This is a genomic window from Ralstonia chuxiongensis (assembly GCF_024158925.1).
In the GTDB taxonomy this organism is placed as follows: Bacteria; Pseudomonadota; Gammaproteobacteria; order Burkholderiales; family Burkholderiaceae; genus Ralstonia; species Ralstonia chuxiongensis.
Genome location: NZ_JAMYWC010000007.1, coordinates 265,706 through 320,888, shown reverse-complemented (window position 1 = coordinate 320,888; position 55,183 = coordinate 265,706). Strand labels below are relative to the sequence as shown.

Here is a 55,183-nt window from a genome sequence, read left to right as displayed (position 1 = left end):
GGCGCGGGTGTGGACCGTAGGCCAGACCCAGCGTCGGCACGCTTGCGTCGGACTGGGTCACGGCGTTGAGCACATCCAGGGCAGAACACCCTGTGAGGCTCGCCAACGCAGCTGCCATCCATGCTCGGCGAGTCACGCCACGCATCGACTTCCTCCTTGCAGCCAAAAAAATGTCGGGCAAACGCACGGGTAGCGGTTAACGCCGCCCATGCTCGATGAGATATGAATCAAGTGCAGGCACATACAGGTTGAGGTCAAGACAGAGCGCTCGAAAATATACGCACACCCGTGCGCGTTGGATGCAGTGCCCAGGATGGTTCGCGAAAACGTGATCGCACAGCAGGCCAACCTGCGCACGCACCCATCAGTGGCGCTGGCTGAATCCCGCACCACGGTGGCGGTCACGTCGCGCAACCTGCGGCAGGTCTGACGAGATGGCCGGGAGCCTTCGGGCACCGGCCGCTACCCGGCTATGCGCTGCGGGCGCAATGCCCGCCGCTGGAAGTCATTCTGCGGGGCGCCGGGTAGCGGGATGTCTCTCGCGCCCCAACAGGCAACGCAATGCTGCTTCCAGATGCGGAAAGCGAAACGGATAGCCGGCCTCCATGGCCCGCCTGGGCTGCAGGTGTTGGCTGCCCAGCAGCAACACTGACATTTCACCCAGCGCCATCCGCAATGTCCACGCGGGAACAGGCAAGAACATTGGACGGCGCAACGTAGCCGCCAGCGTGCGGGAAAAGTCCGCGTTGCTGACAAGATGCGGCGCACATGCATTGAAGGCGCCCTGGCAATCGGTGCGGTGCAAGAGAAAATCGATCAGGCCCACCACGTCGTCAAGATGGATCCACGGCATCCACTGCTGGCCACTGCCGAGCCGTCCGCCAAGTCCCATGCTGAACGGCAGACGCAGCCTGGGCAACATGCCGCCATCACTTGCAAGCACGGGCGCGGTGCGCAGTAATACGACGCGCATGCCTAACCTTTCTGCACGGCGGGCTTCGTCTTCCCATGCGACGCAGAGTTGACTGCCAAAGTCGTGCTCGCCTGGGCGACTGCCTTCATCCAGGGGCTCCTGCCCTCGATCCCCATACCAACCCGTGGCGGATCCGGAAATAAGCACGCGAGGCCGTTGCTCGCAACGGCTCAGCCAATCCACGAGCTCCCGTGTCAGGTCGACCCGACTGCGCCATAGAACCTTCCGCCGCTGAACCGTCCATGGGCGATCGGCAATCGGTGCGCCGGCCAGATTGATGACCGCATCAAACGGGGCGGCGCCATCCAACTCACGCAGCGTTGCGACACCGTGTGCCCCCCCACACAACCGAGCTACCCGTTCAGGCGAGCGGCTCCAGACAACGAGATCGTGGCCCTGCGCACGCCACTGGCGGCAAAGCGCACGCCCGATCAATCCGGTGCCGCCAGTCAACAAGATGCGCACGATGGTTGGTCTCCTGATTGCAGTTGAGCCGCGCGGGCCGTCGCATCCGTCATAACGTTTCGAGGCTCGCTCGCACTTGGGCTGCACGCATGCGCAGAGCATCGCGCTCCTCAGCGTCCATCTTGGCGAGTTGCCGATACACCATGGCCAGGCGCGGATTGCGGCCGAACACGTCAATATGGCGCGTGAAAAAATCCCAGTACAACGCGTTGTATGGGCATGCGCGCTCTCCGACACGCTGCTTGCTGTCGTAGTGGCAGCCCTTGCAGTAGTCGCTCATGCGCGAAAGGTAAGCGGCACTGCTGACATACGGCTTGGTGGCAATGCGTCCGCCGTCTGCCCACTGGCTCATTCCCACCGTATTCGGCAGCTCCACCCATTCGAAGGCGTCGATGTACACACCGAGATACCAGCGGTGGACCTCGTCGGGTGAGAGCCCTGCCAGCAAAGCGAAATTGCCGATCACCATGAGGCGTTGAATGTGATGGGCGTGGGCGGTCTGCAACGACTGGCCAATCGCCAGTTGCAGGCAGCGCATCTGGGTCTTTCCGCTCCAGAACCATGACGGCAGCGGCGCATCATGATTCAACACGTTGCACGACGCGTATCCGGGCATCTGTGCCCAATAGATGCCGCGCACATATTCCCTCCAGCCCAGAATCTGGCGGATGAACCCCTCCACTGCTGGCAACGGCGCCCTGCCATGCCGATACGCTGCCTCTGCCCGGTCGATCACCTCACGCGGATTCAGCATCTTCACATTGAGGGAGAAAGACAGCAGCGAGTGGAATAGCCGCTGGTGGCTGCTGCTCATGGCATCTTCAAAATCGCCAAAGTGCGGCAGCGTCTGCTCGATAAATGCGTCAAGGCAAGCCAGCGCTTCCGTGCGATTCAAGGGCCACCGGAACTCGCCGGCCTGCGCTTCGCCGAACGATTTCACACCGCTGCGCTCCACCGTGAGCCACAACGCTTGGTGGTCATGCACGGGGCGCGCGTCGGCAGGTTCGGGGGGCGTGCCGCGCCACGGCTTGCGGTTGTCATGATCAAAATTCCATTGCCCGCTTTCCGGCCCACCCGTGTCGTCGAGCAGCACGTTGAAGCGGCGGCGCATCTCGCGATAGAACCGCTCCATGAGCCACTGCTTGCGGCCTGCAAACATGGTGGCCAGATCGTGCCTGCCCGTGAAGAAGTGTTCGGTGTCGACTTCGCACGTGGATAGCGATTGCGCTTCGGCCCATTCGCGCAACTGTGCATCCACGCGCCACTCGTCGGGGGATTGCCACTCCAACCGCTCGGCGCCGTAGTGTGTGGCGAGTGCGGCGAGATTCTCGGTCAGGGACTGGCGGTTGCTTTCATCGTCGATCGCCACATAGCGCACGCGGTGGCCGCCCTCTCGCAGACAGCGAGCAAAGTCGCGCATCGCCGCAAAGATGGCGAGGATCTTTTGCGCGTGGTGCAGAACGTAGTCGGTTTCTTGCCGCACCTCCATCAGCACGTAAACCACGTCATGGTCCACATGCGCAAACCAGGAATGCTGCGAGTTGAGCTGATCGCCCAGCACCAGCCGCAGCGTCTTGGCACGCTGGTTCATGTCATTGCTCTCAGGAACATGGCGCCACGGTCTTGTGCTTCGTGCTCGCTCTTGGGGTGGTGCATGCGCCCTCGCCGCTACTGAGACGGATCCTGCCGCTCGTGTGACACGGAAATCAGCGCGGACGTATCAATGCCAAGCGCACGTGCACGCGCAAAGATCGCGTCCCGCTGTGCGGGGTCGAGATGCTTGTCTCGTGTCAGCACCCAGCAGTAGCTGCGGTCCGGCCCGACAACCAGGGCCCAGCGATAGCCTGGATCCAGCGCCGCCACGTGGTAACCGCCGTAGAACGGACCGAAGAAGGACACCTTCAGCGAACCGGTGTCGTGATCGCCCACGAAGAGCGCCTTGCCAACCGCCTCGCGCCATTCGCCCTTGGCAGGATCAAAGCCACGGTTGACCACGCGAACGCTGCCATCGGGTTGAGGCTGGTACGTGGCCGAGACATCGGTCAAGCCTCGCTCGAAAGAATGATCGAGCCTAGCCTGCTCGTACCAGCGCCCCTGATAGCGTTGAAGATCGAACGGCGTGACGGCCGTGATGCCCGCGGGTGGGCTCGTGGGCGCACAGCCCGCCAGGAATGCCCCCGCGAGCAGCGGTGCGAGCCAATACACGCGCGCACGCATTGCGGACAATGCTGTTGCCCGCACAACAACGCTGATCTGCTTGAACACGCCCTGGCCACGCAGCCCTGCGCGCTTCGCGAATCGAAATGCAGCTGTCAACGCATCTGCCATTCAAGTCCCCTTAGAGTGAATGCCGCTACTTGCACTATGAAACGCTGCGCTGCGCAGCCCGTCAACGAAATGCAGCAGAACACGCGGCTCATTTCCGCCAATGAACATGCTTTGAGTTGGCATACCGGCTCACGCTGCCGCAATCCCGGTGTTGCTCAGCAATGTCAATCGTGAGCAGGTTTTGCATCAAGAAAACTTTGTGCCAGCGTTTCCGTGTCATACGCTGCGTCAGTAGACTTTGGAAGCGGACAGTTCACCGCTTGACCCACTTGTAAGCATGCCCTCGCGATATGCCTGCCCAACGCATTCACGCCGTCCGAGCCCTGATCCTGACTCTTTGCACGCTTATGAGCGTTGGAGCGTGGGCCGACTGCCGCGACACAGTGCCCGCCCCGCAACTCTCCGGCAAGGGCGAGCTGTGCCTTTTCGGCTTCTGCCTCTACGATGCGCAGCTATGGAGCGCTGAACTCCCACCCAGCTATGACGCGCCCTTCGCATTGGAGGTGACGTATCGGCGTGCGATCGAGCGGAGCCGGCTCATCGAGACCGCCATCGATGAAATCCGCAGACTCCAGGCGCCCGTTCCGTCAGACGACACCCTCGCGCAATGGCAACGCGCAATGACCCCCGCTTTCCCCAACGTCAGGCCGGGCGACACCTTGTGCGGCGTGTATTTTCCCGGGCGCGGTGCACGCTTCTACGCCAATGGACAATTGACGACCGAGGTGGACGATCCAGCCTTCGCGCGTGCCTTCTTCGATATCTGGCTGGCACCCGGCACGCGCGCTCCATCCCTGCGCCGTCATCTCCTGGGCAAGTCACGTTGATGCGCGCAAGGCTAGTTGGCATCTCCCGGCGATTGGAAGCCCGGTTTCCCAATCTGGCTCGGCACTTGCGGCACACGCCGGAAACGCGAAATGTCATAACCCATCGCGTCGAATCGGCTCAGTGCAGCGCGATAGTCGGCATCGCTCATGTTGGGGTCGCGCGAGAACACCCAGCCGAGGCTCTTGTCTGGATAGCCGAGCAGCGTCACCCGGTATTCCGGATCGACATACAGCGTCAGTTGCGACACGTAGATCGGCCAGAACAAACGCACGCGCCACTCGCCACCACCGCTGCCTTCCACCACCGAATCAACGAACTGCATGCGTTTGAGGGGGGCATCGAAACTGCCCGGCCGGTAGACATAGGCATCGTCAATACGGCCATCGGGCCGCAGGGACCATTCGGCATAGCTGCCGACATTGCCGCGCTCACCAAAGTACGGAATGTTGGCGATGACATACCAGCGCCCCATGTAGCGCGGCAGATCAACCGGTACCGTCTTCAGCGGCACCGCAGCCCTCGGGTTGGGATTCGGGGGCGGGCTGGAGCAGGCAGCGCTGGCGACGGCCAGCGTGAACACCGCCAAACGACGTGCCCAACCTGACAGGGTGAGCCAACGGTGGCCTTTTTGATGCGTTCTCATCGTGCTCTCCTCTATACGGTAGCCGGACAAGCCGGCTGGTTTGTCTGCGTGCTGAGTGCCGCGCGCGATGCCGCTTGGGTCGGCATCGTTTTTGTCGCCGCACTGCTGGCGCTTCATCTGCGGCAAGCCCACCGGCCATACCAGGAATTGCGGCTCGTGATGTGGGTGGTGGTGCTCGCGGCGCCGTGGGAAACCCTGCTGATACGCACCGGGCTCATCGTCTATCCGCACGGGACCGTGTGGGCCGGGTTCGTACCGCCCTGGCTGCTTGCGCTTTGGGTGCTGTTCGCGATCCAAGTGAATGTCCTCTTTCGTTGGCTGCGCGGCAGGTGGTGGCTGGCCATGGCGCTGGGTGCCATTGCGGGCCCGCTGTCGTTTCGTGCGGGAGCAGCGCTGGGAGCGGCGCACATTCCCGATGTACCCGCCACGCTGGGGGTGTTGGCCATCGGGTGGGCGTTATGGATGCCGCTCCTGGTATGGATGGGCCAGCGCAGCGACGGAACCGGCACCCTGCCCTGACTGCCACGGCGGCCGGCCTTCCGCTAGCGCTTGACGAACCGGTAATGCGCCACGCCCCACTCGTTGCCGCCGGCATAGCCGAACAACGTCGACACCGCCAGATAGAACATGCGCCACCGCTGAAACCACACGGCGGCCTGGCGCTCGCCATAGGTCTGCGCGAACACCGGCATCAACTCTCCACGGGCCGCGTCAAGATTGGCCAGCCAATGGTCCGCCGTGCGCGCGTAGTGCGCGCCGCTGACCCACCACTGCCGCGCCACGCGCAGGTCTTCCTGGAAATGCAGCAGCAGCGCTTCGGATGGCATGGTGCCGCCGGTGAAGAAGTACTTCGACATCCAGTCGGTGCCGTCCTGCACCTGAAAGTGATACGCCAGCGTGCGATGCGCAAAGATGTGCACGAACAGCACCGCATCCGGTCGCATCCAGCGCGCAATCTTGCCCAGCAACAGGCCGTAGTTCTTCATGTGTTCGAACATTTCGATCGACAACACACGGTCAAAGCGGCCGCCCTCGGGCATGTCTGCAAATTCGAAATCGACGATGTTTGCGGTGTGCACGCTGAGGTTCGTCAGCCCGCGCTCGGCTGCCCGGGCCTCGATCCAGCTGCGCTGACCGCGCGAATTGGACAACGCCACAATGCGTGCGTTGGGATACCGCTTGGCCATCCATAGCGACAGCGATCCCCAGCCGCAGCCCAGGTCCAGAATGCACTGGCCGTCGGCCAGGCCGGCGCGTTCGGCATAGCAGGCAAACATGGCCTCTTCTGCCTCGGCCAGCGTTTCATTGCCGCTCGGGTATAGCGCGCAGGAATACTTCAACTGCGGCCCCAGATGGGCCTCGAAGAATGCGGGCGGCAATTCATAGTGCTGCGTATTGGCTGCGTCAGTCTCAATCGCAATGGGGCTGGCGTGCAATTCATCCAGCAACGCATTGAAGCGTCGTGAACGCAGTTCGCCGTCATGAAGGCCTTCGTCTTGCAAACGCTGGCGCATGAGGGCACGCATGCCGGCACGCACCAGCGCATCCGGCAGCCATCCGCGCTCGCAACATTGGATGAGCCAGCCATCACTGGCGTAGGCCGCGGCCTGCGGCGGTAGGGTCGGCGTGGACAGCGCAGTCATGTAAGGCTCCTTGGGTCTGTATGTCTGAACATCAGTGGCGCGGCGGCCATGGAATCAACACGCTCGTTGTGCGGGCGTATTCGGCATAGTCGTCGCGCGTGGCACGCATATGGGCTTCGAGCATGGGAACACCCGAGACCTTCACGAGCAGCCACGCCATGGCCACCGGAGGCAACAGCGTGAGCCATGCCCACGGCGTGCCGATCGCCAACGGTACGTAGGCCAGCCAGTGCACGCATTCAAAGAAATAGTTCGGGTGCCGCGAATAGCGCCACAGCCCCACCCGGCAGGTCTTGCCCCGGTTGACCGGGTCCGCCGCAAAACTGCGCAGTTGCCTGTCGGCCAGGGCCTCGCCCGTCACCGCAATCAGCCACAGGGCCACGGCGGCCGCCATGGCAAGGGCACTCGGTGAATCCGGCCTATAGCTCGGCACGGCAAACGCGATCGACAGAAACATCGACACCGCCGCCTGCAACTGGAAGAAGCCAAACATGTTTCGCGGTGCGGCTGCGCCCCATTCCTCGCGCAATTTCCGGTAGCGGGCATCTTCCGGCTTGCCCGCATTGCGGCGCCACAAGTGCCAGCCAAGGCGCGCGCCCCACACTGCGCCTCCTACCCCGACCAACACACGCGCGAGCAACGACCCCGCACCTAACCACGCGTAAAGCAATGCCACCATGCCCAGCGAGAACGCCCAGACCGGATCGACCATGCCGGCATTCCCACTGCGCAACTGCCACGCCCATACGGCGCTGAACACCGCCACCAGGAACACCAGCGCAACGAGTGCGACGCCGACCGCCGACATGGTCACCCCCGCTCCAGCAGAAACTGCGACACGCCGATCCGGCCCTCGTCAAAGCCGGCCTCGCAGTAAGCGAAGTAGAGCCGCCAGATGCGGATGAAGGGCTCGTCGAATCCGAGTGCGCGCACGGCATCGAGCCGTGCTTCGAAACGCTGGCTCCAGCGGCGCAGTGTCTCTGCGTAGTCGCGGCCGAAGTCGAGGCGGTCAACCACACGCAAGCCGTGCTGTTCCGCCAGCTTGATAAAGCGCTCCCGGCTGGGCAACATGCCGCCCGGGAAGATGAACTGCTGGATGAAATCGGTGCCAGCGCGGTAGCGCTCGAAGTGCGCCTCGTCGATTGTGATGCTCTGCACCAGGGCCCGCCCGCCATGGCGCAAGCAGCGCACCAGCGTCTGAAAGTAGGTCGACCAATAAGATTCGCCCACCGCCTCGAACATCTCGATGGAGGCGATGGCGTCGTAAGCACCGTCCAGGTCCCGGTAGTCACGCAGTTCAACGCGGGCGCGTGGCTCGTCGGCCAGGCGCTCGGCCGTGTAGCGGCGCTGTTCTTCCGAGAGCGTGATGCCGTGAACATGGGCACCGCGCGCGCAGGCCATTTCCATCAGGCCGCCCCATCCGCAGCCGATTTCCAGCACATCCATGCCGGGCCCCACCCTGAGCAGATCGCACACGCGCCGGTACTTGGCAGCTTGAGCGTCTGCGAGCCCCTGCCGCAGGTTGCCGTTGAACCATGCAGACGAATACGCCATGCCCTCGTCCAGCCACAGCCGATAGAAATCGTTACCGAGGTCGTAATGCAAGTGGATGTTGCGGCGACTGCCGCGGCGGCTGTTCCGGCGCAGCAGGTGGCGCAAGCGAAGGACGGAACGCGCCAGCACATTCCCGAAGATCGCCTGATCGAGCGTGGCGGCGTTGACGATGGCCAGGCGCAGCAGGTTTGGCAGGTTGCCCGTGTCGATCCATCCGTCGCGATAGGCCTCGGCAAAACCCACATCGCCGCTGCGCAGGATGCGCCCACACGCACGCCAGTCTGTGATGCGCAGATCTGCCGCCAGCGGCGACGCGGCATCGCCGATCTGCACATCGCCATCGGGCGTGACAAGGTGAAGGAAGCCGTGCCGCAGCCGACCGGCCAGCGCCACGAACAGCCGGCCGGCCGCAGGAACATGAGGCGGCACCCAGGCCAGGGAAGGCGAAGCTGTCATCGGGAATTCTCCGGAGAAGTTCTGTCGTGGGCATCACGGCCAAAGAACGGCACGCCCTTGAGCCACAAGCGCAGAGCCTGCCAGTGGATGCGGCCGATAACCTGCAGCGCAAGCAACGGCTGCTTCAGCAGCGCACGGCGCAGGTGAGCCGCATCGAACGGCTGCAGCCTTCCGCCGATGGCGGTATGCAGCAAGAGGCCGTCTTGGTCGTGATAATCGATGCGCGCCAGCGCGGTTGCTGCCGTCTCTGTAAAGCGGAACCGGTAACCACCCTCGACCCTGCAAAAGGGCGAGACATGCAACTGCTTGCGGCACGTCAGCACGGTCTGTGCGCCGATGGCTCCGCCGTCCTGTGCGCACAGCAGGTAGCTGTGGTGCTGCCCGAAGGTGTTGTTGACCTCAGCCAGCACGGCGCGCAGCGTGCCGGCCGCGTCGTGGCAATACCAGAACGAGACGGGATTGAACATCCAGCCGGCGATGCGCGGAAAGGTCTGCAACCAGACCTCGCCATCGGCAGGCAAACCCGCGCTGCTCAGCACGCCACGTATCCAGGCGAGCAGATCCGTGCCGTCTCGCGGGCCATAGTCACGCACGCGCAACGACAACGGCCGCAAGCAGTCCACGCCAAACCATGTGCCGGTCAGGCGCCCCAGCGCCGAGAGCTTCACGCGCACGGCAAACACCGGGTAGACAAAGCGGTTGGCCACCGGCCGCAGGCGGCGGTGCATGACCTGGCCGACAAGAAGTTCTGCGTCGCCATTCATGACGCAACCTTTGCCCATGCAGGGGCGCAGCCGAAATCCTCGACCACGCGCAGGGCAGACTTCAACCCGTCTTCGTGGAACCCGTATCCCGTCCAGGCACCCGCAAACCAGGTGTGGCCGCGACCTTGCAGTGCCGGCAACCGAGCCTGTGCGTCGATGGCGGGCTGATCGAACACCGGGTGCTCGTATGCGAAGCGCTGATACTCCAGCTCGGGCGCCGGCGGGTCGGACGGATTCAAGGTCACGACCACCGGCGTCGACACCGGCAGCGGTTGCAGCTGGTTCAGCAGATAACTGACGCACGGCGCCGCGCCCGTTGTGCCCGCCCGCGAGGCGTCGAGATAATTCCATGCGGACCACACGCGCCGCCGACGCGGCAGCAGGCGGGTATCGCGGTGCAGGAATGCGGTGTTGGGTTGATAGCGGAATGCGCCCAGCACAGCACGCTCGTCGTCCGTGGGATCGTCGAGCAGACGCAGCGTCTGGGGCGCGTGCGTGGCAAGCACGACGGCGTCATAGCGCTCGCTGCCGGAATCGGTCCGCACGTCGACGTGGTCCGCCGCACGGCGGATGCCGCGTACCGGCGTGCCGACACGCACGTCTGCCAACCCGCGCGCAATCGCGTGGACATAGCTGCGTGCCCCGCCTTTGACGGTGCGCCAACGCGGCCTGTTGAAGACCTGCAGCAAGCCGTGGTTCAGACAAAACCGCAGGAAGGTTTCCGCGGGGAACGCCAGGATGTCCCGGCTGGGCGTGGACCAAATTGCCGCTGCCATCGGCAACAGGTAATGCGCACAGAACGGCTCGCCATACCGGCCGGCGGCCAGCAGCGCACCCAGGCTGTGACGCTCATTGCGTGCCACCGCCAGGTTGGCGTGCGCTTGCCGGTTGAAGCGCAGGATGTCGCCCAGCATCGACAGAAACCGCGCCGACACCAAGTTGCGCGGCTGCGCAAAGACCGTGCTCAGACTGGTGCCGGCCCATTCCAGCGCCCCGCCGTCAACCGACACGCTGAACGACATGTCGCTCTCGCAATGGGCGACGCCAAGCTCGTCAAACAGCGCGATGAGGTTGGGATACGTGCGCGAGTTGAAGACCAGAAAGCCGGTGTCGACGCCAAAGACTTGCCCGCCTTCTTCAATATCGACTGTATTGGTATGCCCGCCAAGCCGAGGGGCGGCCTCGAACAGCGTCACGGCGTGCCGCTTCGCAAGAAAATGCGCAGCCGCGAGCCCCGAGATGCCGGAGCCGACCACGGCAATGCGCTTTGCAGGAAACTGAAGAATGTTCAAGGCGATGCCTCTTAGGGTGGCTTGGCGCTCAATCGCCGTGGCGGCCGGGCAGCAGCGCAAGAAACTCGCGCCGCAGGCTGGGATCTGTCAGAAACACCCCGCGCATCACGCTGCTCACCATGCGCGATCCGTCGTCCTTCGTGCCGCGCCAGTGCATGCAGTAGTGCTCCGCCTCCAGCACGACCGCCAGGCCGTCGGGCGCCATGCGGTCTTCCAGCAAGTCGGCAATCTGCTTGATGGCTTCTTCCTGGATCTGGGGGCGGCTCATGACCCAGTCGATCAGCCGGGCGTACTTGGACAGCCCGATCAATTGGGATTCTTTGTGTGGCATGACACCAACCCACGCACGCCCCATGACCGGGCACAGATGGTGAGAGCAGGCGCTGCGCACGCGCAACGGCCCCACCACCATGAGTTCGTTGAGCCGCTCCGCATTCGGAAACGCGGTCACTTCGGGGGCCTCGACGTAGCGCCCGGCAAATACCTCGCGCACGAACATCTTGGCCACGCGGCGAGCCGTCTCCCGGCTGTTGTGGTCTTGCTCGACATCGATGACCAGCGCGCGCAGAACAGCTTGCAGGCGCTCCTCGACCTCGGCCTGCAGGAGATCCAGTTCGCCATCGCGCAGGTAGGCCGCGATGTTGTCATTGGCGTGAAAGCGGTGGCCGGCGCTCATCAACCGCTCACGAATCCGGACAGAAAGCGGCACGCTGCCAGCCGCCCCGGCAAACCCGGGCGGATCCAAAGTCAGTTTCATTGAAGTTGCTCCGAAAATTCGGCGGTGCTGTCGCTGCCCACGCCGCCTCAGGCAAGCTCCCGAGCGAGGCGGATGGGACGCATACGCTATATACGTAGCTAACCTGCTGGTGGATGCAGCGATTCCGCCCGGATTGCGAATTCCATGGCGTCTTCGAGCATCAACCGGGCGCGATTGGCGACATCCCCGAGATAGCGGTGCAGTTGTTCATCAAGCGAAGACCGCACCGCACAGCCATCGCTGAAACGCTCGAATGCATCGAGCTGGCGAATCAGCCCGACAAGGTGCCGCGGGCATTCGCAGGCAATCGTCTGCGAGGCGTTGGCAAAGATCTCCAGCTGCCGGTCTGTGAACCGGCGCGCATTGCGTCGCAACGGTTCGAGCTTTCCGTAGACCGCGTCCACGCGCACGAGCTGCGCCAGTTCTTGCAGAACCTGGTCAAGCTCACCCTGTGCATTGGGCTCCCGATACAGCCGCACGCCGGCCGCGCGCAGCATGTCGGTGGCGCGAACCGTACCGAAGCTGTAGATCACACCGACGGCACTGGCACCGCACCGCCGTGCCATCGCCAACAAGGCTTCTGCCGTTTCCGGATGCAGGGACGCGGCTTCCGCGATCAGCGCATCTGTGCTCGGCGGCGACTCAAGCTGAGCCTCGGCGTCCAGCGCGGGCAATTCGATGACGGGCTCGATCCCAAGCGACACCAGCGTGCTTTTTCTGCGCCGGACGCGCTCAGCCAGCAACGTGCCACAGACGGAAAGCGAAATTGCGGCAGTGGGCGGCGCCAGCGCCGGTGCTTCAGCAGCGAGCGAGGCGTCCAGCAACTGCTGGAGCTCGGTGCTGTCTGCATGCGCAATGGCGCCGATCGCGTGCCCCTGATTGACGAGCGAGCGCAGCAGCGCAAGGCGCTTGACGTCCTCGCCCGAGTACAACCGCTGGCCGGACTCTGATTTGGTGGGCGAAATCACACCATAGCGCTGCTCCCACACACGGAGCGTGGATACAGGCATCTTGGCCATGCGGGCGGCCGTTCCGCTTCGGTACATCGGGGCCGCGTTGTCTTCGTGTGGCACGTGCGTCTCCATGCAAGACCTGCTTTGCTGACATGAAACGCTGTGCCATCGACATCGTCAATGAAATGAAGCGCAAACCGCGCTTCTTGTGCACCTATGAGTCGGAATTGAATCGCTATTCCGGAGTAAAGGAACAGGATCGCGGGGCCGCCATATCGGCAGGCTCCAGCCGCGCTCCCGCCAAACCGCTTCAGCGGGAGCCGTCTTCACGTTACGAAGCGCGTGCCGTCAGCCACTGGTTTGGTTGCAGCGGGGCGCCGACAATCCGCATCTCCCCAAGGCTGCCGAAGAACCCATTGCCCATGCTGCCGCCATACTGCGCACAGCCGATCGCCATCTGCTGCGTGCTCGCCACGTAGCGGATGCCGTCCATCCCGCTGTTGTTGCGCAGAATGGGCGCGCCTTCCACGTACATCGTTGTGCTGCCCTTTCCATCGTTGACGATGGCAACGTGCAGCCACTGCCCCGCCGAGACACCGCCAGACCAGCACGCCAGGTTTTCGGTGCTGTCGGTCGGGATGACCTCCCACTGGAACTCCATCAGGTTGGAAAACGCGAACATCGCCATCGTGTCGCCCTGGTCGACATCGCCCGGCCATGAAACGCCAGTGGCTGCGCTGCGTGCGCCAAGCCGATAAAGAATGCCCATCCACGCGTTGCTCTGTGCAGTCCAGGCCGAGTCGATCTTCAGGAACGCCTCGATCGTGTAGCCGCCGGCAAACGTTTGCACATTCAAGGGCGAAGTGGAGTCTGTCGTGAAATACGAAGCCCTCGTCTGGTTGGCGTTCTTGAACTGCAGGCTGCCCGGCGCAGAAGACAGCGGGTGATGGTCTTTCGACCAGACCAGGTCGCCGGGTTGTCCGCCCATCCACGTGTTGAGCGAGATGGGGTTCGCGCCCACCGTGGTATCGCCCGGCACGGACACGTCCTTGATCTGGAAGCCCGGCTGATACGGAGACAGCGCCTCGCCTTCGGCAGCGGCTGCGTTGTAGAAGCGCCAGTGCGCCAGCGTGTTGGGCACCACCGGGTAGTCGTTCGGGCCGGACGCCGGCTTGCCCGCATCTTGCGGCGGGTTGTGATAGTTCGCGAGGATCAGCCCCTTGGCGACATCCGTCAGGCTGCCCGACACGGAGCCCGCCGCCGCCTTGAAGGTGGGATTGAAACCGGCAAAGCGCTTGGCAAAATCGATGTCGATCGAGAATTGCTGGTTATCTGCCGTCAGCCATGCCGAATCGAACTGATTCAGGCTCGCTTCCGGCTTGACCGGCACCCACGGCGAGAACGAACTGGCGATGATCTTGTTGTTCGTCAGATCGAATTCGTACAAGCGCATCAGGCCATTGCCGCCCATATACGCCATCTGATAATCGACGACCATGAAGATGACGTCGTTGCCGGCCGCGTTCTTCTTCGTCATCTTGCACGACCCATGGTAGTGACCAGAAACGGCCATGAAAATCTGGTCGTTATTCTTGATCAGCTTGTCCCACAGGTAATTCGAATACGCCGTATCGGCTGCCGTAACAGCGTCCGGGCCAATGCCCGCAAGCTGGTGGCAAATCAGGATGACCGGAATGCCGGGGTTCTTTGCGATGACCCAGTTGGCCCATGCAATCGCATCGTCCGAAGCGCGCCACGACATCGACAGCACCAGGAACTGATTCCCTTCCGCCTGGAAGACGTGGTACTCGTGAAAGCCCGACCCATGGCGGCCGCCGAAGGTTGGCTGCCGTTGTGCCCGCGCGGTTGGGAACACCTTCAGATACGGCTCCACCAGCCCTTGCCGATGGCTGCCGCCGTCCTGGTATCCGTCGGTGTTGTCAAATCCCGAGACGCCGACGCCCCAGTCCGGCCCCCATTGCATCGACGAGCCGATGGCGCCAACGTCGTGGTTGCCGGCGCAAATCGAATAGCTGCAGTTGGCCTTTTCCAGCACCTGCATTGCTTGGCTGGCCAGTTCCCACTCTTTGGTTACCGTGCCGTTGCTGAGTTGGCTGTTGCTGAGCAGATCGGTACTCGTGCTCCACGGCGCCGAACCTTCAGAGGTGTAATACCAAGACTGGTCGACAATATCGCCAAGGTGCGTAGTAAATGCCAGTTTCAGCGCCTTTGCATTTTGGGCAATCCATTGCGTCTGCGCCTTGAATGGATTGTCGAATTGCGGATTGATGGTCGGATAATTCTTTTGATACAACCCGCCCATTTTTGCAGAGGCATAGCGCGGATAAAATTGCGTATCCGGCAAGGCCGCCAGCGTAAATGACGACACCAGCTTTGGTGTCGTCGTTCCGGTGCCCGGATCGCCCGCCCCTGGCGAGATTCCCGTTGAACCCGTTGAGGCGTCCGGCGAATCCCCGCCACCGCACCCGCTCAGCACGCCCGACAGGCCGACCGCCGTCGAAGCCAGCATCATCCGCAGCAATTGCCGGCGCTTCAGCTCAGGAACAGCGGCCAGATCATCCAGCGTCAGCTGCTGTTGATCGGCCCCACTTTTCATTGACATGGTTCTCTCCGTTACGTTTTAGGCTACCCAGAAGACAAAGCGATTGCCGTCGCAATTCGCAGGGTTGGTCCAACGTTCGAAGGGAAATGAAAGTGATGCCTGAAAAACCGCAATTCTCATCGACACAGATCAACCGCACTGAGCCTGCGAGACAAAACATTCTCAAAAAGGCTCAAATAGCGAATGCGTTCGATGCTCTTTTTATTGCCTGCGATTCATGAAATGAATCGGTCACATCGATTGGCACTCGCATGGTAGGAATGATGTGTGACAGGGGCATTTCTTTAAGTCGCGCTCATTCAATTGCGGTTGGATCGAATCGCAATTCGATACCCAGAAACAGAGCCCCTGTTTGATACTGTGCAGGAAGGCCCAATACCGCGCTGCCATGCGCTGCGCCGGCTCACAGCAGCACTCGCAGCGGGCGAGAAATGGACGCTCCGTTGTCGCCCCAGGCATGTCTGCAGGGGGCCATCGAGCCCAATGCGGCGCCGTGCCGAGCGGGGTACATAGCTGCCGCCGCCCTGCGTACCCCGCCGGTGGGGATCGGGAAAACCCGCCCTTGACCACTAATATATCAATCAATAAATTCTGATATATCAAAAGACGTGCCCGGATTCAGCAGCCTCCTGCCGGGTCGACACGTCAGACAAAAACCAGACGAGGAGACCCAATGGCAGCGCCCTTCCGTAACCGGCGGCGGCAGGCATCTGATGCCCGCGCCCCGCACAGTCCGTCGCGACGTGCCTTTCTTAGTTACGGCGGTGCCGTGGTCGGGGGCGCGCTGGTGAGCGCCTGTGGCGGCAGCTCCGACGACACCGCAGCACCGGTTGCCACCACGCCCACGGCGCCCGTTCAGGCAGACCCGATCTGGGGCACGAACGGCTTGGCCACCACCATCATTTCGTCGCTGAAGGGCGTGGCGCAGAGTGCATTCCCGGCAGTTGATTTCCAGGTCGAGGCGTATGGCGCGCAGCCGTGCAGCGTTGTCGCACAAACGAGCCCCTACACCGATCCGACCAAATCGCCGGTCAGCTCAGGCGCTGGCGCAACGCAGGCGCCTGGCGCATTCGATTCGCGCCCGGCGTTCCTGGCAGCCATTGCGGCATGCAACGCAGCAGGTGGCGGGCGCGTGGTGGTGCCGTCAGGCACGTGGTATTGCGCCGGGCCGATCGTGCTCCAGAGCAACGTCAACTTTCACCTCAGCGCCAACTGCACGATCTACTTCAGCGCCAATCCGGCGGACTACGCCAAGGACGGCCCCATCGATTGCGGCACCAACGGCAAGCTCTACTACAGCCGTTGGCAGGCCGACGATTGCCTGAATTACGGCTCGCCCATCTACGCACGCAACGCCAGCAACATCGCGCTGACGGGCGAAGGAGCGACTTCGGTGCTCAACGGCCAGGCCATGACACCGTTTGCCGGCACGGGCAACACCAGCACGTGCTGGTGGACCTTCAAGGGCACCAACGGCGCCTATGGCTGCGCTAGCTCGAGCACGCCGTCGCAGGCTTACAGCAACCCGAACAACGTCGACTTGCAGACCGCAGTGCCGGGCATCCCGAGCGCGCTTTACACGCTGCTCACCAATCCGGCGACGCCCTGGCAGCAAGACCAGAACTATCTGCCCGCGCTGTCAGAAGCCGGCGTGCCGGTGGAGAAGCGCATCTTCGGGCTCGGCCATTACCTGCGTCCATGCATGGTGGAGTTCATCGGCTGCACCAACGTGCTGATGGAGAACTACCGTACGGTCAACACGCCGTTCTGGCAGCACCATCCGGTGCACTGCACGAACGTGGTCATCCGTGGCGTAACGGTCGATAGCATCGGCCCCAACAACGACGGCTTCGACCCCGACGCCTGCAGCAACGTGCTGTGCGAAAACGTCACGTTCAACACGGGTGACGACTGCATCGCCATCAAGTCGGGCAAGAACCTCGACACCGGCTACGGCCCTGCGCAAGACCACGTCATCCAGAACTGCACGATGAACAGCGGCCACGGCGGCATCACGCTGGGCAGCGAAATGGGCGGCGGCGTACAGAACATCTATGCGCGCAACCTGGCGATGCTCAATCAGTTCTGGGCAACGAACTCTCTGAACATCGCCATCCGCATCAAGACGAACATGAACCGTGGCGGGTTCGTGAAGAATTTCTATGTCACCAACGTCAGCCTGCCCAACGGCGTGAACCTCACCGGTGCCGGCTACGGCAGCAAGATGCTGGCAGGCAGCCCGATCAACAGCACGGTGCCACTGGGCGTGGTGACGGCGGCCGCAGCAAACCCGTCCGCTTCGCAAGGCGGCCTGATCACGTTCGACTGCGACTACCAGCCTGCAGCCGATGCCATTCGTACGCGGCCGGCCCTCGTGCAGAACGTGAACATCTCCAACGTCACCGCCGGCAACGTCACCACTGGCGGCCTGACGGGCTCGTGCTTCCAGGCCATCGTTGCCCAGGGCCCCGTGGCTTTCGACTACAACGGCGCGCTGCCTGTGCCCACCGTTCCGCCCATCACGGGCGTGACGATCTCGAACTGCAACTTCGGCACGCCCACGGCGGCAGGCCCCGCAAGCGCCACCACGCCGGGGCCGATCTACGCCTACAACGTGCACGACATCACGCTGCAGAACGTCGTGATCGGTGGACAGACTTTCAACACCACCGTAACCGACGCCCGCTGAGCAACCCGCCTCCTTCGCGCTTGGCTGGTTCTGCTGGCCAGCGCCTTTTTATTCCGACCCTGCTGCCCATACATCCATCATGAAACGCCCTACCGCAATCGCTCGTACCTCCCTGCTGTTCGCCGCACTGCTGGCCGCCTTCGCAAGCGGCGCTGCGCAAGCGCGCACCTTCCGTGTAGCCGACGTGCACGGCGACACTTACCCGACCAACATGGCCGTCAAGTTCATGGGCGAGGAGATCAAAAAGGCCACCGACGGCAAAGACTCCGTCAAGGTGTTCGGCAACAGCGCGCTGGGCTCGGAGAAGGACACCATCGACCAGGTGCGTATCGGCGCGATCGACATGGTGCGTGCCAATGGCGCGGCCTTCAACGAGATCGTTCCCGAATCGGTCATTCCCTCCCTGCCTTTCCTGTTCCGCGACATCGACCATTTCCGCAAGGTGATGTACGGCCCGGTCGGCCAGAAGATTCTGGATTCGTTTGCCGCCAAGGGCTTCGTCGCCCTGACGTTCTATGAGAGCGGCGCGCGGTCGATCTACGCCAAGAAGGCCATCCACACGCCGGCCGACATGAAGGGCGTGAAGATCCGCGTGCAGCCGTCGGACCTGATGGTCGACGAGATCAAGGCCATGGGCGGCACGCCCACGCCGATGCCTTTCAGCGAGGTCTACACCGGCCTGAAGACGGGCCTGGTGGACGCGGCGGAAAACAACATCCCGTCGTATGAAGAAACCAAGCACTTTGAAGTCGCGCAGATCTACTCCGAAACGCAGCATGCGATGACGCCGGAAGTGCTCGTCTTCTCCAAGAAGATCTGGGACACGCTCACGCCGCAGGAGCAAGCCGCAATCCGCAAGGCTGCTGCCGACTCCGTGCCGTACTACGTCAAGCTCTGGACCGCGCGCGAGCAGGCCGCCACGGCAACCGTGACCAAGGGCAACGCCACCATCGTGCCGGCTTCGCAGGTTGACCGTGCCGCCTTCGTCAAGGCCATGCAGCCAATCTGGACGAAGTACGAAACCACGCCGCAGATGAAGGACATCGTCAACGCAATCGTGGCCACCAAGTAAGCCTGCATCACCGCTCAAGCGCGTGGCCTGCGACTTTCCCGCAGGCCACGCGCCGGGCAGGCCCCCGATGTACGCCGTTGGTACACCGGCCCCGCCTGCCCACCTCCGATACCGCGCTCCCCTCCAGGTTCAGCATGCAATCGATGTCTTTACTCAAACGCATCAACGATGCGTTTGCGCTCGTGCTCACGCTTGTGGCGGCGTCATGCCTGGCCACGCTGACCGTGCTTGTCTTCTACGGCGTGATCATGCGCTACGTCTTCAACAACGCGCCGGATTTTGTTGAACCCATCGCCCTGCTCATGGTGGTGGCCATTGCCATGTTCGGGGCCGCGCTCAAGGTACGCGAGGGCGGCCATATCGGCCTCGATTCCTTTGTTGAACGCCTGCCCGCAGGGGGCAAGCGCGCCGCGCACGTGCTGCAGAAGCTGTGCCTGATCGCCTTTGCCGTGGTGATCTTCATCGGCTGCCTGGAGATGGCCGAAACCACGTTCGGTGACCGCATTCCCATCCTCGGACTGCCTGAAGCCGTTCGCTATTGGATTCCTATCGTGGCGAGTGTCGCCATCGCCCTGTTCGCTCTCGAACGCCTGGTCGGGCTGTTCGCGCAAGACGCAAGTTAAGTCACCATGGATCTCGCCATTCTCTCCGTCAGTTTTCTGGCGTTTCTTTTGCTGGGCGTACCGGTTTCGTTCGCGCTCGGCCTGTCATGCGTGCTGACGTATCTGCACGAAGGCCTGCCGGCGGCCACCGCCATGCAGTCGATGATCTCGGGCATGAACGCGTTCTCGTTCCTGGCCGTACCGTTCTTCATCCTGTCGGGCGAGCTGATGCTGCACGGCGGCATTGCAGACCGCATCCTGCGCTTCGCGCAAACACTGGTGGGGCACTTCCGCGGTGGCCTGGGCATGGCCAACGTGGTGGCCTGCACGCTGTTCGGCGGCGTCTCGGGCTCGCCCACCGCCGACACGTCGGCCATGGGTGGCGTGGTAATTCCGCTGATGAAGCGCGAGGGCTACAGCGCCGCCTACGCCGTCAACGTGACCACGCATGCCTCGCTGGCCGGCGCGCTCATGCCGACCTCCACCAACATGATCATCTACGCCTTTGCAGCGCAGGGCATCGTGGGCTCGCTCAACGGCCAGCAGGTGAGCGGCGTGTCGATTGGCGACCTGCTGTTCTCGGGGCTGCTGCCGGTGCTTTGGGTCATGGGCTTCGTGCTGGTCGCCGCCTACTGGCAAGCCAAGCGCTACGGTTTCCCGCGCCGCGCCGACGGATCGACCGAGCTGCCGCCCTTCCCCGGCTGGTTTGCCGTGGCACGTGCCTTTGTGGGCGCAGTTCCGGGCCTGATGGTGATCGCGCTGATCCTGGTGTGCGTTGCCATGGGCATTGCCACCGCCACCGAAGCCGCCGCCATCGCAGTCGCCTATTCGCTGTGCCTGACGGTGCTCGTCTATCGCTCCATGACGTGGACCAAGTTCAGCCGTGCGCTGGCCCACGCCGCCAAGACCACGGGCGTGGTGCTACTGCTGATTGCCGTGTCGAACATGCTGCGTTTCCAGATGGCCTACCTGGAGATTCCGGACGCCATCGAGCAGATGCTCACGCAAACCAGCGCCGCACCGTGGCTGATGCTGCTCTACATCAACATCCTGCAGGTGTTCCTGGGCACGTTCGTCGACATGGCGGCGCACATCCTGATCACCACGCCGTTGTTCCTGCCCATGGCCATGCATTGCGGCGTCGGCCCCGTGCAGTTCGGGATCATGCTGCTGCTCAACTGCTCGCTGGGTCTGGTGCATCCGCCCATCGGCTCGGTGCAGTTTGTCGGCTGCGCCATCGGCGAAGTCTCCATTGGCGAGACCACCAAGATCGCCTGGCCCTACTACCTCGCCATCTTCACCGCCATCAACGTGGTGACGTACATGCCGTTCTTCTCGACCTGGCTGCCGAGCGTAATCAACGGGCACCCGGTGTACTGAGGCAACCCAACGAATAACCAACATGCAGCCACGGCTGCGAACATCAAGGAAGGAGTCATCATGAAGAGCCAAGTAGCAATCGCGGCAGCGATCGCACTCACGGGAGGCATCGCCGGATCAGCGTACGCGCAAAGCAGCGTCACGCTGTACGGCAACATCGACGTGTCGGTCGGGTATCAGAGCAACCAGACCTCGGTCGGCTCCACGTCGAACGGCCATTCGGTCGTCAAGCAGAACAGCGGCATCTGGTCGGGCAGCCGCTTCGGCTTCAAGGGCAACGAAGACCTGGGCGGCGGCAACAGCGCGCAGTTCGTGCTCGAAGAAGGCTTTAACGGCGACACGGGCTCGCAATCGGTCTCGGGGCTGATGTTCAACCGTCAGGCCTTCGTGGGTCTGGCCAACCGCGAGCTGGGCACCGTCACGCTGGGCCGCCAGTACACGGCGTACTTTTCGATCCTGGCCCCGTACAGCCCGATCAACTGGCTGACTGGCTTCTACGGTGCGCACCCGGGCGATATCGACTCGCTCGACACCAACTACCGCGTCAACAACTCCGTGGTCTATACCTCGCCCACACTGGGCGGCGTGACCTTCAGCGGCTCCTACGGCATGGGCGAGACGCCGGGCAGCGTGGGTAACGGTTCCACCTGGAGCTTTGCCGCGCGCTATGCCAATGGCCCGATCGGCGTGGGCGCCGGCTTCATGCGCGTGAACAACTCGACGGTGGGCGGCGGCGCCTGGGGCGCGAACTCAGCGCTGTCCAACAACGGCAGCCAGCCGGCCGTGTCGGCCATCAACGCCGGCTACCAACTGGCGGCGGCGCAACAGCGCTTTGCCGTGCTCGGTTCGTACACCTTCTCACCGGCATGGGACGTGTCGGTGTCGTACTCCAACGTGCAGTACGTCCCGGGCGTGAACTCCAAGTTCGCCAGCGAGGCGATCTTCAATACCGGCGGCGCCGTCCTGCACTACAAGGCCACCCCGACGCTGGACCTGGCCGCCGGCTATTCGTACACGCGCGCCACCAAGGCCAACGGCATTGCCGACGCGGCGACGTATCACCAGTTCAACCTGTCGCAGTACTACAGCTTCTCCAAGCGCACGGGCGTGTACCTGCTGGAGGCGTATCAGAAAGCAAAGGGTAAGACGATCTCGCCCACGGGCGGCATCATCGATGCCACGGCGTCCATCGGCGATGGCCAGAACGGCGCGCCTTCGGCAACCGGGTCGCAACTTACCGTGGCTGTCGGCATGATTCACCGGTTCTGACCGGTTTAAACGCCGGTCACGGCGTCCGCCCGGACGCTGTGACCGGGTTCACCTCAGTTCAAGTGCGCGGAGTTTGCCGCTATCATGGTGCCCGCGCTGCCCTTGGTCTCTGACCGCATCGACACCTCAGGCCGCGCCGTTGCGATCCCTTCCACTTCCCCCCGAACTCGTTGCGAGCTGTATGACTTCGCGCCCTTTCCCCTCGCCCCCTGAGGACGAGGCCACCATGACCGCCGCCCGACGCGTGTATCTGAAGCTGCGCGAGCGGATTGTCGAGATGGAACTGCTACCCGGAACGCGCATCGTCGAGAAGGATCTCGCAGAAGAATTTGGTACCAGCCGTACCCCCGTTCACGAGGCCGTCCAGCGGTTGGCCGAGGAAGGGCTGATCGACGTCCAGGCGCGCGTCGGGACGTTCGTGTCGCGCATTCCGCTCAATACGCTGGAAGAAGCCATGCTCGTGCGCGGCGCGCTGGAAGTCGCCATCATCGAGAAGGCTGCCGAGCGCATGACGCCCGAAGGCATCCACAAGCTGAACGTCGTGCTCGAACGGCAGGCGCAATGCGTGCGCGAGAGCAACCGGCGCGGCTTCTTCCGCACCGACGAAGCCTTTCACGCCACGCTGGCCGAGCTGTCCGGCTACCCCGGCGTCTGGCAGATCATCCTGGAAGTCAAAACACAGATCGACCGCTACCGGCTGCTGACGCTCCCGCTGGAGGGCCGCATGACCGAGGTCCTGGCCGAGCACCGCGCGGTGATCGACGCCCTCGCTTCCAACAATCCGAAACGCGCCGTGCGCGCCATGCGTGAGCACCTGGATCATGTGCTGCCGGTGTTGGAAATTACCCGCCGGCTGCGCCCGGAGTATTTCACCATCTAGGCAGGTTCGGGCAAGTGGCCGCTTCAGGCTGGCGCGGCCGCTTGATCAACCGCGTCGAAGCACGGCCCTCGCCATTCCGCACCGCCGCGATCGGCTCCAACGCAGACGCGTGAGACGCCGGGAATCTACATTCCCGAATTATTCTGCTGGATTCACCTTTCGTTCGACCTTGGCTCGCTGTTAATCCTCGATTCACATGCGCAGTGGATCATGTCGGACCGACTTGCTCTCTCCCATGCAACGCCACTCCATGCCGAATTCCACTTCCGTGAATCCTTTGCCGAGCACCTTGCGTAGTGCCGTGTTGGCACTCAGCCTGGCACTCTCGTTGCCAGTGTTGGCGCAAACGAACGACCTGCGTGTGGCCTCCGATGTAAAGGACATCCGCATCAAGACGCTGAACGTGCTGCCCAAGGCTACTGGCAGCCAGAGCGACCGCGCTGACTGCCCACAGGCCGTCATGAAGCCGGCGTCGGCCGCCGCCAAGCAGGTGGCGGCACAAGGCTGGGCGGTCATGGCCGATGTGCCGCTTGGCTCGGCATCTTCGGGCACGTATCGCGCCATCAGTTTTGCGGGCCGTCTGGAGGCCGGTACCAGCGCGACCTGCAGCATCACGCAAGGCAACGTGGCTGTGTTCGACAACGACAAGCTCGTCGCGCTGGCCTACGGAAAATCCGCCGAAGACACCGCCATCGGCACCCTTACCGCGCTCGAAGGCGGCGCCGTGCGCGTGTGGGACGGCGACATGGTTACTTCTCCGGTCGGTGACTTGCGTGTCGACGCTGATGGCACGGTCCGCCTGAGCAAAGTTGCCGACGAAGATGCCGTCTGCCACGGCCGCGCCAAGGTACCGACCATCTACGGCATGCCGATCGACAAGGCCCGCAAGGCACTCGCCGCCAAGGGCTGGAAGCCTGTACGAGGCGGCCCCAACGGCGAGCCCCGCCAGAGCGCCCTCGTCAAGCAGGGTCTGGTAGAAACCGAGAACTGTGCGGGTACGGGCCTCGCCTACTGCGACTTCAGCTACACCGGCCCCGCTGGCAAGCTGACCGTCACCACCGCGGGTGAGGACGACCTGCCGCACGTTGTCGACTACGAGGTCAAATGCCGTTGATTGGCTGAGGGGCGCCTTCAGGCGTCACTTCGTTACATGTTGTTACACTTTTGGTTGCCGGGTCTGTCGATTGCGCCCACGCTTCATTCGACGTGCAAGTAGAGGCGCGAACATCATGCGTCGCCTCCAACCCAACGCACCTAAGGAGAAACACCATGCGATTCATGATTCTGCGACTGGCCGACAAAGACACCGAAGCCTCCGTCATGCCGAGCGAAGAACTGCTCACTGCCATGGGCAAGTACATGGAAGACTTGGCCAAGGCAGGCGTGCTGCTCGGCGGCGAAGGGCTACACCCCAGCTCGCGCGGCGCACGCGTGGAATTCAAGAATGGCAAGCCAACCGTGATCGATGGCCCGTTTGCCGAGGCGAAGGAGCTGATCGCCGGCTACACCATGTTGCAGGTCAAGTCGGAAGAAGAAGCACTGGAGTGGGTCAAGCGCTGGCCGGCACTCGATGCCGGCGGCAACGTGCGCCTGGAAATCCGCCGCGTGTTTGAAGCGGAAGATTTTGGTGCGGAGTTCACACCCGAGGCCCGCGAGCGCGAAGAACGCCTGCGCGCAGAACTGGCAGCCAAGCAGCAATAAACGGCGCCGTCATGGCCGATTCGTCGCCGGATACGCTCGCCATCCATCGCACGATCGACGCGGTGTGGCGCATCGAATCGGCCAGGATCATTGCCGGGCTTGCCCGCCTGCTGCGCGACGTGGGGCTGGCCGAAGAGCTGGCGCAGGATGCGCTGGTCGCGGCGCTGGAACAATGGCCCGCATCGGGTATCCCCGACAACCCGGCCGCGTGGCTTACGGCCACCGCCAAACACCGGGCCATTGACCGGCTGCGCCATCACACGCTGGCGGAGCAAAAACATGCGCTGCTGGCCATCGAGCTGGAGATCGAACAGGAGCTTGCCCAGGCCGATGCCGAAACAGCGCGCGACGAGCCCATCGGCGACGATCTGCTGCGGCTAGTCTTCATTTCTTGCCATCCGGTACTGCCGCACGAAGGCCGCGTGGCCCTGACGCTGCGATTGCTTGGCGGACTGACCACACACGAGATCGCCCGCGCCTTTCTGGTGCCGGAGCCCACGGTGGCGCAGCGCATTGTGCGCGCCAAGAAGACGCTCTCTGCAGCACACGTGCCGTTCGAGTTGCCCGAGCCGGATGCGTTGCCCGAGCGGCTTTCAGCCGTGCTACAGGTGATCTATCTCGTCTTCAACGAAGGCTACGCCGCCACCGCGGGTGACGACTGGACGCGCCCCACACTATGTGAAGAAGCGCAGCGCCTGGGCCGCATCCTGGCGGGGCTCATGCCGGGCGAGCCGGAAGTGCTTGGCCTGCTCGCGCTGATGGAGCTTCAGGCCTCGCGCCTGCATGCACGCGTAGGCCCCGGCGGCCGGCCCATCCTGCTCATGGAGCAGGACCGCAGCCGTTGGGACTACCTGCTTATCCAGCGTGGCTTTGCGGCGCTGGCACAAGCAGAAGCCTGCGGGCGCGGGCTCGGCCCGTATGGGCTCCAGGCGGCCATTGCGGCATGTCATGCAAGCGCACGCACCGCCGAACAAACCGACTGGACGCGCATTGCCGCGCTGTACGACGCACTGGCGCAACTCACGCCCTCGCCCATCGTCGAACTGAACCGCGCCGTGGCGGTGGCCATGGCTTACGGCCCGCAAGCGGGGCTTGAGATTGTCGATTCGCTGCTGGCCGAACCCGCGCTGCGCGGCTATCACCTGTTGCCCAGCGTGCGCGCCGATTTTCTTGCGCGCCTCAACCGCCCGGAGGAGGCACGCGTGGAGTACGAACGCGCAGCGGCGCTTGCACACAATCGGCAAGAACGCGCGCTTTTGCTGGAGCGCGCAGCCAAGTGCACCGCCCCGTAGTAACGCTGTGGCACGCCGCTTGCTACGGAGATTTGCTTATCGATAACGCGACGGCGGCGGAACCTTGATTGCGCCGTGGTCGTCCATCCTGCGTGAACCGTTCTTCGTCTTCCCTTCTCAGCATTCAGGCACTGCGGGGCTTTGCCGCGCTGTATGTGGTGGTGTACCACTCCGGGCTCGCCCTGGCCCATGCCGACATCCCTGCCCTTGCGTGGCTAACCACGCATGTGATCAAGCGCGGGCATGTGGGTGTGGATGTGTTCTTCGTCATCAGCGGTTTCATCATTGCGTGGGTCGCCATTCTTGGCCCGAAGGGGCCTGAACCGGCCGGCGAATTTCTCGTCAAGCGTGCGTTCCGGCTTGCGCCACCTTACTGGTTGATGTCGGTGCTGCATTCCACGTGGCTCAACCCTGTGTCTGCCGGCGTGCTGCTCACCTCGCTCGCGTTTGCGCCGCAGGCGAACGTGGATGCGCCGTACTTCGGGTATCCGGCGCTGTATGTGGGCTGGTCGCTCAACTACGAGGTGTTCTTCTATGGGCTGTGCGCGGTCGGGCTGGCGCTATTCGGCCGGCGTGCGCTTGGGCTGGTGGCACTGGCGCTGTTCACGAGCACGATCATCGTGCCGTTCTGGCACAGCGGCGTCGTGCAGCGCAACCCGGAAGCGCTGTATGACTGGGCCACACCGCTTCAGGCCATGGCAGCCAATCCGCTTGTGCTGGAGTTTCTCCTAGGCGCGGGGCTGGCGTGGCTGTATGCAGCGCATCGGCATCGTCTCACCCCGGCCTTCGCGCGGGTGCTGCTGGCGGTGGGCGTGGCGACGTTCGTGATATCAGTCGTTGGCCCTGTTCCCAAGTTCGATCTGCTCGCCCGCGGGCTGCCCGCAGGCGCGTTGCTGATCGGCATGGTGGCCATGGAACACTGCGGCGAGCTTCGCGTGCCGCGCGTTGCTGTCTGGCTGGGTGAGCTGTCGTATGCGCTCTACCTCGTGCACCCCAGCGTGATCGAAGCCACGCACCGCCTGGTGGGCAGGCTGGCGCCAGAGTGGATCGGCACGCAACTGATGCTGTTTGCCGTCAACCTTGCGTTGACGCTAGTGTTGGCCATGTTGCTGCATCGCTATGTCGAGCGACCGTCCATCGCCCTGGGCCGCCGCGCCGTCGACTGGACGCGCAACCGTCGACACGGCTCGCGTACGCACCTGGGTCAACAAGAATCTTGAGCAGCGACGCCTCTCCACCGCCTGCGCCGCGTAACGCGATACCGATGCCGCTACCTGCTCTCCTCAAACTGTCACGCTGAACATCAACGCCTGGATCTTGCCGTCGACCGGGCCGGCGCCAAACTGCGCCGTCAATGCATCGGTACATACGTCGGTGGCGTCGGCCAGTGCCTCGGGGCCGAATGCCTCCAGCTCGCCGCGCACCGGCGTGCCCTGGCAGTACGCAATAGCGACCGCGCGCGCCGAGTCTGCCCGGCTGCGCGCTGGGACAACGTCGTATATGACCTCTGCGGTAAAGCCGCCCGCGCGCGCATCGGCTTGAATCGGCGTCGGGTCGTAATGGCCATGCGGCGTACGCGCCAGAAACATCGGCGGATTCTCGGGAAAGCGTTTCGCCAGCGCCTTCGTCACCACATTTGCAAAGTCGTTGTCTTCAATCCGGCCCCACACGCTCAAGAGCAGCTTGCCGCCCGGTGTCAGCACACGACGCGCCTCCGCAAAGGCCCTGGGCCGGTCGGGGAAGAACATCGCGCCAAACTGGCAGATCACCACATCGAAAGAGCCATCGGCAAACGGCAGTTGCTGGGCGTCGGCCTGCTGCCATGTCACGGGCCGGTCTGTGCCCACGGCGGCCGCGCGATCGAGCATCGGCGGGTTCAGGTCGGTCGCGACAATCTCGGTGGTTGCAGGCAGCGCACGCGCCAGCGCGCGCGTCACGGCTCCGGTCCCCGCCGCAACTTCCAGTACGCGCTGCGGCTCACATGCCGCCGCCCGTGCAGCCATGTCCACCGCATAAGGCTCGAAGATCAACGGAACCAGCAGCGTGTCGTACAACTCGGGAATGGAGCCGGAGAAGACCTGATCGGTGCCATGCGCAGCCATCGTTCACCACCTTTGCCCGAGGGAGGGTCGAGCATGAATCGTTATAGCCCGGAACTGCGCGGCGGGCACTCCGCCAAGTCGACTAGATGACATGCCTGCCAAGGCATGAAGGATCGGCAAGGCGCGGGACTATCCACGTTTTCTGGCGGCCGCCCCCGCCTGACGCGGCATGCGGCCCAACGCCGGCTTGAGCACCGGTGCGTGGTCGCCGAGGAAGTCCCACAGCCGATTGGCGACCGGCCCGTGCGGCTGATCCCGCCGCCGCGCAACCGCCAGCTCCTGCACCATGCCAGGAAAATGCCGCCCTGCAATCGACAGCAACGTCCCCTCGCGCAATTCCGCATCGATCAGGAAACGCGGCAAATGCCCCCACGCCATGCCGTGGAGGATCAGCTCTTTCTTCATCAATTGATCTGGCACGGCACACTGCGGCGCCCCTTCGATGACGTAGTAGGATTGCTCCGGCGGGTTCCGTGCCGAGTCGTTGATGACGCACTGCATGAAGCGCTGCATCTGCTGCGGCGTAATGGATGACGTGATCGGGAACGGCAGAAAACCCGGCGCCACCACCGGCACCATGGCGATCTTGCCCAGGTCGATCCATTCCATGCGCACGTCGCCCTTTGGCACGCGGTGGACGATCAGGTCGGTGTCGTCTTCCAGTAAGCGCTCCCACGGTCCGGTGACGGCTTCAAACTGCAATTGCAGGCGCGTCTGCGGGCACTGGCCGAAGAACTGGCTGAGCAATGCCAGCACGGGCTGCAGCGGGCACAGGTCACCCAGCACCACGCGCAATTCGGCTTCTTCGCCCATCGCTAGCTGCTTTGCGTGGGTTCGCAGTTCATCACTCTCGCGCAGCACGGACTGCACCTTGCGATGAAACGACCGCCCCGCTTCCGTCAAGCGCACGCGATAGCCGCTGCGGTCCAGCAGGCTCAAACCCACCTGCCCCTCCAGCTTGGCGACAGCCGCAAACACCGAGGGGTGCGAGCGATGCAGCCGGTCAGCGGCCGCCTGAAAACTACCGCCGGTCACCACCGCATCGAAGCACTGCAGCTCGTGGAGCGTGAAGTTCTGCATTGTCGGCAAAACCTACAAAGTTCGTCATAACTTCATAGTATCCACGAATCTCATCGGCTCCTAGGATGACGGCATCCCAACCGTTTCAACTGTCTTTCTCAGGAGCCCATCATGACCACCCGCAACGACCTTTCCTTCATCACCACCGGTGACGGCACGCGCATCGCCTATCGCTTTGACGGCGCGGCGGACAAGCCCGTCCTGCTGCTGTCCAACTCCATCGGCACCGACCTGCACATGTGGGACGTGAGCGTGCCGCGCCTGGCCGAGCACTTTCACGTGCTGCGCTACGACGCGCGCGGCCATGGCGCCTCGGATGCCCCCGCTGGGGCTTACTCGATGGATCGGCTTGGGCGTGACGTTGTGGAGCTGCTTGATGCGCTGGGCATCCAGCGCGTGCATATGCTGGGGCTGTCGCTGGGCGGCATCGTGGCGCAATGGCTGGCGATTCATGTGCCGGAGCGCATCGACCGGCTGATCCTTTCCAACACCGCTGCGCACATCGGCCCGACGCAGTATTTCGACCAGGCCATTGCAGAGCTTCAGCAGGCGCCCGACATGCAGACAACGACCGAAACATTCCTGCGCAACTGGTTTCCAGCACCCATGCTGGAGGCACGCGACCCAGCCGTTGAGCCCTTCCGCCGCACGCTGCTGACGACACCGCGCGAGGGCATCATCGGCGGGTGGACGGCCGTGCGCGATGCCGACCTGCGCCGCACGATCACGCTGATCACGCCTCCGACGCTCGTCATTGCCGGCCAGCACGACACCGTGACGTCTGCCCGCCACGGCGAGGACATTGCCGCCGCCATTCCGGGCGCCCAACTGCGCTTGCTCGACACCGTGCACCTCGCCAACGTGGAGCTGCCGGACGCGTTCCTTGAAGTCGTGCTGGATTTCCTGGGCGTGCACGAGACCGTCTGACGCGTCAATGCAGCATCGACACGCGGCAACCCAGCCGGTTAACATGGCGGCCATCCAACCGATGTGCCGCCAGCCATGTCCCGCGTCAAGAACGAAGACGAATTCGAGCTACGCCGCGAAAGCGTGCTCGACACCGCCGCCGAAGCCTTTGCGGCCGACAGCTACCCGAGCGTGTCGATGAACCAGCTTGCCGCTGCGTGCGGCGGCTCCAAATCGCGCCTGTATCACTACTACGAAGGCAAGGAAGCCATCCTGTTCGACCTGCTCGACCGCTACACGCGCCGGCTGGCCGATCTGGTTGAACGCGCCGAGAGCGACGCGCGGCATGCCAAGCTTTCGGCGCGCGCCACGCTGCATCTGCTGGTCCGTACGTTCCTGGCCGAATACGCCACTTCGCGCACCCGGCATGTAGCTTTGCTCAATGACGTGAAATACCTGGCGCCGGAGCAGCGCGACATCGTGCTCGCACGCGAGCGGAACGTGGTGGCGGCCGTGGGCCGGCAACTTGGCGCGGCCTACCCGGACAAGGTGGATGAAGCCAACCGCACGCCCATCACGATGATGCTGTTCGGCATGATGAACTGGACGTTCACTTGGCTCAAACCTGACGGGCCGCTCTCGTACGAAGGCTATGCGGAAATGGTGATCGACATGCTGGAGAACGGGCTGAGCGGCTCAGGCGCCAGAAAAGGTTGACGTTTACCGCTCGTCATAGCTGACCACCACGCGCTGCGAGAGCGGCCGCGCCTGGCAGGTCAGCACAAACCCCTGCTGGATTTCCCAGTCTTCCAGGGTGAAGTTCTTGTCCATCTCCACACGGCCTTCCAGCACCTTGGCACGGCACGTACAGCACACACCGCCCTTGCACGCATAGGGTAGATCGAGCCCCGCGTTCAACGCACTGTCGAGCACCTTGGCGTCCCCCGCCATGGGCACTTCGTGCGATTTGCCGTCGAGCACCACCGTGAGCGCCACGTCGCCGGCCACTGCGGCATGCCTGCGCGGCTTGGCCGCTGCCGTCGCATCGCCCACCGGCACGCCAAAGCGCTCTGCGTGCACGCGATCGCGCGGCACACCGCGCTCGAGCAGCGCCGCCTCCACCGCGTCGATCATCGTCGACGGGCCACAGATGAAGGCTGCATCAATATCGTCAGGCGGGATCAGCGTGTCTAGAAAATCCCGCACCTTCGCACCGTCCAGCCGCCCGTTGAACAGCGCAATCTCCTGCGCCTGGCGCGACAACACGTGATACAGCGCGAAGCGATCGAGGTAGCGGTCCTTCAGGTCTTCGAGCGCTTCGCCAAAGATGATGCTGTCGACGCTGCGGTTGCCGTAGACCAGCGTGAAGCGGCTCTGCGGCTCGGCCGCCAGCGTCGTCTTGATGAGCGAAAGGATGGGCGTGATGCCGCTGCCGGCTGCAAAGGCCACATAGTGGCGTGCGCTTTCCGCGGCCAGCGGCACGTAAAACCGGCCGTCTGGCGGCAGCACATCGAGCGTCTGGCCTACGCGGATGCGGTCGTGCAGGTGATTGGAGAAGACCCCGGCATCGACACGCTTGACCGCCACACGCAGTTCGCCGTGCGCGTCGTAGTCCTGTACGGCGCAGCAGATGGAATACGAGCGCCGCAGTTCTTCCTGTCCGGGCAGTTGACCAGACGGCACGCGCAACGTCAGAAACTGGCCTTGCGTAAAGCGGTATGCGTCACGCAGGTCGTTCGGCACGTCAAAGCGCACGGAAATCGTATCGGCCGTTTCGCCGCGCACTTCGGCAACGCGCAAGGGATGGAATTGCGGAGTCATGGCGGTTGCGCTCAGGGGGCTTAGTAGGGCTTGAAATAGTCGAACGGCTCGCGACAGGCGCGGCAGCGATACAGCGCCTTGCAAGCTGTCGAACCGAAGGCGGAAATGAGTACCGTATCGTGCGATCCGCATTGCGGGCAGGCGATGTGCTCGGCCTGCGTTGGGCGCGTGAGACGAATCGGGCGTGCACCATCCGCTTCGGCCACATGTGCCGGCGGCGCAATACCAAAGTCGCGCAGCTTGCGGCGCCCTTCGGCAGTGATCCAATCCGTCGTCCATGCCGGCGACAGCACCGAACGCACGCGATACGCACCCACGTCTGCCGCCTGCAACGCACGGCTCACATCATCGGCGATTTGCTCCATGGCCGGGCAGCCGGAATACGTGGGCGTGATCGTTGCCACCAGTGTGCCGGCCTCGTCGAGCTGCACATCGCGCAGGATGCCAAGCTCGGCGAGCGTGACCACGGGAATCTCCGGATCGGTCACGGCCTCCAGCGCGATACGCGCGCGGTCCACCCGCTCGCTTACCACGATGCCCCCGGGAACTGGCGCGCCAGCCCCTGCATCTCGGCCAGCAGATAGCCCATATGCTCAGAATGCACGCCGTGCTTGCCGGTGCAGACGTACGGGCCAGGCTCCGGCCAATGCAGCGTCGCCTCTTCCAGTGCGTCACGCACGGTGGCTTCCCACGCGTCGCGCAGGTCTGCCGGACGCACGCCAATGCCGGCCTCAGCCACGGCAGTTTCAACGTCGTCCGCGGCGAAGTATTCGTTGGTGTACGGCATCAGCCAATCGAGCGCGGCCTGGGCACGCGCATGCGATTCCTCAGTGCCGTCACCGAAGCGCACAAGCCAGTCGCGCGTATGGGCGAGGTGGTAACGCATCTCCTTCACCGATTTGGCGGCAATGGCGGCCAGTTCGGTATCGGTCGAACGCGCTAGCGCCTCCCACAGCGGCACCATCAATGCGGCGTAGAGGAAGTGGCGGACGATGGTGACGGCGTAGTCGCGCGCGGCTGCGGAAGTCGCCACCATTGGTCCCGCATGCGGCAGCTCAAGCAGCGTGTAATTACGGAAAGCAGCCTCCGCACGCCAGTAGGCGTAATCATCTTCCTTGCGCGGCGTACCGGTGAGCGTGCCTTCAATCTGCCCCGCGTGCGTGTAGAGCAACCGCGCCTGGCCGATCAGGTCAAGACTCAGGTTGGACAGCGCGATGTCTTCTTCCAGCACCGGGCCATGGCCAGTCCATTCCGCGTTGCGCTGGCCGAGGATGAGCGCGTTGTCGGCCAGACGAAGGATGTATTGCAGATGCACGTCAGAAGTCATGACCGCGGCTCACATGTGGTTGACTTCATCGGGCAGCCGATAGAACGTCGGGTGCCGATAGATCTTGTCGGCCATCGGGTCGAAGAGCATCGGCTTGTCGTCGGGTTCGCTGGCGGTGATGGCGACCGATGGCACAACCCAGATAGAGACGCCTTCCTGCCGGCGCGTGTAAACATCACGCGCCATCTGCAGCGCCTGCTTGGCGTCCACCGCGTGCAGGCTGCCGCAGTGCTTGTGCTCCAGACCCTGCTTGCTGCGGATGAACACTTCCCACAGCGGCCATTCGTGTTGATGCATGGTGGGCTCCTTCCGGTTCAGGCAGCTTGTTGGTTGGCGGCGGCGCGTTCGGCCTGCTTGCGCGCGTAGGCGAGCGCGGCCTCGCGCACCCATTCGCCTTCTTCGTGTGCACGCTTGCGGGTGGCAAGGCGCTCGCGGTTGCACGGGCCGTGGCCGTCGAGCACGCGCTTGAACTCAGACCAATCGAGCGGTGAGAAATCGTAATGGCCGCGTGCTTCGTTCCATGTGAGGCCGGGGTCGGGCAGCGTCACGCCCAGCACGCGCGCCTGCTCAACGGTGGCATCGACAAAGCGTTGCCGCAGATCGTCGTTCGAGATGCGCTTGATGCCCCAGGCCATGGTCTGCGCGCTGTTGGGCGATGCAGTATCGGGCGGTCCAAACATCATCAGCACCGGAAACCACCAGCGGTTGACGGATTCCTGCACCATGTCGCGCTGCGCCTGCGTGCCGCCCATCATCGTCAGCAACGATTCATAGCCCTGACGCTGGTGAAACGACTCTTCCTTGCAGATGCGGATCATGGCGCGCGCATATGGGCCATACGAACAGCGGCACAGCGGCACCTGATTCATGATCGCAGCGCCATCGACCAGCCAGCCGATCACGCCCACGTCTGCCCAGGAGAGCGTCGGGTAATTGAAGATCGATGAATACTTGGCGCGACCTTCGTGCAGCGCGTCGATCATCTCGTCGCGCGAGCTGCCGAGCGTCTCTGCGGCGGAATAGAGATAGAGGCCGTGGCCCGCTTCATCCTGCACCTTGGCCAGGAGAATGGCCTTGCGCTTGAGCGACGGCGCACGGCTGATCCAATTGCCCTCGGGCAGCATGCCCACCACCTCGGAATGCGCGTGCTGCGAAATCTGTCGCAGCAGCGTCTTACGGTACGGCGCCGGCATCCAATCTTGCGGCTCGACCTTGTGGTCGGCGCCAATGCGGGCGTCAAAGCGCGCCTGCAAATCGGCTTCGCCTTGGGAGGCGGCGGCCAGTTCCTGCTCTGTGGGCAGACCGCCGGGCTGGTCGAGGCTTTGGGTGTACATGCGATCCTCCGGCCGCTTTTTGGGCATGTGCACGGCACGTCATGCGCGCCGTGTTTTGGGTGGATCGATTATAAACCGTCCGACCGGTCGGTCAATAACGGATTTTACCGCATGCCTCGTTTGAGACATGCGGTGAAACCGGTGTCCTCTTTGCCCTTCTCGGACCTAGATTGGCGCCGCAGACGACGCTTCCCCCTGCGAAGCCCCATGCGTGCGGGTGCGCACAAACACCCCGGCCAACACAGAACCAAGCAGGGCTGCAACCGCGCCTAACAGGAACGCGAGGTGGTAGCCGCCATTAAGCGCGGTCGTGGCATCGGCGCCTGCCGCGGTCAAACCTTCGGTGCGTGCAGCGGCCAAGCTTGCCAGGATGGCCAGGCCCAACGCACCGCCCATCATGAACGACGTGTTGACCACGCCAGACGCCAGGCCCGACTCATCCGGCGCCACATCACTCATGGCCGCCAGAAGCACCGGGTTGAATGCCACACCGGCGCCCAGACCCAGCAACAACATGCCGGGCAGCACGTCCATCACAAAGCTGCCGCCGGCAGGCGCCCGCGCAAACAACGCCAGCCCCACAGCGGCCACCAGCAAACCCAACGACAGCGGCGCACGAATGCCAAAGCGCATCACCAGCTTGGCCGACAAGCCCAGCGAGAAAACCGCCATGATGATGTTGGCCGGCAGGAAGGCCAGCCCCACCTGCATGGCGCTGTAGCCGAGCACGCGCTGCATGTACAGCGCCGAGATGAAGAACCACGCGAACATCGCCGCCGCCCACAACACGCCCACCACGTTGGCCGTGGCGACGTTGCGCAGCGCGAACATGTGCAGCGGCATCAACGGATGCGACACGCGCGATTCAATGATCAGGAACGCGATCATCAGCGCAATGGCAATGCCCAGTTGCGTCAGCGTTTGCGTGGATGCCCAACCGGCTTCGTTGCCATGCACGACGGCGTACACCGCCAGCATCAATGATGCGGTCACGGCAATCGCGCCCGCCACATCCAGCTTCGTGCGATCGGCCAACGGCTTGCCCGCAGGCAACAACGCCACGCACGCGGCATACACCGCCACGCCAATCGGTAGATTGACCAGAAAGATCCAGTGCCAGCTCAGCGTGCTCGTCAGCAAACCACCTAGCAACACGCCGATGCTGCCGCCGCCCGCACACACAAAGCCGTAGATGCCCATCGCCTTGGCGCGATCCGCCGGCGAGGTGAACAGGTTCATGATGAGCGACAGCGACACCGCCGACACCACCGCACCGCCCAACCCCTGCACGGCGCGCGCCGTGATCAGCAGCCCTTGCGAGTTCGCCAGTCCGCACGCAGCCGAAGCCAGCGTGAACAACGTCAGCCCCAGCAAGAACAGCTTGCGATGTCCAAACAGGTCTCCCAGCCTGCCACCCAGCAACAGGCAGCCGCCAAAGGTCAGCATGTAGGCGTTGACGACCCACACGAGCGAGGTTTCGGTAAAGCCCAGGTCTGCCTGGATGGACGGCAGCGCAACGTTCACGATGGTCGTATCCAGCACGATCATCAGCACGCCCAGACAGAGCACGATGAGGGCAAGCCAGCGCTTGCGTTCGTCGATGCCATGCGTCATGGAGTCACTCCTATGATTGGCCGCTGCGCCCGAATGTCGCTCAGGATTGCGCAGCCGATTTAAGGTTGGCGAGACCGGCTTCAAAGTCCTTGCCAATCATCGCGTCCATACTGAAGAACAGGCCCATCACCTTGGAGATGAATGGGCTCGGGCCATACATGGCCCAGGTGACGTGCGTCACATCGCCGGCAGGCTTGAGCGTGAACTCCGCCGTGTTGTGCGCTTCGAACGGTTTCAGAAAATCAAGCTGAATCCGGATGCGGCTGGGCGACGTTGAATCGACAATCTCCATGCGCCCTGCCCCAACTTCCCGCGAGCCATCCCACGCATAGTTCGCGCCTTTGCCACTGGCGGGGCTGCCATAGGTGCGCTTCATCGCGGGATCGCGCTTTTCCCACGGAGACCAAGCAGTCCAGCGGTGGAAATCGTTGATCAGGGCGAACACCTTTTCAGGCGACGCCTTGATGTCGATCTCGCGCTGCACGTGGAAGGTATCGGGGCGCGTGGTGGCAAAACCGAGCACAGCAGCAATCGCGACGACGATGACGATCGCAATGATCTTCAGCATGAAGAGCGCTCCAACAGATGGGGACAGCAGGTGAAGGGACGCCTTTGCGCAAGCCGTGCAAAAGGTCGCGGCCAGAACAGCCGGACGTCACCAAGGGGGTGGTTTCGTTGATATTGGTAAGGCCCCGATGATCGCGCAGTCTAGCACCGGACCATTGCCTTGCGCCAACGCAGGCTTCCTACGATTTTGCGTAGAACGGCCACCGCTCGGCGGCCGTTTGCACGCGCATTGCGGTTACATCGGCTTGGGCGCGATCACCATCCACGTGATGCCAAAGCGGTCGGTCACCATGCCAAACGCGTTGGCAAAAAACGTTTCGGACATCGGCATCGTGACTTGCCCGGCCTCGCCAAGTGCCTTGAATGTCCGTTCGGCAGTGGCGTTGTCGGGTACGCTCACGGACAACCCAAAACCCTTGAAATCCGTCTTGCCGCCGGCCATGCCGTCGGACGCCAGAATTTGGGTTTCGCCCACGCGGAAGGCGGCGTGCATCACCTTGTCGAGCGGGGGCGCCATGCCGCCGCATTGCTCGCTAGTGGGCTGAGCATCCTTGGGCGCATCCTTGTAGTGCATCACCACATCGACCTTGGCGCCAAGCGTCTTCTTGTAGAACTCCAGCGCTTCTTCACAACGACCTTCGAAGAACAGATACGGTTGAACTTGCATCACAACTCCTTGGGGTGGACTTGGGGGACTGCAAAGCCGCGCATTGCGCCACGCGGTCGGGAGGAAACCTCGCTCAGCCGCACGCCGGTTCAGGCACCGGCAGCGGCACCGATGCATGCTCGTGTACGACTTGCCAACGGCCATCGCGCTTGCGAAAACACACGGTGGCGCGCGTCTGCGCATCGTGCTTCGCACCGTCGCGATAGCGCGCACGCAGGCGATTCACGCTGAAGCAATAGGCCAGATCGCCACTCACCTCAAGGTGCAACTCGGTGAATTGGAAATCGGCCTGCCCCTCAAGCGCATCGAACCAGCCTTGCCAGTTGCGACGGTACGCATCGACGCCCTTTACAAACAGCGGCGGCATCACATCGAAGACCACCACATCGTGTGCGTAATGACGCATGACGGCGTCGACATCCTTGGCGCGGACGGCGGCAGCCCACTCGCTAATCAACGTACGTAGTTGGGCCTCGTCGTCCGCTGCGGTGGTGGCAATCGTCATGCTGGTCTCCGAAGAAGCTGTTGCACTAAAGGCTTGGAAATTTGCGTCACAGCGCCTAGGGTTGAATTGTGAACACTGTCCACAAACAGTAGCAGACATAATGGACGGTGTCCACATAGAACTTGCGGAGTTGCATTGCATGACCCAGGAACCGCCTCGACCACCCGTGCGCACCACGTATCGCCATGGCGACTTGCGACGTGCGCTGCTCGACGCCGGGATTGAACTGGCGCGCGCCGGCGGGCCCGACGCCATCGTGCTGCGCGAAGCCACGCGCCGCGCGGGCGTGGTGCCGAATGCCGCCTACCGGCATTTCGCAGGGCGACAGGACTTGCTGCAGGCCGTCCGGGCAGAGGCTTTGGCCGCATTGGCGCGCGCAATGGAAGCCGAGCTGGATGCCATCGACCCAGCGTGGCCCGAGGATGCGCGCGCACGCGCGTCGCTACGCGCCATCGGTGTGGGCTATCTGCGGTTTGCGCAGACGGAAACCGGTCTCTTCCGCACAGCCTTTGCAGTGCCCGATGAAGTGGAAAACGACGCGGACCCCGCCAAGGCTGGCAATAGCGGCCTGAACCCGTTCCAGTTACTGAGCCTGGCGCTGGACCGGATGACAACTGCCGGCGTACTGCCGCCCGAACGCCGTCCGGGCGCCGAATACCTCGCCTGGTCGGCGGTGCATGGGCTGGCCCTGCTTATCATTGATGGGCCGTTGCGCGGGCGCCCGCCCGAGCAGACCGGCGCCATTGCATTGCGTGTGGTGGAAATGGTGGAAAACGGCCTGTAGAGACTGCCGGACCAGCTGGCCGATGGAATATTGCTTGCACCCAAAGTGTTTACCATCAGCACAAGCCACACACCGGAGAACCACCATGCAGATGCGACCAGGCAGATGGATCAGCGCCGTCGCGCTCGTGCTGAGCGCATGCGCGGCGCTTTCGCCAATCCAGACGGCGCAAAAGATGATCGGCCAGCCCGAAAGTACCGTACGCGAGACGTTTGGCGCGCCCACCGAGACGTACCAGCTGGCAAACGGCACGCACCGCTGGATCTATTCCAAGCAGCCGATGGGACATGAAGTCTATGCCGCGGACTTTGACGCGAGCGGCAAGCTCACCAACTTCCGGCAGATGCTGACTGAAAAGGAAATCTACGAAGCCCGGCCCGGCGTCTGGACCAAGCATGATGTGGCGGAGCGCTTTGGCATGCCGCGCGAGCCAACGCAGTACTACCCGCTGATGAAGCGGGAGGCGTGGTCATACCGGATGTACGTCACCGGGTATCAGCAGGCGCACTTCAACGCCCTCTTCGACGACAACGGCGTGCTCGATCGCACCATGATTGTCGTCGACCCGCTTGGCGGTGATCACCACAGCCGCAAGTGACAAAAAGCCCGGGCGGCGCATTGCACGCCGCCCGGGCCTCAGTGCTTAGCTCAGCGATTAACCCAGCGCAGAAGCAATGGCCTGCGCGAGTTCGTTCGCTTCAAACTTCGCAACGTAGCCGTTGGCGCCAACGCGGCGCACGTGGTCTTCGTTGGCCGAACCCGACAGCGACGAGTGAATCACCACCGGAATCGACTGGAACGCCGGCTCGGTTTTGATCTTGCGCGTGAGCGTAAAGCCATCCATCTCTGGCATTTCCAGATCGGTCAGCACCAGGGCGATCTTGTCGCGCACAGTTTTGCCTTCGCGTGCGGCATCGCGTGCGATGTTCTGCAGCGTATCCCACGCTTCCTGGCCGCTCTTGGTCATCACATACGGTGTGCCCATCGCTTCCAGACCATTGGCGATGAGCGAGCGTGCGAGGCCCGAATCGTCCGCCACCAGCAGCTTGGCACCCGGCGGCAGCTTGATCGGACGCTCGCCATTGTCGGGCGCCAGATCGGTACGGCGGGTCGGGAACACATCCACCAGAATCTGTTCGACGTCGATCACCTGCGCCAGACGGGAGTTGTCGGCGTTGCCATCCAGGCGCGCCAGGCTGGTGATGTTGCTGCTGCCAACGCTCGCCTCGGCCGGGAAGATCTGGCTCCATTCCAGGCGCACGATCTCGTCCACTTCTTCCACCGCAAAGCCTTGGGTGGAGCGCGCATATTCGGTAATCAGCAGGATGTTGGCGTTGCCGTTCTTGGTGCCGATCACGCTGGCGAGGTCAATTACGGGAATGATCTGGCCGCGCACATTGACTGCGCCCAGGATATGGGCGCCGGCATCGGCCACATGCGTCACGGGCGGCATGACCATGATCTCGCGCACCTTGAACACGTTAATGCCGAACATCTCGCGCTGATTGGAGCGCGCAGATTCGCCCAGGCGGAACAGCAACAGTTCAAAACGGTTGTTGTTTGTCAGATTGGTCCGTTCATCAACTTCGTGCTGCGACATTGTCTTCCCCCGTTCAAGCACACGTTATGTGGCGGTAAACGGCACGGCGTTTGGCAACTTGAAGGGGTTTTGCGAATGTGAAGGCCGAGCCCTTCCAGCGTGGGGAAACACAAGCCTAGGCAACCTTCACGTGCGCGACCAGAAAATCGAGAAATGCCCGCACGCGCGCCGGCAGATGCGCTCCCTGACCGACATAGACGGCGTGGATGTCTTCGGTCTCGCCCGGGTTGTAATCCTCCAGGACGGGGACGAGACGGCCCGCATCCAGATCGGCGCGCACCTGAAACTCGGCCAAGCGCGCCAGCCCCAGACCGGCGACCGCCACGGCGCGCAGCGCCTCGCCATCGCTGATCTGCGTATTGCCGTGCGGAGTGAATTCGGTGCGGCGCCCGCGCTTGATAAAAGGCCAAGCGTTCATGGCGCGCACGTAGCTGAACGCCAGGCAGTTGTGGTTTGCCAAATCAGCCGGCGTGCGCGGCGTGCCCGCGCGCGCCAGATAAGCCGGCGACGCCACCACCATCAAGCGCGTCTGCCCCAACTTGCGCGCCACCAGCCGCGAACTCTTTAGCGGACCACTGCGCAGTGCAACATCGGTGCGGTCTTCCATCAGATCGACCACGCGATCCGTGAGCGCAATGTCGAGCGACACCTCCGGATGGCACGCCAGAAACGCCGGCACAATCGGCAGCAGCAAATGCGTGCCGACCGGCACATTGGAATTGATGCGCAATCGCCCTGAAGGCTGCGCCCCGGCGGACGCCTCGCGCTCGGCCTCTTCCAGATCGGCCAGCACCGTCACGCTGCGTTCATAGAACGCCATACCCTCGGGCGTGAGCTGAAAGCGCCGCGTGGAACGGTTCACCAGCCTCGCGCCCAGTCGGGCTTCCAGCCGTGCCACCAGTTTGCTCACCGCCGACGGCGTCATCCGGCAGGCGCGCGCCGCGGCAGAGAAGCCGCTCTCTTCCACGACCCGCACGAAAACTTCCATCTCGCCAAAGCGATTGACATCAAGCCGCGACATTGTGATTTCAATTCATAAATGTTGTGCTTGTTGGCAGTCTATCGCACAGATTCGATCGTTCTCATACTGGCTGCCATTGCCATTGCTGCGTTGGGCTCAACCCAACATCAACATGACTGCACAGAACAAAGTCGCGCTCGTCGTGGGCGCTCAGGGCGTGATCGGCCGCAACTTGATCGAGCACCTCGCAACATTGGACGACTGGCGCATCGTGGGCCTGTCGCGCCGCGGCGGAGAATCGACCGAGCGCATCCAGCATGTGGCCGTCGACCTGCTCGACGCGGCCGACACGCGCGCCAAGCTCCGCGCGCTTGGCGACGTCACCCACATCTTCTACGCCGCCTATCAGGACCGCCCGACCTGGGCCGAACTGGTGCCGCCCAACCTCGCCATGCTGACCAACGTGGTGGAAGCCATGGAAGCCGCGTCGCCACACCTCATGCATATCAGCCTGATGCAGGGCTACAAGGTCTACGGCGGCCACCTCGGGCCGTTCAAAACCCCGGCGCGCGAAACGGATACGCATTTCATGCCGCCCGAATTCATGTTCGACCAGCAGACCTTTCTGGAAGCACGCCAGGTGGGCAAGGCGTGGACATGGTCAGCAATACGCCCGTCGGTTGTCGGCGGCTTTGCGCTAGGTAATCCGATGAACCTGGCCGTGGCCATCGCCATGTACGCGTCGATATCGAAAGAACTGGGCCTGCCGCTGCGCTTTCCCGGCAAACCCGGCGCATATGACCGCCTGCTGGAAATGACCGATGCCGGCCTGCTCGCCCGCGCCACCGTGTGGGCCGCCACCGAGCCGCGCTGCGCCAACCAGGCCTTCAACATCAACAACGGAGACCTCTTCCGCTGGAGCGAAATGTGGCCCAAGATCGCCAGTTACTTTGCGTTGGAAGTCGCCCCGCCTCTGCCCTTGTCGCTCGACACCGTCATGGCCGACAAGGTGCCGCTCTGGCAAAGCATGATCGCCAAGCATGGTTTGGCGAACACGCCTTACCGCGATGTGTCTTCGTGGCGCTTTGCCGACTTCGTCTTCTCATGGGACTACGACATGTTCGGTGACGGCTCCAAGGCACGTCGCTTTGGCTTTCACGAATATGTGGAGACGGAAGCGATGTTCATGCGCATCTTCGACGACTTGCGCCAGCGCAGAATCATTCCGGGGTAGAGCATCCGGATGCCTCCACCGAAGCGCCGCACTGGCCGATCCGGCTAGGGGGATGTCCCGACTCGGGTTTCCGCAGGAAGGGTCGATATAGTGAAGGCGGGACGGTAGCTCATGGGTCGAGCGGCGACGGTTTACCGACGCAGGCAGGCAGGTTCAAATCCTGTACGTCCCACCATCTGATGATTTATTGAGAAACGACAAAACTGTGCCGTTAAGCATAAAGTGGCCATTTGGACAGGTTATGGTTGTTTACCCGTTGGGCCACATTATGTTTTATCGAAAAACGGTGCTAGCCTGAACGGTTTTCCCCTCACGTAGCGGGAACGATAGACGCAAAAAAGCCGGCCACTTGGCCGGCTTCTTCTTTAGCTCGCTAGCGTCAACCTGTTGTGATGCGTCCTTTGGCGTCCTGGAGCAGGCTGATGACACCTCTGACGCTACCGAGAACTTCTTGAGGAACTCGCTCCCTCACCTCTCGGAGGTTAATTGCTTTGTCCTGACTCGCGATGTCCTGGCAGGCAACATCGATAGCCTCCCGGGCATTCGCAATACTCTGCTCGCCGCGGCGCCGCATATGTTGGCGCCAACGCTCGGCCAGGATACAGGCCTCCTTGTTGGCATTCTGATAGAGCTGGCGCACATCGATTTCAAGACGTCGCGCTGCCTCGGCGACGCTCACCGGAGACAACGACCTCTCCATCGCCGTCAACTCCGCGCGTATCTGGTACCAATCCAATGTCCGTCGGACAACCCGTCGGCTCTGACGCGGAAAAAGGAAAGCCAACTGGTGAATTTCAGCGGTCGCAGGTGACCAGCCGGCCAAGTCACCCGCCAGTAGCTTGGCAAGCGACAGTCCGGTTTGCGAAGCAATGCGCAAATGAGCGGGCAAGGCGGGGATGCCGCCATCCCTCAACCAATGGTGCACTGTGCCCTTGCTCAGGCCGATTCGCCGCGCAAACGCTGCGCTCTTACCGTGGCCCCCGGGTGTCGCTATGGCAAGCGCATGTTGGCACTCTCCTGCACTGTCGCGCTTGCTGGCATTGTCGCGCTCATGCGATGGGCACCGTGGTGGCAAGACAATTTTTCCGCCGCGCTGGGCATCGCCTTTGGGGTTACCGCAACCTCGATCTACTTGTCAGTGCTGGTCAACAGGCTCGAGAAGCGAGCCGCTACCGACCCTTTGACGGGCCTGAGCAATCGCAAGAGCCTTGAGAAGGCCGTCGCACGCGTCCTTTCTGCTCAAGACGGGGAAGCACAACGAACGGCTCTGTTACTCATTGATTTGGACGGGTTCAAACAAGTCAACGACGCATATGGGCACGGAGTAGGAGACTTGCTGCTGCAACGCTTTGCCCAAGCCTTGCAAGCTCGCATGCGCCGGGGCGATACGCTCTCCCGCCTGGGAGGCGACGAGTTTGTTATTTTGGCGCGCGAACTTTGTAGCAAGACAGACGCGCAAGCCATTGCAGATGATGTCCAATCGGTACTGAATGCGATTCAAACCGTTGATGGTCATCCTGTTTCTGTGTCGGCCAGCATCGGCATCTATCTGTTTTCAACCGACACGCGAAGCGAACCACTCGACATCCCCGCCATCCTGCGCCGCGCAGATAGTGCGATGTATCGCGCGAAGACCTCCGGCAAGAACCGGACCGTGTTCATCGACTAGCGTTTCCTCTGTGATTGCGGGTGACCCAGATCGTCGGGGCGATCTCGTCGGCATCCGCTGAACAGAGCACCGGCATCGAGCAGGTCAACATAGCCGTTGGCCAAATTGAAGAAGTCACACAGGAGAACGCTGCGCTGGTGGAAGAAGCCTCCGCAGCAGCGCATGCAATGGCCGACCAGGCTGATGCGCTGCGCCGTGCAGTGGCGGTCTTCAAGGTGGGCGGCCACACAGTTGCTGCCTGAATACGAGGACGCATCCCACGCTAGCTCTCCTGAATGTCCCTGAGTAGTGCCGCCAAGAATCGGAACGCAACAAACAAGCCGCTGTTAGTCTCCTCACTCACACCAAGGCCAACCGGATTGCCGTCAAGTTAAGGGAACAAAAAAAAGCCGTTCCGATTTGCCGGAACGGCCTCTCTGCTTGTTTCTGATCCTGCGCTTTGCGGAACCGCATTCGGCCCGAGAGCCGGTTTTATGCGGCCTGTGGCAGCGTACAACGATCAGCCTGCAGCCAGGCTGCCGTTTTCCACGTGCACGCGGTCACCCACTTGGAAGCCCGGTGCGGCCTTATACGTGAAGGTCCGGGTCGCGCCGTTGTCCATGCGTACGCTGACGTTGTAGGACGTGTCGCGGTGGTAGTAGTTTTCAGCTTCATGGCCTGCGTAGCCGCCACCCACCGCGCCGGCGACGGTCGCCAGCGTGCGGCCATTGCCCTTGCCGACTTGATTGCCCAGAAGGCCACCCACCACAGCACCACCGATCATGCCCAGACCGGTTTCGTTGCCTTGCTGCGTAGCGATCGGTGTGACGGCGGTCACCTGACCGGCATATGGACTCGCGGCCGGGCGCGGCTGCGCATAGTCGGCGTTAGACGACGGGTTATGTTCCGCATACGACGGGGCGGGACGATGCACCGCATGGTGTACCGCGCTCGGCTGTGCCGGATAGGCCGGGACCGCTTGGTTCGGCATTGCCGTCTGGCCGGGAGCCGCAAGTGGCAGCGGTGTGGAGGTCGATTGTTCTGCGACGTTCGGGTTGGTACTGCCTTGCATAGCCTTCGAGGTGGGCAGCACGCCAGTCATGGCAGCCACGCCCGTCACGCTCGCGATGATCACCGCGACGGCAGCGCCGGCCATAAGCGGATGCATGCGGCGCGACTGTGGCATCTGGTCCATCGACGTGCCGGCGTAGTGTTGACCTTGGACGTTCGGTTGCTCGTTGTTCATCTCTTTCTCCCGTGACCAGTGCATGTGGTCTGTTGATGGAGAAAGTTTGGTCGATCGACCGATTGGATACCGTTTTAATTTGTAAGGATCTGTAGGGCTCTATTCCATTTACAAATCAATGGGTTGAGCGCCTTCGGTGCAAGGCGTGGAAACCTGCCGATGTTACAAATGGTGGGGGAGGTTCGCGGTGCGCGTCCGCGCTGCCCACAAAAGACGGTTCGTCGCTGGTTTCCAGGGAAGCCCCCAAGGCCTGAGAGACGAGCCGAATTTGGCCGAAAGATGTCCCGACTAATAATTAGAGCACTGGCGCCGGGCGCCAACCGACGTAGCTCGGAAATGGTGCGTTGGCACAGAACGTAAGAAAAATCTCGACAACCTCATTCGCCATGAACCACTCGTCGGACCGCATCGGAAGGTTGTCGGCTCCGAATACCAGAATGGTTCCATCTGGGCCGGCGGCGCTAGACTTGGGTCGCATCTCCGGGCCCGCCTGACAGCCGCCATCACCATCGTCCGTTCCTGGCCGAACACAGCCGTTGGAACATGTCGCATATCCTGCTGCCTTTCTGCGATATCTGCCCTGCCTGAACATACGAAATGCTCGCGCGACACAAAGCAATTCTGGGCCTGTCCCTGCTGTTCCTTTTGTTGTTGTCTATCTACCCGGCGTTCTTGTTTGCGCGCGATTGCTACGCTCCATCCCTGTTTCCAAGGTTCTATATCGCCTTGGCCGGAGGGGTGATTGTCGCAACGCTGTTCGCCGTACTCGATTTCCCAAAGTCGGACACCTCGTCAAAACGCAGGATCGACCCAGTGGGGCAATTTATTTGCTTTGCGCTGTTCGGCGCCTTCACGACGTGGACCTGGGCGACCGCAATGCCGCGCTTCACGGCAGATCACGTGGTCACCGCCCAAGCCGCATTTGAGAAAGTCCGAGGCGCAAAAAGCTGCCATACCGCCGTCCAGTTTGTCGACCCAGGCGGCGCCGGCACGATCAAGACGTGCGCTTCCCTGTGGAACCTACCTTCTCTGCCGGAGCACGGCACGATCAGCGTTACCGAAAAGGTGAGCACGCTCGGGGTCTACCTGGTCAAAATCGACCTCGTCACTCCGCAAGTTCCAACAGAACGCCAATAAGCATGCCTCTGGAAACCGTCCGCTTCGATCGCGTCTTCGGCATTACCAAGACCTCGCAGAACCGCATGCCAGTGACGCCGTTCGGCTTCCAAAGCGGCGGCCACATTGAGTATTCCGCCGCCGCGCCCGGCGAGCCTCGCATCGAGGCGGGCATGACAGTGACCGCCTATTTGAGGGAGCCTGGAAACTGGCAGACGCTGGTAGCGTGGCGCGACCACGGCAGCGGCGACATCATCTGCGAGTCAGAAGTGGGATGGCTGCTGTGCCTGATCGGCCTTGCCGCGCTCTGCTTTTTCGTGCCGCGATTGTGGCACCAGCCAGTCACGCTGATGCTCACCGCATCGGTGCCCATTGCCCTATTCGGATCGGGCGTCCATAACATCCGATTCCTACGATCTGTGCGGCGCCATTTGGTGGCCAATGCCGACACTAGGCCGCTTCGCTAAAACGTCGACTACTTCAAGGCCCAATACCAGTTGCCCCCATAGCCTCGCTCCACGGTCTCAAGTGACTGGAAAGTGAACATGAGACGTCGGACGATGTCATCGGGACACCCGCGTGCCTGAAACACTGCCTGGAACTCGCTTAAGAGTGTTTCGGTCATTCTCAGCAGGTCACGCTCCGCGTCTGTCTTTGTTTTTACCAAGAACCATGGCGCGCTCGGCTCAAGGCGAAGCGCCTCCACAACGCAGGCAGGAACGTAACGCCGAGCGACGGATTGCATTTCGGCCTCGGCATACATTGCTGTTAGACGAAAACTGGCGGATGGCATAGATGAGTGTCACCTCATGGCCGGTACAGAATGGCTGCTCTTTGCCGGAAGCTGACATCGGGGGCATATGATTTACTTCTGTCGGCACAAGTCCCAAGCGAACCGCACTTGCCTGCAGTGCCTACACACGAATTTGTACAGAGCGGAGTCACCACCTGGTCGGTAACCCTCCGTAACCCGTCCCCACGCCGCCTCGTCCTGTTTGTACTCAAGCAGCCAAGCTTGTTTGGTGCTCTCGGATGCTGACTCGACGTCCTGAATACTGGCATCGCCATGGAACTCACAAGCGTCGCCGCAGTGAGAAAGCCACCACTCCTGTTGCTAAGAGATATAGCCCGGGGTCCGAAGATTCACCCCTTCCATAGCTTCGACTGGCACCCCTGCACGCGCCAGTGGGTACGAGTCAGCGAAAGATGCATCCAGCTTGCTGGCTGCAGAACCATCGGCGATGCACCACGGGCACAGCGCGTCGTGCAAATCGTTGACTGAATAGACCGGTCCTACATAGATGTAGCCTCGCGCTTGCTTGCAGCACGCGCATATCGTTTCGCTGGCAGCGACGGCGCCGGTTACAAGGGGCGCCGGATGGTAGCGAAAATATGGGAGCGGTTCTGTTACGGTCATGGCCCTGTACTTTAATGTTCGGTAACGGCCAACACGCCTGCAAGGACGATCAGTCGGCCTCGCTAGCCTTGCTCTATGGTACGCCGAGCCGCTCTTCAAGCAGATTGTGTACCTCGGTCATAAATCGAGCATAGTCGACCGGACTGGCGATCCGCGCTCACCTAGGTAGCGCGTGACGACCTCGCGGGTGGACAAGCGCTCTGCGGTGTGCGGAGTAAAGCGGGGACGAATCGGTGAGGTTGTAAGGTCGAAATAAATGATGTATTGTTAATGCATGTTATATCACTGCGGGCAAAGTTGAGAACCGCGCACCCGCAGACCGACAGCAAGACAGGCTGAACAGAAAGATGAGAGATACGAAGTGAAGCTAGATGGCCTACTAACCAAACCGGCACCCTCTTTCGACGAGCCGCTCGAAATACTCAAGGCCTGTCACGAGCGTATTGCCGCGCAATGCGCCACGCTCGCGAAGCTGTCGGCACATCTGCCATCGCACGGTGCGGACGAACAGGCGCAGCAGGCGGCCCGAAACATCATGCGTTACTTCGACGTCGCCGGGCCTCATCATCATGCCGACGAAGAAGAAGACCTCTTTCCGTTGCTGATCGCAGAGGGCCAGCGTCGGGGTTCGCCGGTGGTCGAGGTGATCGCGTCGCTGCTCACTGAGCATCGATCTCTGGAAGCGAACTGGGCGCAGTTGCGAGCAGTCCTTGCCGATATCGCCCAGGGCCAGGTCAGGCCGATCGAGCGTGCCTGGGCAGAGAGCTTCGCTGACGCATACCGTCGTCACATCGCCGTCGAAGAAGGTCAGGTTCTGGTGTTCGCCCAAGCGTGCCTAGATCGACAGCAGCTCGCCAGGCTGAGCACAACGATGGTTGCCCGACGCGCCGTGGCATCGCACTGAAACCCAATGAAGCCCATCACGAGGGCACCCTTTCCAGGAGAGATTTCCATGTCAACTTTGAATGCCATCGGCACCATCTTCGCCCAGCATCATGTCTTCGATGCGCGGGGCATTGCCAAGCGTTTCCGGCACGCGGCCATCTTCGGCGCACTCGACGCCCTAGAGCCAGGCGAAGTGATGCGCTTTGTCAACGATCATGATCCGCTCCCGCTCCTTGCGCAGATTGAGCGGCACTACGGGCCACGCGTGGATGCCGGATATGTCGCCCGCGATCCGGGCAACATCGTGATCGACTTTACGGTGAGAGCGGCCGGCTGAATGTCTGCCGCACCCGCAATCAATGCCGGCGAACGTGTCTTGTGGCAGGCCGCGATCATCGATCTGGCCGGCACAACGGATGCCTGATGCGCAGATGATTCGGTCATTTGCGAACGATGCGGACACGTGCCGGTGACCTTAGTACTGGTGGACAGAGGACAACATGCTGACCACAATCGAACCCGACGGCGTCCACGCGCCTGACGCCTGTTGCGAGACGCTTCTGCCGCAGGCGCGCCAAGAGATTGAGGCGACGAACGTCACCTGCAACAGTTGTGCATTGGCGCGCCTGTGCACCGCTGAGCCGGTCGACACATCGGCCGCAGAGCGGCTCAACGAGTCTATGCGCTGCATCCGTATGATCAAGCGCGGACAAGCGCTGTACCGCAGAGGCGGAAGCCTCCAAAGCATCTATGCCATCCGTGCCGGCTCCTTCAAAACGGTAATCCATCGGACGGGAGGCGCACAGGTCGTCGGCATCGCTTTGTCGGGTGATCCACTTGGCATTGACGGTATCGCCAGCGGCAAGCATGCCTACGATGCAATCGCACTGGAAGACAGCTCGGTATGCGTGATGCCGTTTGAGCGACTCGAACGCCTGTGCCATGACCTGAAGATCGTTCAGCGGCACGTATTGAGCATGCTCAGCGCCGAGATCGTGCGCGGGTCCAAATGGATGGGGCTGCTCGGCACGATGGGAGCGGAGGATCGCGTCGCTACCTTTCTGTTCGATTTATCGGAACGCTGGAGCGCGCGCGGCTTTTCGTCGACACAGTTCACGCTGAAAATGACGCGCGCGGAAATTGGCAGCTACCTTGGGTTGAAACTCGAAACTGTTAGTAGAATGCTGACGAAACTGCAGCAACGTCGGCTGCTTGAAGTGCGCGGCAAAGACATCCGGATTCTCGATATGGACCGATTCCAGGCCGTGGCGATGGATGGCTGCACGCCATTTTCAGGCTCCTGTTCAGTCTCGATATACGACTAGGCTGAGCGCTAGCGTGACGCCTACCTCGCATGCCCACGTGTCCAATCACACCTGCTCGTCGCTGATATAGAGATAGAACTAGCGCGGCGATGGCCCATCAAATCGAAGGCTCATTTCACCTGAGTGCCTAACCGCCATCGCACCCGCTACGAGACCGCGGTGCCTCACAGTGGAAAACAAGCGCCGAAGGAGAGACGTCATGAGCGACACACGCGTTTTCGAGGTCTACCGCTACGATCCCGATTCAGATGTCCAGCCCTACATGCAGGCCTTTGACGTCGAGTTGAAGCCAGACGAACGGATGCTGCTGGATGTTCTGATTCGCCTCAAGGCGCAGGATCAGACACTGAGCTTCCGAAGATCATGCCGGGAGGGTGTGTGCGGTTCAGACGCGATGAACATCAACGGCAAGAACGGTCTTGCCTGTACGACCAACCTCAACGAGCTGCCGCGCCATATCGTTCTACGCCCGCTTCCGGGCCTGCCCGTCGTACGCGACCTGATCGTGGATATGACGGATTTCTTCAAGCAATACCACTCGATCAAGCCGTACCTGATCAACGACACCGCACCGCCGGAGCGTGAGCGCCTTCAATCACCTCAGGAACGCGACCAATTGGACGGCCTCTATGAGTGCATCCTGTGCGCATGCTGCTCAAGCGCATGTCCGTCGTACTGGTGGAATCCCGACAAGTATGTCGGCCCGGCTGGCCTGCTGCAGGCGTATCGCTTTCTCGTGGATTCGCGCGACGAGGGTACTGCCGCGCGCCTGGACAACCTCGACGATCCCTACCGCTTGTTCCGCTGCCGAACGATCATGAACTGTACGAACGTGTGCCCCAAGGGCCTGAACCCAGCCAAGGCGATCAGCGAGATCCGAAACATGCTCGCCCGCAGGGCAATTTGACCGACGCAGCTTTAACGACCAGGAGAGAACATGGCAACACCACACGCCGCGCCCGGAGAGCTGATCGACGTCCGCCCACTGGGCGCTGCACTCCAGCAAGCAAAATCCGTCGCCTTGATCCGCTCGACGCACCTTGAAGTCATGCGACTCGTGCTGCCTACAGGCGGCCGTATTCCTGTCCATCAGGCGCCGGGAGACATTACGGTGCAGTGCCTCGAGGGCGTGCTGAAGCTCGGCATGAACTCGGGCACACACACCATGCGCGCAGGAGATCTTCTGCTGCTTCCACCGGAAGAACCGCATTGGCTAGAGGCAATAGAAAGTGCGTCTGTGCTTGTTACCCTCTATCTTCCGCAGCGTCCATAGGCAAGTTGGGGAAGCGGAAGACGGCTTTCGCTGCCCTCAACGCCGCACCTTATTGGACAGCCCCCCCCGCTCAACGTGCCCGGTCAACGGAGCCTGTCGCACTTCCAATAGGTAGAGAAGGGGCGGCAGAGACTGCGTTGCTCAATCATCTCGCTCATATGCGCCTCTCCGACATAGCCGAGTGCGTGCGGGTACAAGATGTTTGAGACTCCCCCGCCCATCATCGAGCAGGCACCCACGCCGCATAAACGGCTACTTTTCTTTTCAGCCCGCTTCACGTCGGCTTTGGAAGAGCGAACCGCTCAACCAGGAAGTCGATGAATACACGCACCCTGTGCGATAAATGGCGCCCAGGCGGATAAATCGCATACAGGCTGCCTGCCGCCAGGCGGTAATCGGAAAGAACCGGTATCAGCGCGCCCTGCGCTACCAACTCGGTTGAAATGAATGCTGGTACGGCGGCAATCCCTAACCCCGCCACTGCGGCCGTAATGACGGCTTCTCCGTTGTTCGCCTTCAATGGAGTAAAAGCGCACTATCAGGACACGCGCGCCGGCGTGCGTGGCGAGGTGGTCATCGACGCTTCCAACGCCGTGGCGACGAAAGAGAAGCGTGCTCCCAAGGGGAAAAGAAGAAGCAGGAGACCGTCCAGGCCAACCGAACCCGGACAACGTGAAGGTGCTACGGCACACATACGTCTCACGGTCCAACGCCGAGCGCGCGGCGCGGGCGGAGTGGCAGAAGATTCAGCGCGGCGTGGCCACGTTCAACATAACGCTGGCGCGTGGGCGGGCCGAGCTGTTTCCCTCGCTGCATGCGAAGGTGAGCGGGTGGAAGCCGCAGATTGACGGGACGGGCTGGTCGGTCGGCCGTGTCGTTCACAGTCTGAATGACAGTGGCTCTACCACCGCGCTGGAACTGGAGATTGCGCCAGCGCGGCTGAAAGAAGTTGGTACGGCGGGCACTACGCCATGAGAGCCTTAAACCCGGCAGCAATCGCTTCCTGCGCAGTTGTGCGCAAAACCTGCGTGGCCCCGGCCTTCACGGCGCCGACCATACGCTCGCCAATGGAAGCCTTGCCGGTCAGACTATCCGGCACGGCGTTGAGCGCCTCCAGGGCCTTCGGTGTGAGGGTGGCATTGCCTATATAGCTAAAGGCTGCGTCGTTGGTCAGGATATAGCCGGCGTCAACCAGCCACCGGGCAGTCGCCATGAAGAACTCCGCCTCGTCGGAGGGCCGTTCTCCAAGGAAGTCGTCAGAAACCATCGCAGCGTCAGCGCCACCCTCAATGAAGTCTTGGGCCACAAGCGCTTTACGCATGGGGAAATTCTCGTACAGCGACGCCAAGATGGCGCCGGTGTACTCGTTGAATCGTTGAATATTTGGGAGTGCCATATGAAAGAAAATCCACAGGTAGCGCGCAAAGACGTAGAGCGCACGGTACGACGCGCGTGTCGATCGGCGTCTACTCAGACGTCGGCCTGCGTGATACGCGCGAGAAGAGCTAGGCCGCCCCGCCTCCAACAATCACCGGCTTGGCAGGCAATTCGCGTGAAGCCTGCTGCTGTGTGGGGAAATGCTGGCTGAGTAATCCGCCAATGGCCTCAATGCCCGCAAGCGCGCCGTGCTTGAAATCGCCGGCACGGAACGCGGCTTCCATATTGTGGCAAACAGCCTCCCACTCGATTGCGGGTACATGTGAAGCGATGCCCCTGTCGGCAACTATCTCGACGCATCTATCGGCCAGCAGGACATATATCAGGACACCGTTGTTGTGTTCCGTGTCCCAAATACGCAAATGGGAAAAGACCTCCAGCGCGCGGGCGCGAGGCATCTTTCCTTCAAGCAGCGCAGCCCAGCTCAACGAGCCTTCAATGGCAAAGCACAGTTGCCCGGCGTGCGTTGCCTCACACTGCGTAATAGTTTCTTCGATGGCATGCAGTGTCTTGCTGGAAAAAGGCCGCCTGACGTGCCGACCTGGCATGACAAGATGTTTGAGGTGCTTGAAGATGCGAGCGGCCTTGTTCATCACCATTTGCCGGAAGCGCCTCCACCACCGAAGCCCCCGCCTCCTCCGCTAAAGCCGCCACGCCCAGCGCCTCCCCCGAGGCCTCCCCACCCGCTGCCGCTGCGCCAGCCCATCGGTGTGCCGCCCACCAGCGTGAAGAAGAGCGCGACGGCACCAGCCATCAGGCCGACAAAGATGGCGCCAGACAAAAGCCAGCCAATGACACCCACAACTCCCCCGGTGACGACGGCGCCAGCCCCTCGCCCGAGAAATGCTCGCAGCGCTCCGCCCAAGACCACAGTGAGCACAAGAATCGCCGGCAATAGCTGACGAATCGCTTCTGTGCCTTCATTGCGTGCATGTTTTGGTGGCGGCAACGCCTCGCCCCGAATGACGCTCATGATGCGGTCTATGCCCGCATCCACACCTTCGAAGAAGTTGCCTTCCTTGAACCGGGGAATGATGTCCTCTCTGATGATGCGGCTGCTGATAGCGTCGGTCAGCACACCTTCGATTCCGTAACCGACTTCAATGCGGACTGTGTGGTCGTCCTTCGCAATGATGAGCAACGCTCCATCATCCGTGCCTTTGCGCCCGAGTTTCCATTGCTCCACCACACGTATCGAATACTGCTCAATAGTCTCCGGCTCGCTTGTGGGAACCATTAGCACTGCGACCTGACTTCCCTTTTCCGCTTCGAACTGTTGGAGCTTTTGCTCAAGCGAAGCCAGTTGCGCGCGGGTCAGCGTGCCGGTGAGATCGGTCACGCGTGCTGTTAAGGATGGAACCGGAACGTCGGCAAACGCACCGAGTGCGAGCAACGCGGTCGTCAACATCAAGAGCCCGCGCAAGAATCTGAGACAGGTCATTATTTGCTGCCGCTGGGGCTACTCGCGGCTGTCCCGAAATCGACTTGCGGTGGCGTTGCGATGGTTGTTTCGTTCGCCACTGAGAAATTTGGTTTCTCTCGGTAGCCGAACGCCATGGCGGTGAGATTCGACGGAAATACCCGAATCGTGATGTTGTACGCCTGGACTGCCTGGATATAACGGTTTCGGGCAACGGCTATCCGGTTCTCGGTACCTTCCAACTGAGACTGCAATTCCCTGAACCCTGCATCTGCCTTCAACTGCGGATAGTTCTCCGAGACAGCCAGCAGCCGCGCGAGTGTTCCTGACAACTGCTGCTGGGCCGCTTGATATTGCGCGAAAGCCTGCGGGCTACTGAGCGTCGCCGGGGTGACTTGAATTGCACCGACCCGGGCACGCGCCTCCGTCACCTGCGTGAGCACCTCTCGCTCGTGGCTGGCATAGCCTTTCACGGTGTTAACGAGGTTCGGCACCAAGTCTGCGCGGCGTTGGTACTGGTTCACAACTTCTGACCAACTCGCTTTGACTTGCTCATCCTGGAGCTGAATCGTGTTGTATCCGCAACCAGACAAACCGAGCGTAATCAGGGCGACCAGGAACACCCAGAGACGAGTCATGCGCACCTCCTTGGACTCTGCCCAGACAACGGAAACGGACTGTTCAGCAATCGCAACGGTCTATGCGTCATCGTAGGCGCGTGGCTCTCGCCCAGGTTGACACTCATCAAGG

60 protein-coding genes and 2 pseudogenes (1 of these 62 only partly in view) are annotated in these 55,183 nt (G+C 62.3%); 28 read left to right on the top strand and 34 right to left on the bottom strand.

What is annotated here, in order from left to right; all coding sequences use genetic code 11:
- Nucleotides 1–145, bottom strand: the beginning of a protein-coding gene (locus NKG59_RS22755; protein WP_045203337.1) for an alpha/beta hydrolase. Its footprint begins 716 nt before the window's first position; 145 of the gene's 861 nt are visible here — the first part of the coding sequence; its start codon is at nt 143–145; its stop codon lies beyond the left edge, outside the window.
- Between the two features lie 168 nt (nt 146–313).
- Between NKG59_RS22755 and NKG59_RS22750 the strand changes: the two genes are divergently transcribed.
- Nucleotides 314–430, top strand: a complete 117-nt coding sequence (locus NKG59_RS22750; protein ID WP_253541747.1) for a carbonic anhydrase — start codon at nt 314–316, stop codon at nt 428–430.
- Between the two features lie 75 nt (nt 431–505).
- Here the strand turns inward: NKG59_RS22750 and NKG59_RS22745 are convergent, their stop codons facing one another.
- The 3 genes from NKG59_RS22745 to NKG59_RS22735 form a co-directional block, all read right to left on the bottom strand.
- Nucleotides 506–1,438 carry a TIGR01777 family oxidoreductase gene (locus NKG59_RS22745; RefSeq protein WP_253541744.1) on the bottom strand — a complete coding sequence of 311 codons (933 nt, stop codon included), beginning with the start codon at nt 1,436–1,438 and terminating at the stop codon, nt 506–508.
- 49 nt (nt 1,439–1,487) lie between these two features.
- Complete coding sequence (locus NKG59_RS22740) at nt 1,488–3,029, bottom strand: cryptochrome/photolyase family protein (RefSeq protein WP_253541741.1); 1,542 nt, start codon at nt 3,027–3,029, stop codon at nt 1,488–1,490.
- Nucleotides 3,030–3,106: 77 nt separating this feature from the next.
- Entirely contained in the window at nt 3,107–3,655 is a 549-nt protein-coding gene (locus NKG59_RS22735; protein ID WP_394373649.1) for a lipocalin family protein, read from the bottom strand.
- 458 nt (nt 3,656–4,113) lie between these two features.
- On the opposite strand from NKG59_RS22735, the gene NKG59_RS22730 reads away from it, so the two are divergent.
- Nucleotides 4,114–4,593 (top strand): chalcone isomerase family protein, encoded by a 480-nt coding sequence (locus NKG59_RS22730; protein ID WP_420804046.1) that lies wholly within the window; start codon nt 4,114–4,116, stop codon nt 4,591–4,593.
- A gap of 11 nt (nt 4,594–4,604) precedes the next feature.
- On the opposite strand, the gene NKG59_RS22725 is transcribed toward NKG59_RS22730, so the two are convergent.
- Nucleotides 4,605–5,237, bottom strand: a complete 633-nt coding sequence (locus NKG59_RS22725; protein WP_253541732.1) for a lipocalin family protein — start codon at nt 5,235–5,237, stop codon at nt 4,605–4,607.
- Here NKG59_RS22725 and NKG59_RS22720 point away from each other — a divergent pair.
- Nucleotides 5,226–5,756, top strand: a complete 531-nt coding sequence (locus NKG59_RS22720) for a DUF2878 domain-containing protein (RefSeq protein ID WP_045203341.1) — start codon at nt 5,226–5,228, stop codon at nt 5,754–5,756. The two genes, NKG59_RS22725 and NKG59_RS22720, sit on opposite strands and share 12 nt — an antisense overlap.
- Before the next feature lie 23 nt (nt 5,757–5,779).
- On the opposite strand, the gene NKG59_RS22715 is transcribed toward NKG59_RS22720, so the two are convergent.
- The 8 genes from NKG59_RS22715 to NKG59_RS22680 form a co-directional block, all read right to left on the bottom strand.
- Nucleotides 5,780–6,880 (bottom strand): SAM-dependent methyltransferase, encoded by a 1,101-nt coding sequence (locus NKG59_RS22715; RefSeq protein WP_253541730.1) that lies wholly within the window; start codon nt 6,878–6,880, stop codon nt 5,780–5,782.
- A 31-nt stretch (nt 6,881–6,911) separates the two neighbouring features.
- On the bottom strand, nt 6,912–7,688 hold the full coding sequence (locus NKG59_RS22710; protein ID WP_253541727.1) for a DUF1295 domain-containing protein: 777 nt from the start codon (nt 7,686–7,688) through the stop codon (nt 6,912–6,914).
- A gap of 2 nt (nt 7,689–7,690) precedes the next feature.
- The gene (locus NKG59_RS22705) at nt 7,691–8,890 is read right to left on the bottom strand and encodes an SAM-dependent methyltransferase (RefSeq protein WP_253541724.1); all 1,200 of its coding nucleotides are present in this window, start codon (nt 8,888–8,890) and stop codon (nt 7,691–7,693) included.
- Nucleotides 8,887–9,654: a DUF1365 domain-containing protein gene (locus tag NKG59_RS22700; protein ID WP_253541721.1), complete on the bottom strand. Its 768-nt coding sequence runs from the start codon at nt 9,652–9,654 to the stop codon at nt 8,887–8,889. Before NKG59_RS22700 ends, NKG59_RS22705 begins: the two co-directional genes overlap by 4 nt.
- Nucleotides 9,651–10,946, bottom strand: coding sequence for an NAD(P)/FAD-dependent oxidoreductase (locus NKG59_RS22695; RefSeq protein WP_253541718.1), 1,296 nt, complete (start codon nt 10,944–10,946; stop codon nt 9,651–9,653). Before NKG59_RS22695 ends, NKG59_RS22700 begins: the two co-directional genes overlap by 4 nt.
- Nucleotides 10,947–10,974: 28 nt before the next feature.
- Nucleotides 10,975–11,703, bottom strand: a complete 729-nt coding sequence (folE, locus tag NKG59_RS22690) for a GTP cyclohydrolase I (protein ID WP_253541714.1) — start codon at nt 11,701–11,703, stop codon at nt 10,975–10,977.
- 98 nt (nt 11,704–11,801) lie between these two features.
- Nucleotides 11,802–12,776 carry a MerR family transcriptional regulator gene (locus tag NKG59_RS22685; protein WP_253541711.1) on the bottom strand — a complete coding sequence of 325 codons (975 nt, stop codon included), beginning with the start codon at nt 12,774–12,776 and terminating at the stop codon, nt 11,802–11,804.
- Nucleotides 12,777–12,987: 211 nt separating this feature from the next.
- Complete coding sequence (locus tag NKG59_RS22680; RefSeq protein ID WP_253541708.1) at nt 12,988–15,279, bottom strand: LamG-like jellyroll fold domain-containing protein; 2,292 nt, start codon at nt 15,277–15,279, stop codon at nt 12,988–12,990.
- 673 nt (nt 15,280–15,952) lie between these two features.
- Here NKG59_RS22680 and NKG59_RS22675 point away from each other — a divergent pair.
- The 10 genes from NKG59_RS22675 to NKG59_RS22630 all read left to right on the top strand — a co-directional run bounded on the left by NKG59_RS22675 (nt 15,953) and on the right by NKG59_RS22630 (nt 27,384).
- Nucleotides 15,953–17,968, top strand: coding sequence for a glycoside hydrolase family 28 protein (locus tag NKG59_RS22675; RefSeq protein WP_253541705.1), 2,016 nt, complete (start codon nt 15,953–15,955; stop codon nt 17,966–17,968).
- Nucleotides 17,969–18,047: 79 nt separating this feature from the next.
- A complete protein-coding gene (locus tag NKG59_RS22670; RefSeq protein WP_253541702.1) occupies nt 18,048–19,040 on the top strand; it encodes a TRAP transporter substrate-binding protein in 993 nt (330 codons plus the stop codon).
- Nucleotides 19,041–19,174: 134 nt separating this feature from the next.
- A complete protein-coding gene (locus NKG59_RS22665; RefSeq protein WP_045203351.1) occupies nt 19,175–19,663 on the top strand; it encodes a TRAP transporter small permease in 489 nt (162 codons plus the stop codon).
- Between the two features lie 6 nt (nt 19,664–19,669).
- Nucleotides 19,670–21,022, top strand: a complete 1,353-nt coding sequence (locus NKG59_RS22660) for a TRAP transporter large permease (protein ID WP_253541699.1) — start codon at nt 19,670–19,672, stop codon at nt 21,020–21,022.
- 60 nt (nt 21,023–21,082) lie between these two features.
- On the top strand, nt 21,083–22,291 hold the full coding sequence (locus NKG59_RS22655) for a porin (protein WP_253541696.1): 1,209 nt from the start codon (nt 21,083–21,085) through the stop codon (nt 22,289–22,291).
- Between the two features lie 226 nt (nt 22,292–22,517).
- Nucleotides 22,518–23,171 (top strand): GntR family transcriptional regulator, encoded by a 654-nt coding sequence (locus tag NKG59_RS22650; protein ID WP_024979306.1) that lies wholly within the window; start codon nt 22,518–22,520, stop codon nt 23,169–23,171.
- Between the two features lie 250 nt (nt 23,172–23,421).
- Complete coding sequence (locus NKG59_RS22645; protein WP_253541693.1) at nt 23,422–24,285, top strand: hypothetical protein; 864 nt, start codon at nt 23,422–23,424, stop codon at nt 24,283–24,285.
- A 155-nt stretch (nt 24,286–24,440) separates the two neighbouring features.
- Nucleotides 24,441–24,872: a YciI family protein gene (locus NKG59_RS22640; protein ID WP_045203354.1), complete on the top strand. Its 432-nt coding sequence runs from the start codon at nt 24,441–24,443 to the stop codon at nt 24,870–24,872.
- An 11-nt stretch (nt 24,873–24,883) separates the two neighbouring features.
- Nucleotides 24,884–26,164, top strand: a complete 1,281-nt coding sequence (locus NKG59_RS22635; protein ID WP_253541691.1) for an RNA polymerase sigma factor — start codon at nt 24,884–24,886, stop codon at nt 26,162–26,164.
- Nucleotides 26,165–26,256: 92 nt separating this feature from the next.
- Nucleotides 26,257–27,384, top strand: coding sequence for an acyltransferase family protein (locus NKG59_RS22630; RefSeq protein WP_253541688.1), 1,128 nt, complete (start codon nt 26,257–26,259; stop codon nt 27,382–27,384).
- 63 nt (nt 27,385–27,447) lie between these two features.
- Here the strand turns inward: NKG59_RS22630 and NKG59_RS22625 are convergent, their stop codons facing one another.
- Nucleotides 27,448–28,266, bottom strand: coding sequence for a class I SAM-dependent methyltransferase (locus tag NKG59_RS22625; protein ID WP_253541685.1), 819 nt, complete (start codon nt 28,264–28,266; stop codon nt 27,448–27,450).
- A 129-nt stretch (nt 28,267–28,395) separates the two neighbouring features.
- Complete coding sequence (locus NKG59_RS22620) at nt 28,396–29,346, bottom strand: LysR family transcriptional regulator (protein WP_253541682.1); 951 nt, start codon at nt 29,344–29,346, stop codon at nt 28,396–28,398.
- 111 nt (nt 29,347–29,457) lie between these two features.
- Between NKG59_RS22620 and pcaD the strand changes: the two genes are divergently transcribed.
- Nucleotides 29,458–30,273: a 3-oxoadipate enol-lactonase gene (gene pcaD, locus NKG59_RS22615; RefSeq protein WP_253541679.1), complete on the top strand. Its 816-nt coding sequence runs from the start codon at nt 29,458–29,460 to the stop codon at nt 30,271–30,273.
- A 75-nt stretch (nt 30,274–30,348) separates the two neighbouring features.
- Entirely contained in the window at nt 30,349–30,969 is a 621-nt protein-coding gene (locus NKG59_RS22610) for a TetR/AcrR family transcriptional regulator (RefSeq protein ID WP_253541676.1), read from the top strand.
- A 3-nt stretch (nt 30,970–30,972) separates the two neighbouring features.
- Here NKG59_RS22610 and paaE read toward each other — a convergent pair whose 3' ends face one another.
- The 9 genes from paaE to NKG59_RS22565 form a co-directional block, all read right to left on the bottom strand.
- Nucleotides 30,973–32,073: a 1,2-phenylacetyl-CoA epoxidase subunit PaaE gene (paaE, locus tag NKG59_RS22605; protein ID WP_253541673.1), complete on the bottom strand. Its 1,101-nt coding sequence runs from the start codon at nt 32,071–32,073 to the stop codon at nt 30,973–30,975.
- Between the two features lie 20 nt (nt 32,074–32,093).
- Nucleotides 32,094–32,606: a 1,2-phenylacetyl-CoA epoxidase subunit PaaD gene (gene paaD / locus NKG59_RS22600; RefSeq protein ID WP_253541670.1), complete on the bottom strand. Its 513-nt coding sequence runs from the start codon at nt 32,604–32,606 to the stop codon at nt 32,094–32,096.
- Nucleotides 32,600–33,400 (bottom strand): 1,2-phenylacetyl-CoA epoxidase subunit PaaC, encoded by an 801-nt coding sequence (gene paaC, locus NKG59_RS22595; RefSeq protein WP_253541667.1) that lies wholly within the window; start codon nt 33,398–33,400, stop codon nt 32,600–32,602. The genes paaD and paaC overlap by 7 nt, the downstream gene beginning before the upstream one ends.
- Nucleotides 33,401–33,409: 9 nt before the next feature.
- A complete protein-coding gene (gene paaB / locus NKG59_RS22590) occupies nt 33,410–33,697 on the bottom strand; it encodes a 1,2-phenylacetyl-CoA epoxidase subunit PaaB (protein ID WP_253541664.1) in 288 nt (95 codons plus the stop codon).
- A gap of 17 nt (nt 33,698–33,714) precedes the next feature.
- Complete coding sequence (gene paaA / locus NKG59_RS22585) at nt 33,715–34,734, bottom strand: 1,2-phenylacetyl-CoA epoxidase subunit PaaA (RefSeq protein ID WP_253541661.1); 1,020 nt, start codon at nt 34,732–34,734, stop codon at nt 33,715–33,717.
- A 165-nt stretch (nt 34,735–34,899) separates the two neighbouring features.
- On the bottom strand, nt 34,900–36,348 hold the full coding sequence (locus NKG59_RS22580; protein WP_253541658.1) for a DHA2 family efflux MFS transporter permease subunit: 1,449 nt from the start codon (nt 36,346–36,348) through the stop codon (nt 34,900–34,902).
- 40 nt (nt 36,349–36,388) lie between these two features.
- Nucleotides 36,389–36,916 carry an SRPBCC family protein gene (locus NKG59_RS22575; protein ID WP_253541655.1) on the bottom strand — a complete coding sequence of 176 codons (528 nt, stop codon included), beginning with the start codon at nt 36,914–36,916 and terminating at the stop codon, nt 36,389–36,391.
- A 234-nt stretch (nt 36,917–37,150) separates the two neighbouring features.
- Nucleotides 37,151–37,582, bottom strand: a complete 432-nt coding sequence (locus tag NKG59_RS22570) for a VOC family protein (protein ID WP_253541650.1) — start codon at nt 37,580–37,582, stop codon at nt 37,151–37,153.
- Nucleotides 37,583–37,655: 73 nt separating this feature from the next.
- Nucleotides 37,656–38,087 (bottom strand): YybH family protein, encoded by a 432-nt coding sequence (locus tag NKG59_RS22565; RefSeq protein WP_253541647.1) that lies wholly within the window; start codon nt 38,085–38,087, stop codon nt 37,656–37,658.
- Between the two features lie 139 nt (nt 38,088–38,226).
- On the opposite strand from NKG59_RS22565, the gene NKG59_RS22560 reads away from it, so the two are divergent.
- Nucleotides 38,227–38,871 carry a TetR/AcrR family transcriptional regulator gene (locus NKG59_RS22560; RefSeq protein ID WP_253541644.1) on the top strand — a complete coding sequence of 215 codons (645 nt, stop codon included), beginning with the start codon at nt 38,227–38,229 and terminating at the stop codon, nt 38,869–38,871.
- An 85-nt stretch (nt 38,872–38,956) separates the two neighbouring features.
- Nucleotides 38,957–39,469: a membrane protein gene (locus tag NKG59_RS22555; protein ID WP_045203369.1), complete on the top strand. Its 513-nt coding sequence runs from the start codon at nt 38,957–38,959 to the stop codon at nt 39,467–39,469.
- Nucleotides 39,470–39,526: 57 nt separating this feature from the next.
- On the opposite strand, the gene NKG59_RS22550 is transcribed toward NKG59_RS22555, so the two are convergent.
- Nucleotides 39,527–40,471 (bottom strand): chemotaxis protein, encoded by a 945-nt coding sequence (locus NKG59_RS22550; protein WP_024979325.1) that lies wholly within the window; start codon nt 40,469–40,471, stop codon nt 39,527–39,529.
- A gap of 115 nt (nt 40,472–40,586) precedes the next feature.
- Nucleotides 40,587–41,492, bottom strand: coding sequence for a LysR family transcriptional regulator (locus NKG59_RS22545; RefSeq protein ID WP_253541642.1), 906 nt, complete (start codon nt 41,490–41,492; stop codon nt 40,587–40,589).
- Between the two features lie 112 nt (nt 41,493–41,604).
- Between NKG59_RS22545 and NKG59_RS22540 the strand changes: the two genes are divergently transcribed.
- Nucleotides 41,605–42,666, top strand: coding sequence for an SDR family oxidoreductase (locus tag NKG59_RS22540; RefSeq protein ID WP_253541639.1), 1,062 nt, complete (start codon nt 41,605–41,607; stop codon nt 42,664–42,666).
- A 379-nt stretch (nt 42,667–43,045) separates the two neighbouring features.
- Here NKG59_RS22540 and NKG59_RS22535 read toward each other — a convergent pair whose 3' ends face one another.
- Complete coding sequence (locus NKG59_RS22535) at nt 43,046–43,591, bottom strand: hypothetical protein (protein WP_253541636.1); 546 nt, start codon at nt 43,589–43,591, stop codon at nt 43,046–43,048.
- Nucleotides 43,592–43,669: 78 nt separating this feature from the next.
- Here NKG59_RS22535 and NKG59_RS22530 point away from each other — a divergent pair, with 78 nt between their 5' ends.
- Entirely contained in the window at nt 43,670–44,335 is a 666-nt protein-coding gene (locus NKG59_RS22530; RefSeq protein ID WP_253541634.1) for a GGDEF domain-containing protein, read from the top strand.
- A 17-nt stretch (nt 44,336–44,352) separates the two neighbouring features.
- A pseudogene (locus NKG59_RS22525) lies at nt 44,353–44,577 on the top strand (methyl-accepting chemotaxis protein); the annotation flags it as partial.
- A 257-nt stretch (nt 44,578–44,834) separates the two neighbouring features.
- Here the strand turns inward: NKG59_RS22525 and NKG59_RS22520 are convergent.
- A complete protein-coding gene (locus NKG59_RS22520; protein WP_253541631.1) occupies nt 44,835–45,560 on the bottom strand; it encodes a glycine zipper 2TM domain-containing protein in 726 nt (241 codons plus the stop codon).
- Between the two features lie 597 nt (nt 45,561–46,157).
- On the opposite strand from NKG59_RS22520, the gene NKG59_RS22515 reads away from it, so the two are divergent.
- Both NKG59_RS22515 and NKG59_RS22510 read left to right on the top strand, forming a co-directional pair.
- Nucleotides 46,158–46,697, top strand: coding sequence for a hypothetical protein (locus NKG59_RS22515; protein WP_253541628.1), 540 nt, complete (start codon nt 46,158–46,160; stop codon nt 46,695–46,697).
- Between the two features lie 2 nt (nt 46,698–46,699).
- Entirely contained in the window at nt 46,700–47,143 is a 444-nt protein-coding gene (locus NKG59_RS22510) for a hypothetical protein (protein WP_253541625.1), read from the top strand.
- A gap of 398 nt (nt 47,144–47,541) precedes the next feature.
- Here the strand turns inward: NKG59_RS22510 and NKG59_RS26545 are convergent.
- Nucleotides 47,542–48,093: pseudogene (locus NKG59_RS26545) on the bottom strand (CbrC family protein).
- Nucleotides 48,094–48,454: 361 nt separating this feature from the next.
- Here NKG59_RS26545 and NKG59_RS22505 point away from each other — a divergent pair.
- From NKG59_RS22505 to NKG59_RS22485, 5 genes are all read left to right on the top strand, one after another.
- Nucleotides 48,455–48,997, top strand: a complete 543-nt coding sequence (locus tag NKG59_RS22505; protein ID WP_253541622.1) for a hemerythrin domain-containing protein — start codon at nt 48,455–48,457, stop codon at nt 48,995–48,997.
- 48 nt (nt 48,998–49,045) lie between these two features.
- The gene (locus tag NKG59_RS22500) at nt 49,046–49,315 is read left to right on the top strand and encodes a DUF2249 domain-containing protein (protein ID WP_253541804.1); all 270 of its coding nucleotides are present in this window, start codon (nt 49,046–49,048) and stop codon (nt 49,313–49,315) included.
- A gap of 163 nt (nt 49,316–49,478) precedes the next feature.
- Nucleotides 49,479–50,303, top strand: a complete 825-nt coding sequence (locus tag NKG59_RS22495) for a helix-turn-helix domain-containing protein (RefSeq protein WP_253541619.1) — start codon at nt 49,479–49,481, stop codon at nt 50,301–50,303.
- Between the two features lie 199 nt (nt 50,304–50,502).
- The gene (locus NKG59_RS22490; RefSeq protein WP_253541616.1) at nt 50,503–51,210 is read left to right on the top strand and encodes a succinate dehydrogenase/fumarate reductase iron-sulfur subunit; all 708 of its coding nucleotides are present in this window, start codon (nt 50,503–50,505) and stop codon (nt 51,208–51,210) included.
- 30 nt (nt 51,211–51,240) lie between these two features.
- Nucleotides 51,241–51,576 carry a cupin domain-containing protein gene (locus tag NKG59_RS22485; RefSeq protein ID WP_024977745.1) on the top strand — a complete coding sequence of 112 codons (336 nt, stop codon included), beginning with the start codon at nt 51,241–51,243 and terminating at the stop codon, nt 51,574–51,576.
- A gap of 274 nt (nt 51,577–51,850) precedes the next feature.
- Here NKG59_RS22485 and NKG59_RS22480 read toward each other — a convergent pair whose 3' ends face one another.
- A complete protein-coding gene (locus tag NKG59_RS22480) occupies nt 51,851–52,057 on the bottom strand; it encodes a LysR substrate-binding domain-containing protein (protein ID WP_253541801.1) in 207 nt (68 codons plus the stop codon).
- A gap of 197 nt (nt 52,058–52,254) precedes the next feature.
- On the opposite strand from NKG59_RS22480, the gene NKG59_RS22475 reads away from it, so the two are divergent.
- On the top strand, nt 52,255–52,551 hold the full coding sequence (locus NKG59_RS22475) for a hypothetical protein (protein ID WP_253541613.1): 297 nt from the start codon (nt 52,255–52,257) through the stop codon (nt 52,549–52,551).
- Here NKG59_RS22475 and NKG59_RS22470 read toward each other — a convergent pair.
- The 4 genes from NKG59_RS22470 to NKG59_RS22455 form a co-directional block, all read right to left on the bottom strand.
- On the bottom strand, nt 52,541–52,972 hold the full coding sequence (locus NKG59_RS22470) for a hypothetical protein (RefSeq protein WP_253541610.1): 432 nt from the start codon (nt 52,970–52,972) through the stop codon (nt 52,541–52,543). The genes NKG59_RS22475 and NKG59_RS22470 overlap by 11 nt on opposite strands.
- Before the next feature lie 109 nt (nt 52,973–53,081).
- Nucleotides 53,082–53,612 carry a TPM domain-containing protein gene (locus tag NKG59_RS22465; RefSeq protein ID WP_253541607.1) on the bottom strand — a complete coding sequence of 177 codons (531 nt, stop codon included), beginning with the start codon at nt 53,610–53,612 and terminating at the stop codon, nt 53,082–53,084.
- Nucleotides 53,606–54,454, bottom strand: a complete 849-nt coding sequence (locus NKG59_RS22460) for a TPM domain-containing protein (protein ID WP_253541604.1) — start codon at nt 54,452–54,454, stop codon at nt 53,606–53,608. The genes NKG59_RS22465 and NKG59_RS22460 overlap by 7 nt, the downstream gene beginning before the upstream one ends.
- Nucleotides 54,454–55,071 carry a LemA family protein gene (locus NKG59_RS22455; RefSeq protein WP_253541602.1) on the bottom strand — a complete coding sequence of 206 codons (618 nt, stop codon included), beginning with the start codon at nt 55,069–55,071 and terminating at the stop codon, nt 54,454–54,456. The genes NKG59_RS22460 and NKG59_RS22455 overlap by 1 nt, the downstream gene beginning before the upstream one ends.
- Between the last annotated feature and the right edge of the window lie 112 nt (nt 55,072–55,183).

What these genes read in the sequence shown, in the direction of transcription:
- NKG59_RS22750 (WP_253541747.1), top strand. Translation starts at nt 314, where the DNA reads ATGGTTCGCGAAAACGTGATCGCACAGCAGGCCAACCTGCGCACGCAC.
- NKG59_RS22740 (WP_253541741.1), bottom strand. Translation starts at nt 3,029, where the DNA reads ATGAACCAGCGTGCCAAGACGCTGCGGCTGGTGCTGGGCGATCAGCTC.
- NKG59_RS22735 (WP_394373649.1), bottom strand. Translation starts at nt 3,655, where the DNA reads ATGCGTGCGCGCGTGTATTGGCTCGCACCGCTGCTCGCGGGGGCATTC.
- NKG59_RS22730 (WP_420804046.1), top strand. Translation starts at nt 4,114, where the DNA reads ATGAGCGTTGGAGCGTGGGCCGACTGCCGCGACACAGTGCCCGCCCCG.
- NKG59_RS22720 (WP_045203341.1), top strand. Translation starts at nt 5,226, where the DNA reads ATGCGTTCTCATCGTGCTCTCCTCTATACGGTAGCCGGACAAGCCGGC.
- NKG59_RS22725 (WP_253541732.1), bottom strand. Translation starts at nt 5,237, where the DNA reads ATGAGAACGCATCAAAAAGGCCACCGTTGGCTCACCCTGTCAGGTTGG.
- NKG59_RS22715 (WP_253541730.1), bottom strand. Translation starts at nt 6,880, where the DNA reads ATGACTGCGCTGTCCACGCCGACCCTACCGCCGCAGGCCGCGGCCTAC.
- NKG59_RS22710 (WP_253541727.1), bottom strand. Translation starts at nt 7,688, where the DNA reads ATGTCGGCGGTCGGCGTCGCACTCGTTGCGCTGGTGTTCCTGGTGGCG.
- NKG59_RS22705 (WP_253541724.1), bottom strand. Translation starts at nt 8,890, where the DNA reads ATGACAGCTTCGCCTTCCCTGGCCTGGGTGCCGCCTCATGTTCCTGCG.
- NKG59_RS22700 (WP_253541721.1), bottom strand. Translation starts at nt 9,654, where the DNA reads ATGAATGGCGACGCAGAACTTCTTGTCGGCCAGGTCATGCACCGCCGC.
- folE (WP_253541714.1), bottom strand. Translation starts at nt 11,703, where the DNA reads ATGAAACTGACTTTGGATCCGCCCGGGTTTGCCGGGGCGGCTGGCAGC.
- NKG59_RS22680 (WP_253541708.1), bottom strand. Translation starts at nt 15,279, where the DNA reads ATGTCAATGAAAAGTGGGGCCGATCAACAGCAGCTGACGCTGGATGAT.
- NKG59_RS22675 (WP_253541705.1), top strand. Translation starts at nt 15,953, where the DNA reads ATGGCAGCGCCCTTCCGTAACCGGCGGCGGCAGGCATCTGATGCCCGC.
- NKG59_RS22670 (WP_253541702.1), top strand. Translation starts at nt 18,048, where the DNA reads ATGAAACGCCCTACCGCAATCGCTCGTACCTCCCTGCTGTTCGCCGCA.
- NKG59_RS22665 (WP_045203351.1), top strand. Translation starts at nt 19,175, where the DNA reads ATGCAATCGATGTCTTTACTCAAACGCATCAACGATGCGTTTGCGCTC.
- NKG59_RS22660 (WP_253541699.1), top strand. Translation starts at nt 19,670, where the DNA reads ATGGATCTCGCCATTCTCTCCGTCAGTTTTCTGGCGTTTCTTTTGCTG.
- NKG59_RS22655 (WP_253541696.1), top strand. Translation starts at nt 21,083, where the DNA reads ATGAAGAGCCAAGTAGCAATCGCGGCAGCGATCGCACTCACGGGAGGC.
- NKG59_RS22650 (WP_024979306.1), top strand. Translation starts at nt 22,518, where the DNA reads ATGACCGCCGCCCGACGCGTGTATCTGAAGCTGCGCGAGCGGATTGTC.
- NKG59_RS22645 (WP_253541693.1), top strand. Translation starts at nt 23,422, where the DNA reads ATGCCGAATTCCACTTCCGTGAATCCTTTGCCGAGCACCTTGCGTAGT.
- NKG59_RS22640 (WP_045203354.1), top strand. Translation starts at nt 24,441, where the DNA reads ATGCGATTCATGATTCTGCGACTGGCCGACAAAGACACCGAAGCCTCC.
- NKG59_RS22635 (WP_253541691.1), top strand. Translation starts at nt 24,884, where the DNA reads ATGGCCGATTCGTCGCCGGATACGCTCGCCATCCATCGCACGATCGAC.
- NKG59_RS22625 (WP_253541685.1), bottom strand. Translation starts at nt 28,266, where the DNA reads ATGGCTGCGCATGGCACCGATCAGGTCTTCTCCGGCTCCATTCCCGAG.
- NKG59_RS22620 (WP_253541682.1), bottom strand. Translation starts at nt 29,346, where the DNA reads ATGCAGAACTTCACGCTCCACGAGCTGCAGTGCTTCGATGCGGTGGTG.
- pcaD (WP_253541679.1), top strand. Translation starts at nt 29,458, where the DNA reads ATGACCACCCGCAACGACCTTTCCTTCATCACCACCGGTGACGGCACG.
- NKG59_RS22610 (WP_253541676.1), top strand. Translation starts at nt 30,349, where the DNA reads ATGTCCCGCGTCAAGAACGAAGACGAATTCGAGCTACGCCGCGAAAGC.
- paaE (WP_253541673.1), bottom strand. Translation starts at nt 32,073, where the DNA reads ATGACTCCGCAATTCCATCCCTTGCGCGTTGCCGAAGTGCGCGGCGAA.
- paaC (WP_253541667.1), bottom strand. Translation starts at nt 33,400, where the DNA reads ATGACTTCTGACGTGCATCTGCAATACATCCTTCGTCTGGCCGACAAC.
- paaB (WP_253541664.1), bottom strand. Translation starts at nt 33,697, where the DNA reads ATGCATCAACACGAATGGCCGCTGTGGGAAGTGTTCATCCGCAGCAAG.
- paaA (WP_253541661.1), bottom strand. Translation starts at nt 34,734, where the DNA reads ATGTACACCCAAAGCCTCGACCAGCCCGGCGGTCTGCCCACAGAGCAG.
- NKG59_RS22580 (WP_253541658.1), bottom strand. Translation starts at nt 36,348, where the DNA reads ATGACGCATGGCATCGACGAACGCAAGCGCTGGCTTGCCCTCATCGTG.
- NKG59_RS22575 (WP_253541655.1), bottom strand. Translation starts at nt 36,916, where the DNA reads ATGCTGAAGATCATTGCGATCGTCATCGTCGTCGCGATTGCTGCTGTG.
- NKG59_RS22570 (WP_253541650.1), bottom strand. Translation starts at nt 37,582, where the DNA reads ATGCAAGTTCAACCGTATCTGTTCTTCGAAGGTCGTTGTGAAGAAGCG.
- NKG59_RS22565 (WP_253541647.1), bottom strand. Translation starts at nt 38,087, where the DNA reads ATGACGATTGCCACCACCGCAGCGGACGACGAGGCCCAACTACGTACG.
- NKG59_RS22560 (WP_253541644.1), top strand. Translation starts at nt 38,227, where the DNA reads ATGACCCAGGAACCGCCTCGACCACCCGTGCGCACCACGTATCGCCAT.
- NKG59_RS22555 (WP_045203369.1), top strand. Translation starts at nt 38,957, where the DNA reads ATGCAGATGCGACCAGGCAGATGGATCAGCGCCGTCGCGCTCGTGCTG.
- NKG59_RS22550 (WP_024979325.1), bottom strand. Translation starts at nt 40,471, where the DNA reads ATGTCGCAGCACGAAGTTGATGAACGGACCAATCTGACAAACAACAAC.
- NKG59_RS22545 (WP_253541642.1), bottom strand. Translation starts at nt 41,492, where the DNA reads ATGTCGCGGCTTGATGTCAATCGCTTTGGCGAGATGGAAGTTTTCGTG.
- NKG59_RS22540 (WP_253541639.1), top strand. Translation starts at nt 41,605, where the DNA reads ATGACTGCACAGAACAAAGTCGCGCTCGTCGTGGGCGCTCAGGGCGTG.
- NKG59_RS22530 (WP_253541634.1), top strand. Translation starts at nt 43,670, where the DNA reads ATGTTGGCACTCTCCTGCACTGTCGCGCTTGCTGGCATTGTCGCGCTC.
- NKG59_RS22520 (WP_253541631.1), bottom strand. Translation starts at nt 45,560, where the DNA reads ATGAACAACGAGCAACCGAACGTCCAAGGTCAACACTACGCCGGCACG.
- NKG59_RS22515 (WP_253541628.1), top strand. Translation starts at nt 46,158, where the DNA reads ATGCTCGCGCGACACAAAGCAATTCTGGGCCTGTCCCTGCTGTTCCTT.
- NKG59_RS22510 (WP_253541625.1), top strand. Translation starts at nt 46,700, where the DNA reads ATGCCTCTGGAAACCGTCCGCTTCGATCGCGTCTTCGGCATTACCAAG.
- NKG59_RS22500 (WP_253541804.1), top strand. Translation starts at nt 49,046, where the DNA reads ATGTCAACTTTGAATGCCATCGGCACCATCTTCGCCCAGCATCATGTC.
- NKG59_RS22495 (WP_253541619.1), top strand. Translation starts at nt 49,479, where the DNA reads ATGCTGACCACAATCGAACCCGACGGCGTCCACGCGCCTGACGCCTGT.
- NKG59_RS22490 (WP_253541616.1), top strand. Translation starts at nt 50,503, where the DNA reads ATGAGCGACACACGCGTTTTCGAGGTCTACCGCTACGATCCCGATTCA.
- NKG59_RS22485 (WP_024977745.1), top strand. Translation starts at nt 51,241, where the DNA reads ATGGCAACACCACACGCCGCGCCCGGAGAGCTGATCGACGTCCGCCCA.
- NKG59_RS22470 (WP_253541610.1), bottom strand. Translation starts at nt 52,972, where the DNA reads ATGGCACTCCCAAATATTCAACGATTCAACGAGTACACCGGCGCCATC.
- NKG59_RS22465 (WP_253541607.1), bottom strand. Translation starts at nt 53,612, where the DNA reads ATGGTGATGAACAAGGCCGCTCGCATCTTCAAGCACCTCAAACATCTT.
- NKG59_RS22460 (WP_253541604.1), bottom strand. Translation starts at nt 54,454, where the DNA reads ATGACCTGTCTCAGATTCTTGCGCGGGCTCTTGATGTTGACGACCGCG.
- NKG59_RS22455 (WP_253541602.1), bottom strand. Translation starts at nt 55,071, where the DNA reads ATGACTCGTCTCTGGGTGTTCCTGGTCGCCCTGATTACGCTCGGTTTG.